This is a genomic window from Pseudomonas sp. LS2P72, assembly GCF_054897865.1.
Genome location: NZ_CM142708.1, coordinates 2447611 through 2504217, shown reverse-complemented (window position 1 = coordinate 2504217; position 56607 = coordinate 2447611). Strand labels below are relative to the sequence as shown.

The window sequence follows — 56607 nt, the reverse complement described above, 5'->3', positions numbered from 1 at the left end:
AGCCATAAACTCGGCCTGGAACGCGGGCTGTCGGTGGCGCTGTTCCCGATGGTGATTCTGACCATGACCATCGAACGCCTGTCGATTACCTGGGAAGAACGCGGCTCCGGCCACGCCATGAAAGTGGCGATCGGTACGCTGTTCGCCGCGTCGCTTTCGCACCTGATCATGAGCGTTCCGGAGCTGGTTTACTTCGTGTTCACCTTCCCGGCGATCCTGTTGATCCTGGTGGGCTTCATGCTGGCGATGGGGCGTTATCGCGGCTACCGCCTGACCGAACTGGTGCGTTTCAAGGCCTTCCTGAAGAAGGCTGACGCCTGATGTTCGGCTTCTGGAAGACCTGGAAGGCCCTGGAAGCCCGGGGCATCATGGGGATCAATCGGCGTAACGCGGACTACGTGCTCAAGTACAACAAGCGCAGTCTGTACCCGATCGTCGATGACAAGATCATCACCAAGGAACGCGCCATCGCCGCCGGCATTCATGTGCCGGAACTGTATGGCGTGATTTCCACCGAGAAAGAAATCGACAACCTCCACGACATCATCGGCGGGCGCAACGACTTCGTGATCAAACCGGCCCAGGGCGCGGGCGGTGACGGCATCATTGTGGTGGCCGACCGGTTCGAGGGGCGCTATCGCACAGTGTCCGGCAAGATCGTCGACCATGAAGAACTCGAGCACCATATCTCGAGCATCCTCACCGGCCTGTATTCCCTGGGCGGTCACCGGGATCGGGCGCTGATCGAGTACCGCGTGACCCCGGACCAGATCTTCAAGAGCATCAGCTATGAAGGCGTGCCGGACATTCGGATCATCGTGCTGATGGGCTATCCGGTGATGGCCATGCTGCGGCTACCCACCCGCCAGTCCGGCGGCAAGGCCAACCTGCACCAGGGCGCCATTGGCGTCGGCGTGGACTTGGCCACCGGCCTGACCCTGCGCGGCACCTGGCTGAACAACATCATCACCAAACACCCCGACACCACCAACGCAGTGGATGGCGTGCAACTGCCCTACTGGGACGGCTTCATGAAACTTGCCGCCGGTTGCTATGAGCTGTGCGGGCTGGGTTATATCGGTGTCGACATGGTGCTGGACCAGGAGAAAGGGCCGCTGATTCTTGAGCTCAACGCCCGGCCGGGGTTGAACATTCAGATTGCCAATGATTGCGGGCTGACGTTGCGCACGCATGCAGTTGAAGCGCGACTGGAAGAGTTGAAGGCTCGCGGGGTTGTTGAGACGGTTGAGGAACGGGTTGAGTTTGTTCAGGAAATGTTTGGGCATATTCCTGCGGTTGAGGGCTGACCTTGTGGCGAGGGGATTCATCCCCGTTGGGCAGCGAAGCGGCCCCAAAATCAGGCCTGCTGCGCAGTCCAACGGGGATGAATCCCCTCGCCACGGGTCTCTCACCCATTGCCCCCAACCTGCCAATCCCCGACATCCCCTCTAGGAGCAATTCCCCGAGGAGACTACAATCGCCACCCCCGCCTCGTTGGCTGATCTGCCCCGCCCATGTTGACCTGTTCCGTACACCCGCTCCCCTATCGCGCCAACCCCGCCGAGTACTTCGCGGCGATTCGTCATGCCCCCGGTGCCGTGCTGCTCGACAGTGGCCGACCAACCGCCGATCGCGGTCGCTACGACTTGCTCAGTGCCTGGCCACTGGAGCAAATAGCGGTATTGCCTGACGAAAGTGGCAGCGATTTCCTGCAACGCCTTCGCGACAATCTGACACGACTCGGTGAAGCGGCTGTTCCTTGCGATTTGCCCTTCGCTGGCGGCCTCATCGGTTACCTGAGCTACGACTTCGGTCGGCATCTGGAAAACCTGCCGAGTCAGGCGCAGGACGATCTGCAACTGCCCGATGCTCGTTTCGGACTGTACGACTGGGCGCTGATCAGCGATCACCAACTGAGTACAAGTCAGTTGGTCTTCCACCCGTCGCTGATCGACAGCGAACGTCAGCGCCTGATCACGCTATTCAGTAAGCCTACCGCTGAAGCAGTCGAGCCTTTCACGTTGAAAGCCCCGATGAAGGCCGACCTTAGCGCTGACGAATATCGCCAGGCGCTCGAACGCATTCAGCAGTACATCCAGGCCGGCGACTGCTACCAGGTCAACTTCGCCCAGCGTTTCCGCGCTCAGTGCCAGGGCGATCCATGGGCCGCCTATTGCGCGCTGCGGGCGGCGTGCCCGACGCCGTTTTCCGGTTTCCAGAGCCTGCCCGACGGCGGTGCGGTGTTGAGTCTGTCGCCAGAACGCTTCGTCAAAGTCAGCGAACGCCATGTGGAAACCCGCCCGATCAAAGGCACCCGCCCTCGCGGACTGACCGCTGCCGAAGATGCGGCAAACGCCGCCGACCTGCTGGCCAGCCCCAAGGACCGCGCAGAAAACCTGATGATCGTCGACTTGCTGCGAAATGACCTCGGCCGCACTTGCCGTACCGGTTCGGTGCGGGTACCGGAGTTGTTCAGCCTGGAAAGCTACCCGAACGTGCATCACCTGGTGAGCAGCGTCACCGGGGAACTGGCGGATGACCGGGACGCCCTGGACCTGATCGCTGGCAGCTTCCCTGGCGGCTCGATTACCGGCGCACCGAAAATTCGCGCAATGCAGATCATCGACGAGCTGGAGCCGACGCGTCGTGGGTTGTACTGCGGGTCTTTGCTGTATCTGGATGTGCGCGGCGAGATGGACAGCTCCATCGCCATTCGCAGCTTGCTGGTCAAGGATGGGCAGGTGTGTTGCTGGGGCGGTGGCGGGATCGTCGCGGATTCCGAGTGGCAGGCCGAGTATCAGGAATCGATCACAAAGGTGAAGGTGTTGCTCGATACCCTTCAAAACCTCTAAAAGCATCAAAAGCTTCGCGAGCAGGCTCGCTCCCACAGGGGTTCGCATTCCAATGTGGGAGCGAGCCTGCTCGCGAAGGCGTCCTCAAATACGACTACAAACTCAACGCCCGATTCGAAGCCTTGATGAATTCCTGCTTCAGCTCTTCAAAGCTGTGCACCGCCGGGAACTGCGGAAACTCGCGAATCACATTGTCCGGCGCATGGAACAGAATCCCCGCATCCGCCTCGCCCAGCATCGTGGTGTCGTTGTAGGAATCCCCCGCCGCGATCACCCGGTAGTAAAGGCTCTTGAAGGCCAAAACCGACTGGCGCTTGGGATCTTTCTGACGCAACTGATAGCTCGTCACCCGACCGGAATCGTCAGTAATCAGACGATGGCAGAGCAATGTCGGGAAGCCCAATTGACGCATCAGCGGCTGGGAGAACTCGTAGAACGTGTCCGACAGAATCACCACCTGAAAGCGCTCACGCAGCCAGTCGACGAACTCTATGGCGCCGTCCAGCGGCTTGAGCGTGGCGATCACTTCCTGGATGTCGGTGAGTTTCAAGCCGTGCTCATCGAGAATCCGCAGGCGCTGCTTCATCAGCACGTCGTAGTCGGGGATGTCCCGGGTGGTAGCCCTGAGGGATTCGATCCCGGTTTTTTCGGCGAAGGCGATCCAGATTTCCGGGACCAATACACCTTCAAGATCCAGACAGGCAATTTCCACAAGACACTCCCATTTGTATTGATTATTGAGTCGAGCGAGCCAAAAGACTGCCGAACTCTAGCGACTCAGGCTGACCGGTGCAACGCATAGGGCGCGCCAGCGGCTGCAGGATTTTGTTACCATCAGCCCCATATAGAGCGCCCAGCGCCACCGACCTGTAGGAAGCCGCCCTGATGAGCCCATCGTTCGATGTCGTGGAACTCGCCACGACCTATGCCAACAAATCCGCCCAGGACATCCTGAAACTCGCGTTCGCCGAGTTTGGCGATGACCTGTGGATATCTTTCAGCGGCGCCGAGGACGTAGTGCTGGTGGACATGGCCTGGAAGCTGAACAAGAACGTCAAGGTGTTCAGCCTCGACACCGGCCGCTTGCACCCCGAGACCTACCGCTTCATCGATCAGGTGCGCGAGCACTACAAGATCGACATCGAACTGGTGTCGCCGGACTACACCAAGCTCGAACCTTTCGTGAAGGAAAAGGGCCTGTTCAGTTTCTACAAGGACGGCCATGGCGAATGCTGCGGTATCCGCAAGATCGAGCCGCTGCGTCGCAAGCTCTCCGGGGTGACGGCCTGGGCCACCGGTCAGCGTCGGGATCAGAGCCCTGGCACTCGTAGCGCCGTCGCGGTGCTGGAAATCGACACCGCGTTCTCCACCCCGGAACGCACCCTGTACAAATTCAACCCGCTCGCGCAAATGACCAGTGAAGAGATCTGGGGTTACATCCGCATGCTGGAGCTGCCGTACAACAGCCTGCACGAACGCGGGTTCATCAGCATCGGCTGCGAGCCCTGTACCCGTCCGGTGCTGCCGAACCAGCACGAGCGCGAAGGTCGCTGGTGGTGGGAAGAAGCGACGCAGAAAGAATGCGGGCTCCATGCGGGCAACATCATCAGCAAATCCAAGGCATAACCTCCCGCCTTGTGAGGATCCCCTGTGGGAGCGAGCCTGCTCGCGATAACGGAATGACATCCGACCTGAATGTCGACTGATCCACCGCTATCGCGAGCAGGCTCGCTCCCACAGGTTGGATGTACGCTTACAAAATGTGTACACACAAATGTCACCATAGGTGCCATTTGTGTGTGCACTTCTCATTTCAGCGCCCCAAAAAGTTACACACCCCAGCCCTGACTTCCTCAGTCGACCTTTCGTAAGCATTCCGCTAAAAAAATAAATACCTGTTCAAACAGTCAATTTATATCGCCTTTATTTCAGTCACTTATCGAATAACGATAACAAAACGAAATTAGCGGCGAATTTCATAGATCGCTGACTGGCATGGATCTGGCTTAAGTGCATACATGTTTTGTATACAATCATATCAAAACATACACACACTTTAGATCCGCAAGCCTGAAGCGCCCTATCCCGTACAGGCTGCAGATGCCCCGTAACCAATGATGCTTACTGCCCGCGACGAAGATTTGTCGAGCCAACGCTCATGCACAGTCATCGCGACGCCAAGCTCGGAGCCTGCCGGAATGCGTAGTAACCTCTCCAATAACAACATCGCGCTGGATCTTCCCTCCTTCCCACCCACTTCAACCCCTCACGACCAAACGTTTCAAGAACCCGTCGTACTCAGCCCTCGCCTGCACAACAAGGACCTCGCGCCAACCAAAGCCGAAGGTCGACGCTGGGGCCGCTACAGCATCTTCGCCCTGTGGACCAACGACGTTCACAACATCGCCAATTATTCATTCGCCATCGGGCTGTATGCGCTCGGACTGGGCGGCTGGCAAATCCTGCTGTCCCTGGGGATCGGCGCGGCGTTGGTGTATTGGTTCATGAACCTCTCCGGTTACATGGGACAAAAGACCGGCGTGCCATTTCCTGTCATCAGCCGGATCAGTTTCGGCATTCACGGGGCGCAGATTCCTGCATTGATCCGCGCCGTGATCGCCATTGCCTGGTTCGGGATTCAGACGTACCTGGCCTCGGTGGTCTTTCGCGTACTGCTGACGGCAGTTCATCCCGGCTTCGCTGACTACGACCACAACTCGATCCTCGGTCTATCGAGCCTGGGCTGGGTGTGCTTCGTGGCGATCTGGTTCGTGCAACTGGCAATTCTCGCCTACGGCATGGAGATGGTTCGGCGTTACGAAGCGTTCGCCGGGCCGGTGATTCTGCTGACCGTCGCCGCCCTCGCCGGGTGGATGTACTTTCAGGCCAACGCGACCATCGCCTGGTCGATCCGCGTACCGCTGACCGGCGGCGAGATGTGGCGCAACATCTTTGCCGGTGGTGCGTTGTGGCTGTCGATCTACGGCACGCTGATCCTCAACTTCTGCGACTTCGCTCGTTCTTCGCCGTGCCGCAAGACCATCAAGGTCGGCAATTTCTGGGGCCTGCCGGTAAATATTCTGGTGTTCGCCAGCATCACCGTCCTGCTCTGCGGCGCGCAATTTCAGATCAATGGACGGATCATCGAAAGCCCGACCGAAATCATCGCCGCGATTCCCAACACCTTCTTTCTGGTGCTCGGCTGCCTGGCGTTCCTGATCGTCACCGTGGCGGTGAACATCATGGCCAACTTCGTCGCCCCGGCCTTCGTGTTGAGCAACCTGGCGCCCAAATACCTGACGTTCCGCCGCGCCGGGCTGATCAGCGCGACCATCGCGGTGCTGATCCTGCCGTGGAACCTCTACAACAGCCCGTTGGTGATCGTGTATTTCCTGTCCGGCCTCGGCGCCCTGCTCGGCCCGTTGTACGGCGTGATCATGGTCGACTACTGGCTCGTACGAAAAGGTCAGGTCAACGTGCCGCAGTTGTACAGCGAAGACCCTAACGGCGCTTATTACTACAGCCGCGGAGTCAATTTACGCGCTGTCGCGGCGTTCATTCCTGCCGCGCTGATCGCCATTGTCCTGGCGCTGGTACCGGGTTTTGACAGCGTATCGCCCTTCTCCTGGCTGATTGGTGCCGGGATTGCCGGGATGCTCTACCTGATCATCGCCAAACGGCAGCCCCATTACGCAGATGTCAGCGGTGAAGCCATCGCCGTCGATAACGTCAGCCATTAATCCCTTGGCGGCCCGGCTGCGTCGGGCCGCAGAACCACCCGTTATTAAGGACTTCCCATGCGAATTCTCGTGGTCAACGTCAACACCACCGAGTCCATCACCCAGGCCATCGCGCGTTCGGCTCAGTCCGTGGCCGCGCCAGGCACGGAAATCATCGGCCTGACGCCCTACTTCGGTGCGGACTCCATCGAAGGAAATTTCGAAAGTTATCTGGCCGCCATCGCGGTGATGGATCGAGTGATGGCTTATGACCAACCCTTCGACGCCGTGATCCAGGCCGGTTACGGCGAACACGGCCGCGAAGGTTTGCAGGAGTTGCTCAACGTGCCGGTGGTGGACATCACCGATGCGGCGGCCAGCACCGCCATGTTCCTCGGCCATGCCTACTCGGTCGTCACCACGCTGGACCGCACCGTGCCGCTGATCCAGGATCGCCTCAAACTGTCCGGACTCTGGGACCGTTGCGCGTCGGTGCGGGCCAGTGGTTTGGCGGTACTGGAACTGGAATCCGATCCTGAACGTGCGCTGGAGGCAATTATTCGTCAGGCGGAATTGGCCGTGCTGGAAGACAAGGCCGAGGTGATTTGCCTGGGCTGCGGCGGCATGGCCGGACTGGATGAACTGATTCGTCAGCGCACCGGGGTGCCGGTGGTGGAGGGTGTGACCGCGGCGGTGACGATTGCCGAGTCGTTGGTGCGATTGGGCTTGTCGACGTCCAAAGTGCGGACTTATGCGACGCCGCGGTCGAAGAAAATTATCGGCTGGCCGGGGCGTTTCGGGCGGTAGACCGCGTTATCGTTCCTCGCGGGCAAGCCTCGCTCCTACAATGGGTCTGTGTCGTTCACAAATCCAATGTGGGAGCGAGCCTGCTCGCGATGGCCGCTCCTCGGTTTTGAAGCTGGCTCATAGCGCACTAAACCGCTGCCCCAACCCCTGCTCCGCAAACTGCTCAATGACGAAATCCACAAACGCCCGGGTCTTGCCGGGCAGCAGTTTGTGCTCCGCGTAATAGATCGAAATGTTGCCATCGTCGACAAACCAGTCCGGCAGCACCCGCTGCAAGGTCCCGGCCTCCAGATAGCCCACGGCAAACGGCATGCTCACCAGCGCAATGCCCAACCCTTGGGCGGCCGTGGCGCAGGCTGCCTCCGAATCACTCATGGTCATCCGCGCCTTGAGCGTCAGCGGGCTGTGTTGCTGGGTGCGGCTGGTCAATTGCCAGGAGCGCACACGCCCCGTCTGCGGCGATCGAATCAGGATGCCATCGTGATGCTTCAGATCATCGGGCTCGGCAATCACCTCACGCCCTGCAAGATAATCGGCTGACGCGACAAGCACCCTATGGGCCGGCGTCAGCTTGCGCGCAACCACCCCCTGCGGCAGCTCGAATCCCCCACCAATCGCCGCATCGAAACCCTGAGCGATCAGGTCGACCTGACGGTTATCGAAATGCCAGTCCGGGTTGATCGCCGGAAAACGCCGCAGAAACTCCCCGAGCAACGGCACGACATACAACCGCCCGAACACCGTACCCATGCTGACCTTCAACGTCCCCGCGGGTAGCCCCTCGGCGCTGGCCAGATTGGCCACGGCATTCTGGATCGTGTGAAGACTGGAACTCACTTCGCCGAGAAACCGATGACCCGCTTCAGTGAGCGTCAGGCTGCGAGTGCTGCGCTGAAACAGCCGCACACCCAGCCGCGCCTCAAGTTTTGCAACACTCTTGCCCACCGCCGCCGGGGTCAGACTCAGACGGCGCGCGGCTTCGGCGAAGCTGCCGACCTCGGCACTGCGCACGAAGCATTCGATACTGCTGAAGGTTTCCATAAGCGCCACTATGAACTTCTGGTTTACACAGACTATCGCAATTACCGTCTACTCAGCCGGTAACCCTGAATCGATACTAGGCTCCATCAACCGAGACATCTCGCCTCGGGACTTTGGAGATCGATATGACTACTCAGAACCTCAGCGGCAAAGTGGCTTTGATTCAAGGCGGATCCCGCGGTATCGGCGCCGCCATTGTCAAACGCCTGGCCGCTGAAGGCGCGACAGTGGCCTTCACCTACGTCAGCTCCACGGCCAAAGCCGAAGAATTGCAAAACAGCATCACCGGTAACGGCGGCAAAGCCCTCGCCATCAAGGCTGACAGCGCCGACGCCGAGGCCATCCGCAACGCCGTGAGCGCCACCGTAAAAGCCTTTGGTCGCCTGGACATTCTGGTCAACAACGCTGGCGTGCTGGCCGTTGCACCGTTGGAAGATTTCACACTCGAAGACTTCGACCAGACCCTCGCGATCAACGTACGCAGCGTATTCATCGCCACCCAGGCCGCAGCCAAGCACATGACCGAAGGCGGTCGCATCATCAACATCGGCAGCACCAACGCCGACCGCATGCCCTTCGCCGGTGGTGGCCCGTACGCCATGAGCAAGTCGGCGCTGGTCGGCCTGACCAAAGGCCTGGCGCGCGACCTCGGCCCGCGCGGCATCACCATCAACAACGTGCAACCGGGCCCGGTCGACACTGACATGAACCCGGCGAGTGGCGACTTCGCCGAAAGCCTGATCCCGTTGATGGCGGTGGGTCGTTACGGCAAAGCGGAAGAAATCGCCAGCTTCGTCGCCTACCTCGTCGGTCCGGAAGCTGGCTACATCACCGGTGCCAGCCTGACCATCGACGGTGGTTTCGGCGCCTGATGTTCTGAATCACGCCTAAAAAAACGCCGGCAACCTGATCAGATTGCCGGCGTTTTCATGTACGCGGCTTTAAGCCCATTCGAGCGCTGGCAAACCGCAAGCGCTGGGCTTGAACGCTTTTAGCGTACGAAGAATGCCATCGGCGTGTGCGTACTTTTCGTCAGCCATCGCCGCATCCGGGATCGCAATCGCCGTCATCCCCGCCGCTTTCGCCGCCGTGACACCGAACGGCGAATCCTCGAATACCAGGCAATCCTCGGGCGCTACACCCAGGCGTCGCGCCGCCGTGAGGAAGATGTCCGGTGCCGGTTTGGCTGCGCCGACTTCCGGGTCATCGGCCGTCACGATGAAATCGAACAGCGCGAACCAGTCGCGGTGCAAGGTGGTTTTCTGGCCGAACGACTGACGCGAAGAACTGGTGCCCACCGCGATCGGCATGTTGTTGGCCTTCAGATGCCGAACCAGCTCTTGTGCGCCAGGCATCGCCAGCGCTGTAGGAAAACGCTCGCGCATCAGCGGTTCGCGGATCACCAGGAACTCTTCGGCGGTGATCGGCAGGTCCAGCGCCTCGACCACATAACGCGCCAGATCACCCGCGCCACGGCCGATGATGTTCTGTTTGACGCTCCAGTCGAAGACCCGACCGTAACGCGCTGCAATCATGGACGTGACCTCGGTGTAAATACCCTCGGTGTCCAGCAACAAGCCGTCCATATCGAAAATCACGGCCTTGATCGGGCCGAATTCATTCAGCGGTGCATTCATCGCATCTGATCCGTTTTCTAATGACATCCCAGAGGCGGCTCAGGTACGGCCGGGTCCGCGATCGATTAAAGGATTCAGCAGCATAGCGAGCGCGGCGGGCATAGGGCAACGGGCAATGCCTGATCGGTACTGAAACCGGCGCCGAAGTGTTGTTCATCATTTAGCGATTGTCCCTACACCAAACACTTACTTTCCCGACTTCTTTCCCCGCCGATCCCCCTCAAAGTCTCGCGCTCTGAATTGATCCGCGCGAGGGACTGTGAATGTTCATACCCGACAACCTCCTGGCCTTGAACAACACCATCGGGCTGCTGGTGGTCGCCGCCATGGACCCTGAGCACCCGGATGTCGAAGCGCTGCTCGATGACTTTCGGCTCTGCCTCAATGACTACGACACCTGGGCTGAAAGCTTCTGGACCGGTAGGGCGCTGGATGTCGAGCAAGTGTTCAAGGTCGGCAATGAGGTCCGTCTAAGCGCGCCGAAGAATTCGACCACGCCTGTCAGTGCGACTGTCGCCGCGTGCCGGGCCAGCGGTCCGTTGACCCTGGTGCATATGTTTGAGGCAGCGCGTTTCGTGCCGATCGGCAATACGCCGGTGATGCTAGAACCCTTGCTTTCGGAGGTGGCGGGTGAACAGACGTTTGGCGAGCCGATCTACAACGAGATCGGTCCCAGCGGCATTCTGGAAATCCCTGATTGCCAGCGCGGTCAGCGTTATCGCATCACCTTCTTCCCCGATGTATCCGCTGATCACGTCACAGCACTTTACGCCTCCTATCAGGGCGTCATCGGCGAGCTGGAAGGTTGGTTGCGCAACGAGTGGACGACCGAGTTCGAACCCGCGTGGGCCGGGTTCTCCCAGGCCGGTTTGATCAAGCGCTACGGCATGTTGCAGCAGGCGGACTGGCGCGGTTTCGAGAACTCGCTGAATGGTTTGTGGGATGACGTGAAACAGATTTACGCCTTGATCGCGGACCTGCAGGCCAACAGCGAAAAACTCCTTGAATACTTGACCCAAACCGAGATTGAAACACTGCTGAACGCTTCGGCGGAGTCCATCGCCAAGGTGTTGCTGATGCTGAGCGACGAGCCGTTGATGTTCATTCATCTCGCGGCGTTCACCAGTTGGCTGAGGATGCTGCCGCCGCAGTACATCGCCGAGGTCGTGGCGGAAATTCGTACGGAGATATTGATCAGTTTCCTGCTCATGTGCCTTACCGGTCCTACGGGACTGAAGTTGCGCCTGAGTGAGAAGGTGCTGTCCGGGATCAAGTCCCCGCAGACCCGACAATGGTTGGCGGCCGCCAGTTTGCGATTGGCTGAGCTTACCGCCAGGTCCGACCTGACAGCCCACGCTGGCGCGCTAAAACCGCTAATGGTCAATGCCCGGAATGCACCGATCAAACCTGCGCCCGCCGTGTCATTGCAAATCAGCGCGGGTGCTGCGCCGGTTGTGTTGGTGAAAAATCCGCTGGCCATTGCTCGCGGCAAGTCTGAAGCCATGACCAGGATTGGCAGGCTGGAACATCGCGACGATGCCCCGGATCAGGCGAAAAACCCCAACGGTGACAGCGCCGATTGCGGACCGTTGACCTGTACCAATGGCTGTCCGGTATCAATGGTTACCGGCGAAGAGTTGCTGACGCTGACCGATGGTTCACTGGACGGCATCCTGCCGTTCGACTTCACCCGGCTCTATCGCACCAGCGCCGCCGAGATCGACATCGGCCTCGGTTTCGGCTGGAGTCACTCCCTCGCCCATCGACTGGAAATCGATGGCGACTCGGTCATCTGGATCGACCACGAAAACCGCCGTACGACTTTTCCGCTGCCGAATATCGAACGCCCGACGATTCACAACAGCCTGTCCCGGGCGGCGATCTATCTCGGTGATGAACCCGAAGAACTGATCCTCGCGCAAGCTGGCGAAAAAGCGCGTTACTTCCACTTTCGTGCAGGGCGTCTGACGGCCATTAGCGATGCCTACGGCAATCGGCTGACGGTGCAGCGGGACTCTTCTGACAGGATCAAGCGCCTCGATAACGGCACAGGCCGTTCCCTTCTGTTGCGCTATGAGCGTCGGCACATGGTCGCCGTCGAATATCAGCGTTTTCAGCCGGCCGACACCCTGGAAGACGCCTGGCGTACCGAGCACACACTGGTTGCCTACCGGTACGACGCTTGTCATCGCTTGATCGAAGCAACCAATGCCGCCGGCGAAAGCGAACGCTACGACTACGACGATCAGCACGTGATTCTGCAGCGGCAGTTGGCCGGTGGGGCGAGTTTCTTCTGGGAGTGGGAAAAGTCCGGCAAAGCGGCCCGATGTGTCCGCCATTGGGCGTCGTTTTCGCAGATGGACACGCGTTATGTCTGGGATGACAAGGGCAGTGTCACCGTCCAGAACATCGATGGCAGCGAAGAGGTTTATGTCCATGACAACCGGGCGCGGCTGGTGCGCAAGGTCGAACAGGACGGTGGTGAGCACCTCAAGGCCTACGACGATCAGGGTCGGCTGATTGCCGAGCAGGACCCGCTCGGCGTCGTCACCGAATACCGTTACGACGAGGTCGGACGGCTTGTCGCGCTGATTCCGCCGGAAGACGAGCCGACGACCTACGAGTATCGCAACGGTTTCCTGCACGCACGGTACCGCGGTAAAGCGGTGTGGAAATATCAGCGCAATGCGCAAGGCGACATCACCGAAGCGACCGACCCCGACGGTCATGTCAGCCACTATCACTACGACGAAAAAGGTCAACTGCTGTCGATCCACTACCCGGACAACAGCCGGCAAGTCTTCGTCTGGAATGGCTTGGGGCAGTTGGTTGAAGAAACGCTGCCGGACGGTGGTGTGCGGCGGTTTTCCTACGACGTACTGGGGCGGCAGATTACCCGGCAGGACGAACACGGTGCCGTTACCCAGTATCAATGGGATGCCGTCGGCCGACTGATCCAGACGACGCTTCCCACAGGCGCCAGCCGCGTCTTCAGCTACAACGCCTACGGCAAAATCACCGCCGAGCGCGATGAACTGGGCCGCGTCATCCGCTACGAATACGTCGACGATCTGCACCTGGTCAGCCGCCGGATCAATCCCGACGGCACCCAGTTGAAGTACCGCTACGACAACGCGCAGCTGTTGCTCACGGAAATCGAAAACGAATCCGGCGAAAAATATCTCCTGGACTACACGCCCAATGGCCTGATCCGACAGGAAACCGGATTCGACGGTCAACGCACGGCGTACGCCTACGACCTCAATGGCCATCTGCTGGAGAAAACCGAGTACGGCGAGGACGGTTCGCAGCTGGTGACGGGTTATCAACGGGACTCGGCCGGACGGTTGCTGGTCAAAACCCTGCCCGACGGCATCAAGGTTGAATACCACTACGACAGCCTCGGCCGGTTGGTCAGCGTCGATGACGGCCACGACCATCCGCTGGAATTTGAGTACGACCAGCAGGACCGCCTGATCAGCGAACACCAAGGCTGGGGCACCTTGCGTTATGGCTACGACGCTTGTGGCCAACTCAATCGCCTGCGCCTGCCGGACGGCAGCAAACTCGATTACCACCACGCCAAGGGCGGTGCGCTGACGGCCATCGACCTCAACGGCAGTCGATTGACGTCGCATACCTTCTTCGCCGGGCGCGAACTAAACCGCCAACAAGGTTTGTTGCTCAGCGATTATCAGTATGACGACCAGGGCCGTCTGAAAGCCCACGCTGTCAGCCAACACCTCCAACCGCTGTATCGCCGCGACTATGCCTACAGCGACAACGGCAATCTCGACCATATTGCCGACACTCGACACGGCCAACGCAGCTATCAATACGATCCACTCGACCGTCTGATTCGCGTCCGACATTCCCGCGATCAGCAACCGGAAAGCTTCGCCCACGACCCGGCGGGCAACCTGCTGATGCAGGATCGTCCCGGCCCGTCCACCGTCAAAGGCAACCGCCTGTTGATGCAAGGCGACCGCCATTACGACTACGACGCCTTTGGCAACCTGATCCGCGAGCGCCGCGGCACCGGGCAAAAACTCGTCACCGAATACAGCTACGACTGCCAACATCGGCTGATCGGCGCCACCCTGCCCAACGGCAGCCAGGCGACCTACCGCTACGACGCCTTCGGCCGCCGCATCAGCAAAACCGTCGACGGCAATACCACCGAGTTCTTCTGGCAAGGCGACCACCTCATCGCCGAAAGCAGCCGCGAGCATTACCGCAGCTACGTCTACGAACCGGGTACTTTCCGCCCGCTGGTCATGCTCGACGGCAAAGGCCCACACCAGGCCTGCCCGTTCTACTACCAACTCGACCACCTCGGCACACCGCAAGAACTCACCGATTACAGCGGCGACATCATCTGGGCCGCCCGATACACAGCCTATGGCCGCCTGACTCGCCTCAACCGTGACACCCATCAGGTGCTTGATCAGCCATTGAGGTTTCAGGGGCAGTATTTCGATGCAGAGACGGGCCTGCATTACAACCGGCATCGCTACTACAATCCGGATGTTGGACGGTATTTGACGCCGGATCCGAGCAAGTTGGCGGGCGGGTTAAACGGGTACCAGTACACTCGGAACCCGATAGGGTGGGTTGATCCGCTGGGGTTGAGTGAGTGTCCTGGGGGGGATGGGTGTAAGAAGCCGTCGTTTGGGGATGAGGATCCGGCGGGGAAGGTTGGGGTTGATGGGGGGGGGCCCGGCGCTCCATCCACGAAACCAAAAAATCGGTACTTGTACCGCGGAGACTCCAGAGAAGACTGGGAGATTTTTGAAGCGGGGTTTGAGCCCTTAGGAGACAGTATGGATCTCTACTTACATGCGTTGGACAACCGGAGCCCACCCAGTTTTTTTGTCAGCACTTCGACCTCGGAAAAGGAGGCCATAAAATTCGCAACGGGATACGGTTTTGATGATGGCTTCGTCTATGTAATAAAAAACATTCGCGGAATAGATGTGAATAAAAGGCTTGGCATGATTTCGCCTCACAGGAAGGAGGTTGAAATCGCGTTCCCAGGAGGAATAGACAGCCACGACATCCTCGGTGTCACCCCCGTCAACGCCGATGGCAGTTATAAGGGCTACTCAACCCCTAACCCGCGCAGGAAGTGATCATGAAAACAATAGAAATATCTATCAATACCCACGGAGTCATTCAGAAGGTCGCAATCGAGTGCGATCGACAAAACCCGACTTTAACTTACATACTGGAGAACGGCTTAAGAAAAACATATACAGCCCATGATCTTTTCGTATGCCTAGGACTGTTAAGAGCCGATTTTCCAGAAACAAAATTTTTATGTAAAGGCGCCAAACTCAACGTTTACCCCTCACGTATGTCATCGCAAATGTCTGCTGGGGTAGTGGCGTATGAACTACACATGGGCAAGCCCGCCGAATCGGAAGATATCGTAAATATTTTCGACTATGAAGAAAACGACATCACACAGGATATTCAACAACAAAGGGATTACTACAAGCGATGGATTGAGTCACTTATAGAATAGATCCAACTTATATCTGCCTAAAATCACCCAACACAAAACGGTCATTAATGGCGTTGAAGGGCAAGCGATCAAAGAAACGATCAGATCACCTCATCCTATCCAATGGGAGGTAAACCGTGAAGAAAGAAGATAAGAGTGGCGCTTTTCAGAAGCTTGAGGCCTGGACTGGTGATTCAGAAAACTCCAACCAAACTGCCTATTCCAACGAGCTTGTGGCCAGCATGGTGTTGTGTGATTTTTACAGCCGAGGTTTGGATTAAACTTGCAGCAACAGTGTTGAACCACTCCACGCCAAACCCAAGCAGGAGATAAAATGGAAACCACCAAAATATCCATAATCGTTGACGGCCAAGAGGAGCAGGCACAACTGCAATACGATGCTGCCAAAATATTTATAATCTTCTCAATGAAAAATGGTTTCCGTAAAAAATATGAAAGCGAAGACCTCTACTTATGCCTGGCAAAAATCAGACATGATCTTCCACATATAAAATTCCTATGTAAAGGATCTAAACTTAATGTAACCCCATCCAGAATGTGTTCTCAAATGAGTGGTGGATTCGTCGCATACGAACTAACAATGGGAAAATCCGCAACATTCGACGACATCGCTCACATATTCAACCACGAGGAAAATGATATTGCACAAACATTGGAAGAGCAGAAAGAATTTTATAAAACCTGGCTACAATCGCTAAAGCCGGAATAATGAAAAATAAGCGAACAGATCTATTTTATGTATATTGAGCTAAGCACGCTGATCGCCGTTCAAAACATATCAACAAGGATTATTCTCTACGGTTAAAATGAGGGTGTCCTAGATTTTGTGTAAACGGGATTTTTATTAAACCGTTAACAGCCGATCTTCGAACTGGATACTGAAGCGATTCAAGGCCGCTTTCCAGTCCCGGATCGGCATCGTCCACTTCTTGCTGATGTTGTTCAGCGCCAGATAAAACAGTTTCATCACCGCGTCATCGGTCGGAAATGAGGCGCGCGTTTTGATCACTTTGCGCAGGCTCATGTTGATCGATTCGATGGCATTGGTGGTGTAAATCACCTTGCGAATTTCGGCTGGATAGTCAAAAAACGGGATCACCCGAGCCCAGTTTCGCCGCCATGACAGGCTGATCGACTGGTACTCGGCATCCCATTTGGCTTCAAATTCGCAGAGTCGTTGTTCGGCCAATTCGGCGGTTGCCGAGGTGTAAATCAGTTTGAGATCAGCCGCCACCTCTCGCTGCTTTTTCCACGACACGAAGTTCAAGCTGTTGCGCACCATGTGCACGATGCACAGCTGAACGACGGCTTTTGGGTAGACGGCTTCAATGGCTTCAGGGAAACCTTTGAGACCGTCCACGCAGGCGATGAAGATGTCCTGCACGCCCCGATTCTTGAGTTCGGTCACCACTTGCAGCCAGAACTTCGCGCCTTCGGTTTGAGCGATCCACAGACCCAGCACTTCCTTGTGACCGGCCATATTGACGCCGATAGCCAGGTAAACCGCCTTGTTGCGCACGGCGCCAGCGTCACGCACTTTGACGTGAATGCAGTCCAGATAGAGGATCGGGTACAGCGCGTCCAGTGGTCTGGCTTGCCACAGCTTGACCTCGTCACTCACCGCGTCGGTAATCGCCGAGATCAGGCTGGGAGAGACCTCTGTGCCGTACATTTCCTGTAAGTGAGCCTGGATTTCTCTGACACTCAAACCGCGAGCGTAGAGAGAGATGACTTTGTCATCGAAGCCCGTCCAGCGGGTTTGATGCTTGGCCACCAACTGCGGCTCGAAGGACGCCTGCCGGTCGCGAGGGATGTCGAGCGGCAGTTCGCCGAAGTCGCCCTTCAGGGTTTTACCGCTGTGACCGTTGCGCGCATTGGCGGCGGTGTTGGTGATCGCTGCGCTTTTGTCGTGCCCCAAGTGTTCGGTCATCTCGGTTTCAAGGGCCCGCTCCACCAGCATCTTGGTGAGCTGTTTGAGCAGGCCGTTTTCGCCGATCAGATCTTCGGGCTTTTTGTAGTTGGCCAGCAGACTGTCGGCCAGTTTAACCAGTTCAGGATCAGGCTTGACTCGTTTGGCGCGCTTGGGTTTTGGCTCGGTCATTGGATTTCCTTGGGGTAGGCAGTCTCCTGCCAAATGACCGTTTACACAAAACTAATTACACCCTCGTTAAAATCCATCTTGGCGCCACGAAAGCCCAGCAATTCGCTGGGCTTCAAATTGAGATGCCTAACAACTTAATCCCCCGAACTACCGGATTCTCCAGACCCACTCCCAGAACCGCTCCCATTCGAACCTCCACCGCTCATCGCCCCGCTTTCCTTCTTCGGGCTGGTGCTACTTCCGTTTGCATCACCACCATTCCCACTCTTAATAGCGTCAGGCGGCAACGCCTTCTCGTCCGCGGTGCCCGCATTCATTTCGGAGTACGGTGGCCTCCCGCCCTTATCCACAGGTGCATCTTTGCCGCAGGGCTGAGCAAACGCCGACATTGAGCCGGCCAACAACACGCCGATCACCGTCAGGGCTGTCAATTTTGACCTGATCATGGTGTATCTCCTTTAAAAGGTGCGTACCTGATTTCTGGCAGCCATCGCTTTTCAAAGGTGCCGCACAATCGACGAGTGGCGCTGCGCTACTGCGTATGTTCAGCTCGGTTCGTTTGAGCCGTCTTCACCGGCAATGTCCGGGTCGTCAGGTAGAGCTTCAACATCCCCGCGCTTCACTTCATCAGACGGCAATTGCTCTACAGCCGTGTCGTCATCAGGCGGACGCTGATCGCGACTGAGGGGATCAGTCGGTGAAGGCAGCGGATATTCGGGGGTATCGTCGATGTCGGTGTCTTTCGGATCAGCGTTCATAAAGCACCTCTCGTGAGGCCTGAAAAGCAGGCCTTGAAGTTTCGAGGATTGCGCGCTGCATTGCGTTCGATCAGAGAGACGATCGGTCAAGTCCCTCACACAGCAGGGTCAATGTTCGCCCTCATTCTTCCTCGTCTTCGAACTCGATATTTCCGACATCGCCCGCATCATCGGAATCATTGAGCGGCACCGTTGCGTCATCCATCAGTGAGCCTGGGTCTTCGTTTCCAGGATCGTTAATAAACGGAAGCCCGCTCGAGTCATTTTCTTCCTTATCTTCGGTTTCAGGAGTCATGGCATGCCTCACAACGTTACAGACTGTATGAAGTTCGAGGCGACTCACGACCAAACGTTCCAGATTCCTATTACCAGGAAAGAAAAACCCGGCGCGGGGCCGGGTTTCTGGTGTAGTTCAATGTCGAATCAGTGATGTTTATTCTTGTGCTTGTTTTTATGCTTATGTTTGTGGCCGCTACTGGAGTGCGAACTGTCGTTATCGTTACCCAAGTTGTTGCCTACCGCCCCACCCGCTGCGCCGCCCAGGCCCGCGCCAATGGTGGAACCGGTCTTGCCGCCCAAGCTATTGCCGATCACCGAGCCACCGGCCGACCCCAAACCACCACCAATCGCCGCTTCTGTGCGACTGCCCTTGTTCGCGCCGACCGCGCTTCCTGCCGCGCCGCCTACACCAGCGCCAATCGCGGCACCTGTGCTGCCGCCCATTTGCCGGCCGACCACGTCACCTAGCGCACCGCCAATACCACCGCCAACTGCAGCGGTGCCGTCACCGGCGGCCATTGCACCTTGAGCGACCAAAAGTCCCAGAACCAACGTGGACAATGTCAAACGCATGATATGAACCTCTAAATTCCGTATCGGGGGTAAGAGAACGCGTTACGGATGGCGTGAGTCTAGCGTTTTCATCACACCAGCGCTGATCGTTGGACAGCTGTAGTTTCGAAGAGTGTGAAGAAGAAATATCCAGATACGAAAAGCCCGACATCAAGCCGGGATTTTTCAGCTGATCGATCAGGATCAGTGACGCTTGTGACCTTTGGCCAGGTTGCTGCCCACACCGCCGCCCAATGCGCCGCCCAAGCCTGCGCCAATGGTGGAACCGGTCTTGCCGCCCAGGCTGTTGCCGATCACCGAACCGCCGGCCGCGCCGACACCACCACCAATAGCGGCTTTAGTGCGGCTGCCTTTGCGTGCGGCAACAGCACTGCCGGCCGCGCCCGCGACACCCGCACCAATCGCTGCACCGGTGCTGCCGCCCATGCTCTGGCCGACCACATTACCCAGCGCGCCACCCAAACCACCACCAATGGCGGCAGTGCCATCACCCGCGGCCATCGCACCTTGAGCAACCAAAAGCCCCAGAACCAAAGCAGGCAGTGTTAAACGCATGACAAGAACCTCAAAAAATGGGGGTAACCGAAAGGGGGCGAGATTGAATGCTTTAGAGGAGACAAAGTCCAGACACGCACGGGTACAACCTCGCATTAGGCGACGGTTGGACAGCGTTTTTAGAAAAGGTTTTATGACAGGCAAAAAAAAGCCCGCTGGGGAACGGGCCAGGTACTGCTTTCTAACGGATGAGTTGAGCCTACGTAGGTAGGTGTGAAAAGTTTGTGAAAAAAAACACCGACAGCGGGTTATGTATCAGTAGTCCAAATCCCACAATCGACCTTGTGAAAATGAAAACCCCGCTCAATGGCGGGGGCTGTCCGGTTGACGGTTACTTCCTGGAAGACGGCATCCTCTTGGGCAAGAAATTCGCCTTTTCGGTTCGGGGCACCTTGGATTTCAATTTGGCGACCCGGACCCGGCTTTCACCAAAGCCCGGCATATACTCCGCTTGACCACACTGCACGCAATTGTTGATCGGAAACTCAGATCCGTCGTCTTCGATATACGAATCAGCCATACCTTTCCCCTCTCAAAAAAGGGTCGACACCGGCAAGCCCTATTTGCCTGAAAAATATCGACCTTCAACGCTTGGAGACTAGTCAGTCATTACTGGACTTGTAGTTCGGATTATTGCGTCCCCGACGAACGGCCTCGTGACTCAATCACCTCAACTGGACCGCCGTCCCGGTCACGAACACCACCACCATTCCGCCCTTCCCGGCCGGCATGCTGATCTCATAATCAAGCCCCACCACCGCATCAGCCTGAAGTGCCTGCGCCCGCTCCTTCAACTCGTCGGTCGCCTGAATCCGTGCCTCATTCAGCGCCCGCTCCAATGTCTGAGAGCGCCCACCGAAAAAATCCCGCATCCCGGCGAACATATCGCGGATCACATTGACACCCTGCACCGACTCGGCACTGACGATGTCCAGATAGGCGGTGATTTGTCGGCCTTCGATGGTGTGGGTTGTGGTGGTGATCATTAAATCTCCTTCTTCATGGCCCGAGGATAATTACTCAAGGCAACCTGAACAGATGTTGAGCCAACGCATCAATCGCCGGCAAGGAGCTTTCCCACGATGCATCACCACAATTCCGTCGGTGCAGGTGACCGCGAAGGATTGATCCCAGGTCAACGGAGCTTTCGCGCCCAGCGAGACGAAGCTGATCGCGTTTTGCGAGGTCGCTGGCCTCAGCATCGGGGAAAGTCTTGGTCGTGGATGTAGTGGCGAATAAGGAGGCGGCGCTTATCAGCGCGGCGGAGAGGGAAATAGCGATGCGGCGGGAAGCGGCGCGAGGGTGAGACATAGTGTCGATTCCATTCGAGGGGTTTTGGGCAGTCCAACAGGTTAGAGCAGCTTGACCAACACTGCGGTGACAGTTGCGGTGACAGTGGCCACCGTGCCAATCAACCCAGTCGCCACAGCCACCGGATACCAAAAAGTTTCACGGGTCATCTTCCCGGCCTCAGCGTTCAGCTTGCGCTGCTCAGCCATCAGCTTGACGATCTCCACATGAACCTTTTCCAGTTCGGCCTGTTTCATGGTGAATTCCTGCATAACGTGCGTTCGACCTTCCAGATAATAGGCCGCGTTATGTGCCTTGCCCGTTGATCCATTGTGCCCCAAAGGCGCAACGCTAATACCCCTCACGAACCGGCTCGTGTCAGGTGCCGAAACCTATGAAAGCACCCACCTATCTGGCTTTCCAGCATTACTTCCCACATGCCTATCACCCTTCCTACATGAATTTCGGAAGCGCCTTCACCAATGGGCCTGGACCAATAACATTGGCATCCACGAAATCCAGACGCCAGAAACCACAAAACCCCTGACTTCTCTCGAAGTCAGGGGTTTGGGTTACATCGAATTTGGCGGTGAAGGAGTCCGCCATTTTAATGTTTCTAGAAGTACATAGACGTTTAATTACTTCTATAAAAATTCCATAAAAACATATAGTTGCAGTATATTTTTTCTTTGATGGTCCAAGCATGACTACGGAAAGCCAGGGTCCAAGGTATGGGCTGGAGTATGGGCTGGCATTCATTTAGATTGAGTCATCATCCTTTCAAATAGGAAGTGAGTGATGGCATCTCTGACGACGAAAGCGGTAGAAAAAATAGTCAGATCAGGGTTACCCGGAATGACCAACGATGGTGACGGCCTCTACTTGAAACTCGGCCGTACCGGTGGCGCAAGCTGGATCTTCCGCTACAAGCTTGCTGGCAAGAGCCGAGACATGGGACTGGGCAGGCACCCCGAAGTAAGCCTTGCGGTAGCTCGTGAGAAAGCTGCAGAAGCCAGAAAGCTGAGCAAGTCAGGCGTCGATCCGCTAACCAGTCGGGATGAGGAGATGGAACGGCAACGGCTGGAAAAAAAAGCTGAACGTTTAGTTCAGGATGCAGCCAGGGCCAAAGCAATCACTTTCAAAGAAGTTGCTCTCGACTACATCGCTGCCCACAGAGCAGGCTGGAAAAATGCAAAGCATGCTCAGCAGTGGGAGAACACTCTGGCTACTTATGCGTTCAAGACCATAGGCGATCTTCCGACGCAGGAAATAGGCATTGAGCATGTGCTGAAAATCCTCAAGCCGATTTGGACAGTAATACCCGAAACCGCCAGCCGTTTGCGAAACCGCATCGAACTGGTACTCGATGCAGCAAAGGCCAGAGGGCTGCGTGATGGAGAAAACCCCGCTCGATGGCGTGGACACCTGGACAAACTGCTACCACCTCGCGCAAAAGTGCGCGGGGTGAAGCATCATGCAGCAATATCGTGGACAGAGCTTCCCGCCTTCATGGCGCCCCTTGAGAAAGTAAATGATCTGAGTTCTAAAGCATTGCGCTTTACCATCCTGACTGCCTGCCGAACCAGTGAGGTGCTTGAATCGACGTGGGCAGAGATTGATGTGGCAGCAAGGGTATGGACCATTCCTGCGCCGAGGATGAAAGCGGGGAAGGAACACCGGGTGCCTCTATCAAAAGCGGCATTGGATTTACTCGCAGGGCTTCCTCGCGTTGAAGGAAACAATCACCTATTTGCGGGGGCTCGCAAAAAGCGGCCTCTGAGTAATATGGCGATGTTGATGGCATTGCGTCGGATGAAGCGGGACGATCTCACGACGCATGGATTCCGCTCGACTTTCAGGGATTGGGCGAGTGAAGTTACTCACTATCCTCGGGAGGTCTGTGAGCAGGCGCTCGCGCACGCCGTAGAGAATGCGGTAGAGGCGGCTTATCGACGTGGCGATCTTTTTGAAAAGCGGCGAATACTGATGGAGGATTGGGCGCGATATGCCACAGGGCATGCGGCAGCAAATACTATTGAATGAGAAGCGAGATGCTCAAGCCATCATCTCACCTCGTTTATCGAATGGAGGATGGCGACAGCGGCGACACCGGCGACAACCCGCGTAATACCTGGTTTGCAGCATGGCGACAGAAGTGGCGACTGTCGCCGTTGCAAGCCTCGCTCGTGGGGCCTTTTCAGCTAAGCCCACGCGAGCGGGAAGGCTCCGCATTCCCGTCCGCGTGGGCTCACATTAAAAACCGACGAACGATTACCCGGCCATGGAAAGCCACCGGCCTCCAAGGTCTTCCAGCGCTACCGATTGGCGCAACAGTCGCCCACAAAATGCTGTTGACCGCGAGCAGAGCGAGCGTTACACCAGAATCGTACAAGCGCTGTCCTCGACAGCACCCAGGTAGCCAGAACCTTTAAGGCTACGCCACACCGTGGTGGTTCTCCCAAAGTGCGATGAGCGTCCGGTGGCTCGCACGGTCACTCACCGAGTGATGGATGCCTACTTCAGATCATTGCCATTGCAACAAATACATCCCCCTACCCAGCTGCCCTGCAGCAACCTTTCTGCTTGGTCATTTCACTGCGCCAACCTGCGCCCGTCTCTTTCTCCCGGAAAGAGACGGGCGCTCCAACCGCTGCTGCAGCCCAACTTGTACAAGGCTTTGCGGCATTCCCCCTCGTGACAATCGGCGTGACAAACACCGAAGTCACCAGCAACAGCGATGCAGATGATGGTGCCGCAGCCCAAGGAATGGACTGCACCTGACTGACAGTCAGGCATGCCCCGATCATCGCATCCCTGCCTTCACCCGACTCAGGATCTCGCGGCGCTGGTTTCGTCAGCCAGTGCAGCCTCCACCCGCCCACCTCTATCGGTGTTCAGGAGGCCAGATCATGAGGTGCCCAAGCTCCCGGTCGTAAGGAGCCGCCAGTCCCGCGTTAGTGGACAACCCTCACAGGTCGCAGGGGGCCTTGATCCCTGATAACACTCAACAACCGTGGCGGGAAGAGTGAGGACGAAGTCGATAACTTCAGGAGAATAGCGATGCAACTGTGCGAAGCGTTCGAGCCACCACAACCATTGCTGGAGTACCAGCAGGCGCCACTGCCCTACCCGGTCGAAGCACTCGGAGAACTGTTGGGCCCTGCGGTCGACCGACTGGCCGAGGTGATCGGCGTGCCCTGCGCCATGGCTGCACAATCGGTGCTGGCCAGCGCGGCCCGGGTGAGCCAGGGTCATGCCAATGTCCAACTCGATGGCCAAACCTATCCGTTGTCCCTCTACCTACTGACGGTGGCATCCTCGGGGGATACCGCCTCTTTATTGGTCGTGCTGATCACTCATCGCTGGCTGAGCAGCCGCGACGGAAAAACTTTCGAGGTCCGCCATGTTTCGCCTCAATGACGCGGTGCGCCGCTACCAGGCGCAACATCAATCGCAGCCTGAATCGCGGCGTGTCGCCGCCTCTGTCGCCACCCTGTCGCCACGCGCCAGGCCAGAAACGACGCGGGTTGTCGCCACTGTCGCCGCTGTCGCCACACCACCAATTGAGCCTGCCAACCTCGCCCGGCTGATCGAGCAACTGTGGAAAGAAGGGGCACTGCTGCAACACCAAGAGAACGCCCTCCTGATCCGCCCGACGCACTGGCAGCAGCTGGACAGGCTCAGCCCTCACTGGAAAGCCCTGCTGCTCTTTCTACAAACAAACGAAAACGGTGATGAAGATGGCTCTGATCGGTCGGCGTGAGAGTCGCAACTTTGGCTTTGGCCACCAGCTGAGCTACGCCGGCCCACAAGCGCTCAAGGAACTGTTTGCCGGCGGCCACTTCGCCACGGTCAAAGCGCATAGCGATCGTTGGCAAGCGTTCGTGCGTTGGTGTCAGTCAGAGGACGGCCCCGGTTACAACGATGTGCGTCAGATCGATCAACGGACACTGCAAGACTACTCGGCAGGCTGACAGCCATTCTGGTGAATGGTGATTCGGTGCAGGAACAACCTGTTGAAGCTCGGCCACTGCTTCTCAAGCGTTACGTCACACACGATGACGAGCATGGAACGAAAGTAAGAGACGGCTGCAGCGGCCGCACGGGAACTACAACAACAGTCGGTTGACCCGATGGTAGAGATCCTCAGCCCACTTCTGGATAAGCAACTGCCGCCTTTCGACAGAGACATTGGCCGTTACGCGAGCATGGCGCGTGCAATCGCGGTGGACTGTGACGGGATCGTACCGGGAAGGCTGACCCCGAACAGGTACGCGAATGCGATGGAAGTGTTAGGTGCTACCCCAACGCAACTACCGCCAGGTACAAAGCCTGGTGCTGGCGCCGGCCCACCTACTGGAGCGACAAACGCCCAGATGACTGGGATCAGCACATAGACCACGGCACCGCCTCCGACGACTACTCTAAAACAGAGGTGTCCGATCATGAGTAACCTAAACCGGAGCAGCGCGGAGCTGGAACGGAAATTGGAAGCCGAGCGCAGCGAATGGAGAGCATGGCGTGCGCGGTACGACAACGATATCGCTGACTTCAAGGAAGAGATTACCTACCTGTGGCGCCGCATTGAGACACTGCGGTGCTGGGCCGAGCCGGCCCTGCGGGAACTAGTAGTTGGTAACCCGCTATACGATACCGAGGCAAAGGTAACCCGGCTCCTCACCTACATGCCACCGAGGAATCCAGAGAGAATTCATTGCTACTCGGATGGCTATGAGTGGATGGCCAAATCGTACAGGACGTGGTTCGTGGCGCAAGATCCACGGCCCCGTAAACCAGATGAACAAGCGTCGCTCCCAGAGACCGAAGACGATGGGCAGTAACCCCAACCAGGTGGTACTGACGGAGACGGCATCATGAGCACAGATAGGAACGACGAGGGCAACCTCAGGGAATACGACCTGGAGCGCGCAGCCTACAAGGCAGTTGATCTACTGCTACCGGAAAAGGAACCGCTGAGACTGACGCCCAAGGGCATAGTCGCGGGGGCCGTGGTGGCTGCTATATCGTGCGGTTTTTTTGGGGCGATGGCCTTCATCGTAGGCGCCCGTGACCAGTGGCTGCTGCTCTGGGTTGCGGTCGGTGCGATCTTCACGCTCGGTGTTTTCCTCAACGGCGCGTACCGCCCGTTTCACAATCTCGATAGAGCCTGGCGGTATCTGTGCTTGCGCTGCTCAACCCAAGTTGGCTGGCTGATCCTCGGTCTGCTGGTCTACAGCCTCTGGCGGTAACCAAGTGACAGGCAAAACAAAGGGCACTCTCCAAGTACCCTTTTTCTGTACTCACTCGCTGGTCATGCGAACAAACCGTAGAGCGCCCCCAGTCCAACACCGTGGCGACGCCTGAGAGCAGTCCGCAGCAAAGCCACTGGTGAATCCCACCTATTGGGTCACAATGACCTGGCAACCTTGGGCACTTGATGGCGCGGATCATGAACAACGAAAACGTACACTATTTCAATGAGGCGGTCATGAAACGTCTCAAGGCCCAATTCAAATCCGGCACTAAGCTCATGATTAGAGCTGGCGACGACACTGAGGTGTGCGCCGTTGATATCGACTGGACAGTGGACGCCTACCTTTCTTTATCGAAAGAGGCTCAACTTGTTGCGGTGGAAGTGGCTCAAGCCTGCGCGGCAAAACTCTCCGGGGGTTGCAGCGAATTCAATTACCTATGTGAAATGTACATGCTACTCAAAAAAGCCGAGGCTGACGGCATGCTGCGCCTTTTAAAATAAAGGGCGCTCCCCATGGGCGCCCTCGTCGTCGTACTGCACACCGGTCATCTGCCTTTCCCTTTACCGCCCTTGCCCCTCGGCCTCTTGCCTGGGTTCGCCTGTGGAAAGTACGTCTGATCCTTGACGGGTTTCTTGGTCGTATCACTGCGCTTATCAACCATCGCTCTCAGCATCAGCAGTGCCAGGCTGGCACCGTATCCCTCACTGGCAGATTGAGCCAGCCAACGATTTGATTGGGATTAGGACGGACCTCTTGAGCCCCTGAACCTAACCTCTGTTGTTTGATAACCTCTATGTTTTACTGATGGACTGAGGGTTGTAGCTCGAGGCTACAGGCTTCACCTGAGACGTAGAGGCTGAAGGCGGTGATAAACACTAGTCTGGTGGCGAAGCTAAGGGCTGAGAATGCAAGATTGGTTGCCTTGCTGGATGCTCATGGCATCGAATGGCGCCCGCCTGCTGAGCCAGTCAAGATAGCGATTGTCCAAGCAGAACAATCACAGCAACTCGATACTGATGGAAAGCTTGCCCTATTCCGAAGCTTGTTTCGTGGTAGGACGGACGTTTATCCCATCCGCTGGGAAAGCAGGGCAGGCAAATCAGGATACGCACCCGCTTGCGCAAACGAATGGAGGCCTGGCGTTTGTGAGAAGCCCCGAATTAAATGTGGCGACTGCGGTAACCGCCAGCTGCTTCCGCTGACCGATGAGGTGGTCTATCGCCATCTGGCGGGCGAAGTGGTCGTTGGTATCTACCCCCTACTCTCTGATGACACTTGTTATTTTTTGGCGGTCGACTTCGATGAGGCCGAATGGCGTGATGATTCCAAAGCTTTTGTGCAGTCATGCCATGAGCTGAACGTCCCGGTGGCGCTGGAAATATCGCGCTCAGGCCAAGGGGCTCATGGCTGGATTTTCTTTGAGCGTAATGTTCCTGCCTGCGATGCGCGCCGCCTCGGTGCCGCAATCATCAGTCATGCCTGTGAGCGCACCCGGCAGTTGGCGCTCAGCTCCTATGATCGACTGTTTCCAAACCAGGACTATATGCCCAAAGGCGGCTTTGGAAATCTCATCGCGCTCCCTTTACAAAAGCGGGCCAGGGCCCAAAACAATAGCGTTTTTGTAGACGACTCGCTTGAGCCTCATCCTGATCAATGGGCCTTCCTGGCATCGATTCAGCGCATGAGTCCAGAGGATATCCAGCCCGTTATTATCCAGGCGATGGGTAATCGGGACCCTCTAGGGATCGCCTATGTCGATGACGAAGGTGATGCAGAACCTTGGAAAGATCGTGAATCGAGATCACGTAAATTGACATGCCCGTTGCCTGCTGCTGTCAACATCACGCAGGCTAACTTAATTTACTTTGAAAAGTCGGAATTGCCACAGCCATTGGCAAACCAGCTTGTCCGGCTCGCAGCCTTTCAAAATCCTGAGTTCTACAAAGCTCAGGCCATGCGCATGTCAGTGTGGAACAAGCCAAGGATTATCGGCTGTGCCCAGAACTTCCCCAAACATATTGCGTTACCACGTGGCTGTTTGGATGCTGCGCTGGAGCTTTTAGGGGAAAACGGGGTTACCCCTATTCTTAAAGACGAACGCTTCGCGGGCGACCCCATCGACGTGAGCTTTCTCGGGACCCTGCGTTCTGACCAAAAGGCTGCTGTCAGCGCAATGCTAAGTCATGACACCGGTATCCTCTGCGCACCGACAGCTTTCGGTAAAACTGTCAGTGCTGCTGCGTTGATTGCCGCACGTGGCATTAACACGTTGGTGCTTGTGCATCGGACGGAACTGTTAAGGCAGTGGCAAGAGCGCTTGCAGGCGTTCTTGGGAGTCGGGAATGGTGTCGTTGGTACTCTTGGGGGCGGAAAAGCGAAGCTTACAGGCATCATCGACATTGCCGTAATGCAGTCGTTATCGCGAAAAGGCGAGATCAGCGATCAGGTAAAAAACTACGGCCAGATCATCGTTGATGAGTGTCATCACCTATCCGCAGTGTCATTCGAGGCACTACTGAGGAGCGCGACCGCGCGGTACGTACTGGGACTCACAGCAACCCCAGTGCGCCGAGATGGGCAGCAGCCCATTATTTTCATGCAGTGCGGACCGATCCGACATTCTGCTGCTCGACCAGCGAGTGCGCCCCATGACCTATCTATCGTGCCTCGATTGCTGCCCAAACCAATAGTGGTCCCCGACGGCTTTGGGATTCAGGACGTTTTTCGGCGTCTAGCCGACGACTCTGAGCGGACAGCCAAAATCGTCTCGGAGATTGAGCTGGCGTACAACGAGGGTAGAAAAATTCTAGTGCTAACGGAGCGGACGGAACATGTGGATGCCCTTGAATTAGAATTGAAACAGCGCGTGCATAACCTTTTCACGCTTCATGGGCGAGTGCCTAAGAAACAGCGGATTTCCCGTATGCATGAGCTTGAGTCCCTTCCTCCTGATGCTCCACGAGTGCTGTTGGCAACAGGAAAACTAGTAGGTGAAGGCTTCGATCACCCGCCGTTGGACACGCTGGTGCTGGCAATGCCCATCTCATGGAAGGGAATCCTTCAGCAATATGCGGGGCGGTTGCATCGATCGCATGCCGATAAGGCCGACGTGCGAGTGATCGACTTCGTTGACGAGGGTAATGTCGCGCTGCTGAGGATGTGGGATAAGCGCCAGGCGGGTTACAAAGCGATGGGCTACCGCATGGCTGATTCCATGACCACCATGGACCTACTCTAACTCTAACGTGGTTGACGGTTGACACTTCAACGCCTCCACTTCCGTAGACGAATGACCGGCCGCTGTGGGGGCGACTCCGGCCCTTCGCCGTTAGTCACGTCAAGCAAGATCCTCTTAGCAAACGAACGAGGACATTTGATCAAATGCCTCAGCGCACCGAGAGCAACGTAACTGCTGAGAAAGTAAAATCATATGCAGCTTCAAAACCGGGCGCTAAACCGGGTATGACGCAACCGGGTATGACGCAAATTAACCCACCAAAACCTAGACTTCACAAGGCCTGCACCCTATGACTTCTGGTTTAACGTGTTCTACGGTCCCTACCAGAGCGTCCTCGGCAGCTACCTAGATAAAAGCATCCAGACGGTCATCGACATCCAGTCCCAGACCGGCGCTCAGTCCTCTGAAGCCTGGAGCAAGTTCATGCACCAGCAAGCACCGGTCATGCAGGATTTGATGCGCCAGTATGTCGACCAGTCAAAAAACCTCTACCTGAACACTCAGAACCTCTTCGGCCTGTTCGGCGGCATGCCACCAGGCAAGCCAGGTGCCGGTGGCGGGCCGAAAAAAATGGCGATAGGGGAGTAAACCCATCGCCATCAGTGTAACCGCTCTAATGTGACTTACTTGTTACCGCTTGTAGCCTTGGCACCAGGAGCGGTTTTACCGGCTGCAGAGGTCGCTGCGTCAAAACCGCTCTGGGCAACGTCAGCAGCCTGTTTTACGGCTTTCTGTGCGCTTTCAAAAACGGTACCGGCATTCGCCAGCGACGACTTGAACGCGGCTACAACAGGCTCGGAGCCAGCCGGTGCATTCTTGCTGATCACTTCGACGAACTCTTGCACCTGCTGGGTGCCCGCCTCAACCTGACGCGAGGTCAGTTTGGCGATTTCCGAGTGAGTGCCGACAATCAACGCTTGCACTTGGCGATTGAACTCAGCCAGGCGTTCGGCTTGCACATTTGGCTGGGTGAAAGAAGTCTGGAGCTCAGCGAGCCCTTGTAGATCACGGACTGCCAGCAGCTTGCGAAAGCCGTCGAACTGCTCCTCGGTGGAGGCCTGCAATGTCTTGAACTGCAATTGGCTGAACTGTTCAACACTGGAGAAGATTTTGCCGCTGATTTGCTGCAGGAGGTCTAGGTTGGCTTTCTGAGCGTCTTGCAATTTTTCCGAGTTAAAAAAAGACATGCTTGAATCTCCTGATACTGGAAGGCCTACATGGGCCCGAGGACGCGATAGCGATCCTGCCGGTCATCGCGTTAGCCTTAATATTGCAGCGCACAAATTCGTTTAGCAATGATTTTTTGTGCAGCGCACAAAAATCTTTCTTCTCCTGCCTCTATTCGCTATAGACTCTTAACATCGAACAGCCAGCAAAACCCTCTTTACTAATGAGGCGCAGGCAGCTGCTTCTCATGCATAACGCCAGGAGATCACCATGGGCCAGGAAGATATTATTGCATCGCAATATGAAAAATCTTCCTCTCAACGCGGCCTGTTCGAACACCTGAGTCATCTGCAGCACCTCATTACCCTGAACGTCCTTGATGCTTTGCGCCAGCGCCAGGAAAAAACCCTCGCGCCTCTGAAGTGGGGTCAACTCAGACAACCCACGCCCACTGACTGGCAGGAATACTTCACCGACCTCGGCCAACGCAGCCTGCTGTTCTGGGACACCCTGCGCCAGCGCGGCGACAATACGCAGGCCCATGAACGCGCCGGGTATCCACTGCTGCTCAAGTTCGATCATGAAACCCTGATCGCCGACTCCGATCTCCCGCTGAAGGCGAATTCTGGCGTGAACTGCACGCGTTGCTCGAAGTCCCGCTGCCGGGCTTCAGCCTGACCCAACCACCCAGTGAAACAGTTGTCATCCCGCAGGAGACCCCTTCGGAGCCATTTCCGCTTGCAGTGACGCTGTTGTCGCCGCAGACACACCACTGCCCGCTCCCGCCATCGTAGTTAAAGCCCCGAAGCGCAAAGCGAGCAAAGGGACAACAGGCCCCAAGCCTCAATGACCCTTCACAAGGGATTAGCGGTGCATCCGTTCGGCGAAGCCTGCGATCTTTTGATCTCTGCGCAAACCGACGGGGTTCATGAGTCGAACAGGCGCGAATTCCTCGAGCACAAGCAACGAATCGTCGGTTCGATACTGACCGGGGGTCATACCGAACCAACGGGTGCATGCCTTATGGAAGCTGCTGTGATCATGAAAGCCGAGCAGGTAAGTCACATGCTTCATGTTGAAATGAGAATGGCGTAAATAGAAGTCGGCCAACTGCCGGCGCACATCATTCTGGACATCCTTGAATTGCGTGCCGTCCTTTTCAAGGCCTCGTTGGAGCGTTCGCTTGCTGATTCTCAGTGCCGCCGCAATCGATTCCATATCACATCGGCCTTGCCCCTGGCTCAAGCGCTCGTTAATCAGCGCGCGAACCCTGCCAACAATAGAGTACCCGGACAACACGTCCAATTGAGCCTCGGCAAAACTGTCATGGAGTGTGGCCAACGCCTCGTTGGCCATGCTCAATGGACTCAGAAGCTCCTGGCCATCGAACAAGATGCTGTCATATGCCGCCCCGAAACTCAGCGGACAGCCAAAAAGCCGCTGATGCTCCGACGTGTCTTCAGGTTCGGGATAAGTGAACTCCACACTCAACGGTTGCGGTGACTTGCCACCTGCCAGCCAACGGCAGAAACCCAGCAGCGAAGCCAAGGCTGCATCCGTGTATTGCCGGGGTTTGACCGAGCCATGTTGCTGATGATCGAGACTGGCCAATCGGTAATGCTGCTGCTCCTGGACAAGGAAAAGGCTGAATCCGGTACCGATCAACGGGCTGAAACGAACCAGACGTTCAAGCGCCCTTTTCAGATTCGAACTGGACATCATCGTGTAGCCCACGATCTGAAAACTACTGGGATGGAATTCCCCGTAGGCTTTCAAACCGATATTCAGATCATCCGAAGCCTGAGCAGCCAAGTCCCAAAGACGATAGATAACGCTTCGCTCGCAGAATGCTCCTGGTTTACTCACGAACTCGACATCCAGTCCCGCCTCCTGGCACAGACCGTCAAGGTCCAGTCCTTGGGCCAAAAACGTATTCGCCAGCATGCTGGCATAACCTGAACTCATTCTATACATGGCGTCCTCAATGACCAATGGAACCGAACGTCCTGTCCGAAGCCGATACTGACATGCGTTGAACATATTTCAACTACGTTGCAGAAATATTAACTATCCCTTCAGTTTCAAACATTGATCCCAGTATAGGTACTCCTCATTTTTTGCCAGCGGGCACCTCCCCGCGTGGCACCGAAGGACAGGAGAACGTCACCTTCAAACACTTCCGCACGGCCCGTCGATAACCAACAATCTTCTCTCCTACAGCGTAAAAAAAATGGAGTAGAAGTATGGAGTCGCGTAGTCGTATTGCTGTAGTAACGGGCGGTATGGGCGGTATCGGTACGGCAATCAGCCAACGTCTATACAAGGAAGGATTCAAGGTAATCGTCGGCTGCAGCTCTGATTCCAGCCGCAAGAACGACTGGATTGCCAGCCAGCTGGAGGCGGGTTATCAGTTCGAATGCATCTATGGCGACGTCACCGATTGGGAGACCACCCGCAAGGCTTTCGAGATGGCTCGTGAACAATTCGGCCCGATCGATGTGCTGGTCAACAACGCCGGCATCACTCGCGACGCCTCTTTTCGCAAGCTCACCCCGGAAGACTGGAACAGCGTGATCGGGACTAACCTGACGGGCTTATTCAACACTACCAAGCAGGTCATTGAAGGCATGTTGGCCAACGGTTGGGGGCGGATCATCAATATCTCCTCGATCAACGGTCAGCGTGGCCAGTTCGGTCAGACCAACTACTCCGCCGCCAAGGCTGGCATTCATGGTTTCACCATGGCACTGGCCCGGGAAGTCTCCGGCAAGGGCGTGACCGTCAATACCGTATCCCCAGGCTACATCCAGACCTCCATGACCGCGGCAATTCGCCCGGACATTCTCGAAGGCATGATCGCTGCAACTCCGGTCGGTCGCCTTGGCCAACCCGAAGAGATCGCCTCAATCGTGGCCTGGCTGGCTTCCGATGAGTCTGCCTACAGCACCGGTGCCGATTTCTCGGTAAACGGCGGCATGAACATGCAATAACCCCGATCAGGGCAGGAATGCCCTGGTTTGCTCGACGAATTTTGTCTTTTCGATGAGGTCACGCATGAACGAAGTCGTAATCGTTGCCGCTACTCGTACCGCCATTGGCAGTTTCCAGGGTGCTTTGTCTGCAATTCCCGCGACCGAACTGGGTGCCGCAGTGATTCGCCGCTTGCTGAAGCAGACGGGTATCGATGCTGCTCAAATTGATGAAGTGATCCTCGGCCAGGTACTCACTGCCGGCGCTGGGCAAAACCCGGCACGCCAGACAGCGATCAAAGCCGGTTTGCCACACACCACGCCTGCCCTGACCTTAAACAAGGTCTGCGGCTCCGGTCTCAAGGCGGTCCATCTCGCCGTCCAGGCAATCCGTTGCGGCGACGCGGAACTGGTAATCGCTGGCGGTCAGGAAAATATGAGTCTGGCCCCCTATGTTCTGCCCAAGGCACGCACCGGCCTGCGTATGGGCCATGCGCAACTGCAAGACAGCATGATCCAGGATGGCCTGTGGGACGCCTTCAACGACTATCACATGGGTATCACAGCTGAGAATCTGGCGCAGAAGTACGAGATCTCTCGTGAAGCACAGGATACCTTCGCTGCCGCCTCGCAACAGAAGGCCGCCGCAGCCATTGAGGGCGGACGTTTCCAGAGCGAAATCACCCCGATGCTGATTCCTCAGCGCAAGGGCGAACCGCTGGTCTTCGACACCGACGAACAGCCACGTATCGACAGTACTGCGCAAGCCTTGGCAAAACTCAAACCGGCATTCCAGAAAGACGGCAGCGTGACTGCCGGCAACGCTTCGACCCTCAACGATGGTGCGGCCGTGCTGTTGCTGGCCAGCGCCGCTAAAGCACAAGCGCTCGGCCTTCCGGTACTGGCACGCATCAAAGCCTATGCCAGCGCCGGTGTGGACCCGTCGATCATGGGCATCGGCCCGGTCCCGGCTACACACCTGACCCTGCAAAAGGCCGGCTGGAGCGTCGAGGACCTGGACCTGATCGAAGCCAATGAAGCCTTCGCCGCCCAGGCGCTGGCGGTTGGCAAAGAGATGGGTTGGGACACCAGCAAAGTCAACGTCAACGGCGGCGCGATCGCCCTTGGCCATCCGATCGGCGCATCGGGGGCACGGATTCTGGTGTCGCTGGTGCACGAACTGATCCGTCGCGACGGCAAGAAGGGGCTGGCCACTTTGTGCATCGGCGGCGGACAAGGCGTCGGCCTGGCTATCGAGCGCTAACCAACGGCTTCTGAGTAGCCCATGCGCGGACTTGGGACCTTGTTCCGCGCATCAGATTGGCGTCAGGTTGGCGTCAGACAACGCTGCCCGCATTCCTGCCGCCGCTACGCCGGAGTCCGGCAAAGCGCGGCTTTTTTTCTGCCCGGCTCATCTGTATGGGCAAGGAACTTTATGGACAACAACGCGCATACATTCAAAACCTATTGGTCAGGCCAGGTTCCGTTCATCGCTTCCTTTGCAGTGCAACAATTACGCCTATGGGTCAGCACTAATCCGTGGTTTTCCGGGCATGAGCACGGCGCCTGGTTCGAGTTACCTCGCGAAACCCTGGACAGCCTTCAAGCGGACTACCAGGTTCAATGGGGCCAACTCGGCCAAAAACTGCTGACCGGCCAACCCTTCAGCTTCGATGATCGACGCTTCTCCAGCGGCAACTGGAGCGAGCCACAGTTCGGCTCCCTCGCTGCGTTTTACCTGCTCAACTCCAGCTTTCTCCTGAAACTGCTCGACAAGTTGCTGATCGACGAAAAAAAACCGCGCCAACGCCTGCGCTATCTGGTGGAGCAAGCCATTGCCGCCAGTGCGCCAAGCAATTTCCTGGTCAGTAACCCTGATGCGCTCCAGCGTGTGGTTGAGACTCAAGGTGCCAGCCTGCTCACAGGTATGCAGCATCTGGCCAGCGACATGAACGAAGGCAAAATGCGCCAGTGTGACAGCGGCGCCTTCAAGGTTGGCGTCGATCTGGCTAACACCCCCGGCGAAATCGTCTTTGAGAATCACCTATTCCAACTAATTCAGTACTACCCGCAAAGCGAAACCCAGTACCGACACCCGGTATTCGTCGTACCTCCGTCGATCAACAAGTACTACATCCTTGATCTGCGCCCGGACAACTCGATGGTCCGCCACCTGCTGGAACAGGGACATCCCGTATTCCTGATGTCCTGGCGCAACTTTGACGAGGAACACGCTGGCACCACCTGGGATGACCTGATTGAGCACGGGGTAATCGACGCCTTGCAGGTGACCCGCGATATCAGTGGCGAGCAGCGACTCAATTGCGTGGGCTTCTGCATCGGCGGCACCCTGCTGAGCACGGCGCTGGCAGTACTTGCTGCACGCGGCGACAGGGAGATCGCCAGCGTGAGCCTGTTCACCACGTTCCTTGACTACCTGGATACCGGTCCCATCGACATATTCGTCGACGAAGAACTGGTGGCCTATCGAGAGCGCACCATCGGCGGCATGAATGGTCCCATCGGTCTGTTTCGTGGTGAGGACATGGGCAATACCTTTTCCCTACTGCGCCCCAACGAGCTGTGGTGGAACTACAACGTCGACAAATACCTCAAGGGGCAGAAGCCGATCCCGCTTGATCTGCTGTTCTGGAACAACGACAGCACCAACCTTCCAGGGCCGATGTACTGCTGGTATCTGCGCCACACCTATCTGCAGAACGATTTGAAATCAGGCGAGCTGGAGTGCTGTGGGGTCAAGCTTGATTTGCGTGCAATTGACGCTCCCGCTTACATCCTCGCCACCCATGACGATCACATCGTGCCCTGGAAAAGCGCCTACGCCAGCACCAACCTGCTCTCCGGGGCCAAGCGTTTTGTATTAGGAGCTTCAGGGCATATCGCCGGCGTCATCAATCCACCGGCCAAGCAGAAGCGCCATTACTGGACCAATAATCGGGTCACGAAAAACCCGGAGACCTGGTTCAAGAATGCTGAGCAGCAACCCGGTAGCTGGTGGAATGATTGGTTCAACTGGCTGGCGGGACACTCCGGCGAGCGCCAACCAGCGGTTCCGCACATATGGAATGACAAATTCCCGCCTCTGGAGCCGGCGCCAGGCAGTTATGTAAAGCAATGAAAAACTGCTGTGGGCCAGAGCGGGTACGGAGGAAGACCAGCAATTTTGACTGTTGTTGTGGAAATGCCCTGCTGCATGACTGCATGCAGCAGGTCTTCCGCGACTCATGTGATCGGCACGCTGCTAAGTTTATTCGAAATTGCTGCTGCGAAATCAGCAATCCGCCCTGGGTCTAATTTCAATCGGCAGGGTGGGGGGAGTTTTCAATCAGCGCCAACAATTTCACCAAATCTGGAAGTCTTTTTCAGAGTTTCCCTAATGAATTACTACCGTCCATTCAACTTTCACAATCGCGGGTTAATTTTTGTGAATGAAATAAAGTTTAAACAAAATTATTACTACGTGTGACCCGCCCCCCTACTAATAAACAGCCGACCGGTAAGCCCACCCGATGGCACATCATTTGTTTGGGTACAAGGAGAGACAACCCATGAGCACCCCGTTCCGCATCAACGAAGCACTTTTGATTGCCGGCCACGCATTCGAACCTTTTCAATGCGTCGCCTGGGCTCCGCAAGACGGTAATGGCGAACTGAGCCTGACCGTCATCGACCGGGCTAACACTCATATTTGTCGCAAACAGGTTCCAAGCAGTGCCTATTCCGACCCGGCGCAGCTGGAAAGCCTGCTGGAAGAGGTGCGCGCCGAGTTGAGCCAGGAGAGCTATAAGCTACAATCCTGGACAATGCCAGAGTAAGCATTCTCGCGGATCGCTACCGGTGATCCGCCTAATACTCTACTCTCAAGATCATCGAAGGCAGCCTCATGCACCTGGTGTTGGAATCAGCCAGTCGTGCAGAGGGCTATGCCGTGGGCTTACACGATGCGGGGATCATCACGGAAATACAGTGCGTCGAATGATGTACACCGCTTAGAAACTGTCGAAAAATCAGCCTTTGGTCGCAAAGCACTGAGCCGTCCAGGGTATGGGCCAAAGTATGGGCTGAATTTTTTTTTAGAACCGCAGAAACGAAAAAGCCCCGAATAATCAGGGCTCTAACGATTAAATGTGGCGGTGAAGGAGAGATTCGAACTCTCGATACAATTTCTTGTATACACACTTTCCAGGCGTGCTCCTTAAGCCACTCGGACACTTCACCGTATCTCTTCAAACAAGTTCTGTCTGTCGAGGCGCGCTAATGTAGTCGAAAGCTTTTCCGATGGCAAACTTTTTTTGCAGAATTTTCATGCGCTTAGCGATTTAGTCGCTCTGGCGGTTTCCAGTCCATGGCAAACCCGCCAATCTCCGGCTTCGCGCCCTCCTCTATATAGAGGGGAATGCGCGGCTGACGTGGCGGGAGACGCTTGCCGGACAGGGAAAGGGTGACTGGGTGGTCAGTCACAGCGCTTTACCTGGCCTGCGGCGGTGGGTAACGTCTGCCCTACTTTATTGAAAGGAATAGCGTCATGAGTGAGTTGATTTCTTACCATCTCGAAGACGGTATCGCGACCCTGACCTTGAGCAATGGCAAGGTCAATGCCATCTCCCCGGACGTGATTGCTGCGTTTAACGCCGCGCTGGATCAGGCGGTGACTGATCGTGCGGTGGTGATCATTACCGGTACGCCCGGGATGCTGTCGGGTGGTTACGACTTGAAGGTGATGACCTCTGGTCCTAAAGAGGCCGTAGCGCTGGTGACTGCCGGTTCGACGCTCACCCGTCGTCTGTTGGCGCACCCGTTCCCGGTGATCGTGGCATGCCCTGGGCATGCGGTGGCCAAGGGTGCGTTCCTGCTGTTGTCGGTGGATTACCGCATTGGTGTCGACGGCCCGTTCAGCATTGGCCTGAACGAAGTGCAGATCGGCATGACCATGCATCACGCCGGTATCGAACTGGCCCGTGATCGTCTGCGCAAGTCGGCATTTCATCGTTCTGTGATCAACGCAGAGATGTTTAATCCGCAAAGCGCCGTGGATGCTGGCTTCTTCGACGTGGTGGTGTCGGCCGAAGAGCTGCAAGGCGCGGCGCTGGCGGCGGCTCGTCAGTTGAAGAAGATCAACATGACCGCTCACAAGAACACCAAGCTCAAAGTACGCAAGGCGCTGCTGGAGAGGCTGGACAACGCGATCATCGAGGATCAGGATTTTTTGGTTTAAATCCTAACGTGCCACACCGAAAAGCCCGACCGTCGTGTCGGGCTTTTTCTTACGCGCTCCGTTGAAAAGCCAAGAACCGCTCTAGATCGCGTCTGACCCATAAGTCGGAAACATGCGCTCAAACATCGCCTATCTCCCACCTCTATAGCGGCAATTGCCGAAAACAGTGCACATCCGTACACTGCGCCACCTTTTGTCCCGGTGGGCCTGTAGATGCTGTTTGTGTTTCGTATGTTATTGATGGGCCTGCACTTTATTCTGGCCGGTGTGCTTGGGGTGATTCTCGGCCTGTGCCGACCGTTCAATCCGGACAACAGCCGTTTGTGCGCGCGTCTTTATGCATGGCCGGCGATGTGCATTTTGCGTCTGCGGGTGAAGGCCGACGTCGGACCGCTGATGGATAAACCCGATAGCTGCGTGATCATCGCCAACCACCAGTCCAACTATGATCTGTTTGTGTTCGGCAACGTGGTGCCCCGCCGCACCGTGTGTATCGGCAAAAAGAGTCTGAAGTGGGTGCCGCTGTTTGGTCAGTTGTTCTGGCTGGCGGGTAATGTGCTGATCGATCGCGGCAATGCGCAGAAAGCGCGCCAGTCGATGCTGACCACTACTCACACGCTGCAGAATGAAGACACGTCGATCTGGGTCTTCCCGGAAGGCACCCGCAACCTGGGCGAAGAGTTGCTGCCGTTCAAGAAAGGCGCGTTTCAAATGGCCATTGCCGCCGGCGTGCCAATTGTTCCGGTGTGTGTCAGTAGTTACGTTAAACACATGCGTTTGAACCGTTGGCGCGGTGGGAAGATTCTGATCCGCTCGTTACCGGCGATTCCTACGGCCGGATTGAGCCTGGATGACATGCCGCTGCTGATTGCCCAGTGCCGCGAGCAGATGCGCGAGTGCATCGCTTCGATGGATCGGCAACTGCAAGCCGCGTAAAAGAAACCCGCCTTGTGCGGGTTTCTTTTGCCTGCGAGTTTTTGCCTGCGAACTCAACAGATTTCATTGACTCTCAAGCAGCAGACAAGGCTAAGCTGGACACTGCCTGCCACTGCCATCTTTGCTTATAGAAAGCTGCCAATAAGAAGTGAATCACTATCATGGGTAGAGTTGTTGCTGCTGCGGTTTATAGCGCCGGTAAGAAAGTCACCAATATCACGCTCGACGAAGGCGCTGCCTGGGCGGCAAAGCCCGACCACTTTGTCTGGATCGGCCTCGAAGAGCCGAACGCCCAGGAGCTGTTCAATCTGCAACGCCAGTTCAACCTGCACGAACTGGCCATCGAAGACGCCCTGGAAAAACACAGTCGACCGAAACTGGAAACCTTCGGCGACGCACTGTTTATCGTCACGTATTCGCCGATCCGGAATGAAGGCAAACTGCAGTTCATCGAGACTCACATCTTTGCCGGCAACGGCTACATCATTACCGCACGCAATGGTCATTCAGCGTCCTACGCCTATGTCCGACAGCGTTGTGAGGCGCGTCCGTTGTTGCTGGAGCACGGGGAAGATTTCGTACTCTATGCCATCCTCGATTTCGTGATTGAAAACTACCAGCCCATGGGTGAAGCGATCCACGCAGAGATCGATGAGCTGGAACACAACGTCATGTTTGGCTCCCTGAACGAGCGCGACATTCAAAAACTCCACAGCCTGCGCCGCGATGTACTGCGCTTGCGCCGGTTTGCGGCACCGATGGTGGAGATCAGTGAGGAATTGCAGAAGCTGAGTTTCCCGTTTATCGACAAGAACATGCGCCCGTACTTTCGCGATGTGCAGATCCACGTCACGCGGCAGATGGAAGACTTGACGACCCTGGCGGACATTGCCAGCCAGACCATTGAAGTTGGGGTGTTGCTGGAGGCGTCACGCCAAAGCGTGGTGCAGCGCAAGTTTGCGGCGTGGGCGGCGATTCTGGCATTCCCGACGGCGGTGGCGGGGATTTACGGGATGAACTTCGAGAACATGCCGGAGTTGACGTGGCAATACGGGTATTTCGGGGTGGTGGGGTTTATTACGGTGGGTTGTGTGGGTTTGTGGGCGAGCTTCAAGAAATCAGGTTGGCTTTAACAAGCTATTGTGGCGAGGGGACAAGCCCTCTCGCCACAGATTCGTTGTCAGCTCATTGAACCGATCCAGCTTCAGGCTTGTGCGCCACAAACCGCATCATCCACTCCGCAACGGTGGTGCCGTGATGGTCGTGCTCAAGGCTCGCCATACCTTTCGAATAAATCTGCTCGCCCAGCGCTTCCTGACGAATATCCAACAGCGCGCGCGAGTAATCGTGAATGAACTCCGGATGCCCCTGGAAGCACAGCACCTGATCGTTGATGTGGTACGCGGCGAACGGGCAGAAATCGCTGGAAGCGATGACCGTGGCGTTTTCCGGGAGCGCGGTGACCTGGTCCTGATGGCTGATCAACAAGGTCAGCTCTTCCCTCACCGGGCTCATCCACGGTGCCTTGGCGGCGAGTTTGTAGCTGTGGGTGCCGACGCCCCAGCCTTGGGTCGCGCGTTCACTCTTGCCGCCCAGCAGCAGCGCCAACAATTGATGGCCGAAGCACACGCCCAGCAATTTGTCGCCGCGCTCGTAGCGGGTCAGCAGGTAAGCCCTGAGGGTTTCTATCCACGGGTCGGTGCCGAAGGAATCGGCCTTGCTGCCAGTGACCAGATAGGCGTCGAAGGTCAGCTCATCGCCGGGATATTCGCCCTGCATCACGTTGTACACGGTGAACTCGGCAGCGATGGGTTGCTGCGAAAACAGACGCTGGAACATCTGCCCGTAACCCTGATATTGATCGACCAGTTCCGGACGCAGGATGTCGGTTTCAAGAATGCAGATGCGTAACGACATAAAAAATACCTGACACGTGATGGGAATAATGCACACCCCTGAGCCTGCCTTGAAACACAGTGGCAAGGCAAGCCCCGGAATGCGTCACCCGTCCCCTAGAACGCCTCCCCTTTAGCCGCTTTCTCCAGCAATAGCGCGGGCGGAGCGAATCGCTCGCCATACTGCTCCGCCAGGTATTGGGCGCGGGCGACAAAATCTTTCACGCCGTACTGGTTGATGAACTGCAGCGCGCCGCCCGTCCAGGCGGCGAAGCCGATGCCGAAGATCGAGCCGACGTTGGCGTCCGCCGTCGAGGTCAACACCCCCTCCTCCACACAGCGCACGGTTTCGATGGCTTGCACGAACAGCAGTCGATCACGCACGTCCTTCGGCGAAATCTGCCCGTCAGCCTTCTCGAAACGGCTTTTCAGCTCTGGCCACAGATGCTTCTGCCCACGGGCCGGATAATCGTAGAAACCACCACCACCAGCCTTTCCCGGACGCTTGTATTCGTAGAGCAGCAAGTCAATCACGGCGAACGCCGGGTGCTCAATCAGCAGTTTCCCTTCTGCTTGCAGGTCTTTGGCGGTTTGCTGGCGGATATGGCTCATCAGGCTGAGGGAAACTTCGTCGGAGATCGCCAGAGGTCCGATCGGCATGCCGGCCTTGCGCGCTTCGGTCTCGATCATCGGCGCGCTCACGCCTTCACCCAGCATGGCGATGCCTTCGTTGGTGAACGTGCCGAACACCCGCGAGGTGAAGAAGCCACGGCTGTCGTTGACCACAATCGGCGTTTTCTTGATTTGCAGGACGAAATCGAACCCGCGAGCCAGGGTTTCGTCGCTGGTGTGGGCGCCTTTGATGATTTCCACCAAAGGCATTTTCTCCACGGGGCTGAAGAAATGCAGGCCGATGAATTTGCTCTGATCCGGCACGGCGGTCGCGAGGCCGCTGATCGGCAAGGTCGACGTATTGGAAGCAATCACCGCATCCGGGCCAACGACTTTTTGCGCCGCCGACGAGACGTTGGCTTTCAGATCGCGATCTTCAAACACCGCTTCAATGATCAGATCACAACCGGCCAAATCGGCATCGCTTTCAGCGGGGTGAATTCGCGCCAGCGTTGCATCGCGCTGATCGGCACTCAATTGGCCACGCGCAACCTTCTTGTCCAGCAGCGCCGCCGAATGAGCCTTGCCCTTCTGTGCAGCCGCAAGATTGATGTCCTTGAGCACCACGTCGATGCCGGCGGACGCGCTGACAAAGGCGATTCCGGCGCCCATCATGCCTGCGCCCAGTACACCCACCCGACGCGTCACGTAAGGCACAAAACCCTGAGGCCGCGAGCTGCCGGCATTGATTTCGTTGAGCTGGAACCAGAACGTGCCGATCAGGTTTTTCGACACCTGGCCGGTGGTCAATTCGGTGAAGTAACGGGTTTCGATCAGGTGCGCGGTGTCGAAATCCACCTGGGCACCTTCCACCGCGGCGCAGAGGATTTTCTCTGGCGCGGGCAGGCAGCCCTGGGTTTTGCTGCGCAGAATAGACGGCGCGATGGCCAGCATTTGCGCGACTTTCGGGTTCGACGGCGTGCCACCGGGAATCTGGTAACCTTTCACGTCCCAGCGCTGCACCGCTGAAGGATGAGCGATAATCCAGGCGCGCGCCTTGGCCAGCAGTTCATCACGATCCGCCGCCAACTCATCAATCAAACCTGCGCGCAACGCCTGCTGCGGCCGGACTTTCTTGCCCTCGAGCAGGTACGGCAAGGCTTTTTCAATACCGAGCATGCGCACCATGCGCACCACCCCGCCGCCGCCCGGCAACAGGCCGAGGGTCACTTCCGGCAAGCCGAGTTGCACCGAAGAATCGTCCAGCGCAACCCGGTGATGGCACGCCAGGCAGATTTCCCAACCGCCGCCCAACGCGGCGCCGTTGATCGCGGCGACTACCGGTTTACCGAGGGTTTCCAAGGTGCGCAGCTGCCCCTTGAGCGTCAGCACCATGTCGTAAAAGGCTTTGGCTTCGGGCTTGCCGACCTTGATCAGTTCATTGAGGTCGCCGCCGGCGAAGAAGGTTTTCTTGGCCGAGGTGATGATCACGCCGGCGATGGTGTCTTTTTCGGCAACGAGTCTGGCAACACATGCAGCCATGGCTTCGCGGTAGACCGCGTTCATGGTGTTGGCGCTCTGGCCCGGCATGTCGATGGTCAGGACGACGATCTGGTCCTGACCTTTTTCGTAACGGATGGCTTCGGTCATGAAAGGGTTTCCTTGAAATCGGTCGGGGCTCAGAGGCGTTCGATGATGGTGGCGATGCCCATGCCGCCGCCGACACACAGCGTCGCGAGGCCATAGCGCAGGCGCCGGGTTTCCAGTTCATCGAGCAGCGTGCCAAGGATCGCGCAACCGGTGGCGCCCAGCGGGTGACCCATGGCGATGGAGCCGCCGTTGACGTTGACCTTGTCCGGATCGATCGCCATGTCCTTGATGAATTTCAGCACCACCGAGGCAAAGGCTTCGTTGACCTCAAACAGATCAATGTCTTCAACCCGCAGCCCGGCCTTGGCCAGTGCCTTGCGGGTGGCCGGCGCAGGGCCGGTGAGCATGATAGTCGGGTCGGTGCTGATGACGGCGGTGGCGACGATTCGCGCCCGCGGTTGCAAACCCAGCGTCCGGCCCTTGGCTTCGGAGCCGATCAGCATCAGCGCCGCGCCATCGACGATCCCGGAACTGTTACCCGCCGTGTGCACGTGGTTGATCCGCTCAACCTGGCTGAAGACCCGAAGCGCGGTGGCATCGAAGCCCATTTGCCCGATCATCTCGAAGCTCGGCTTGAGCTGGCCCAAGCCCTCCATGGTCGATCCGGAGCGAATGAATTCATCGTGATCGAGCAGGATAATGCCGTTCTGGTCCTGCACCGGCACCAGCGATTTGTTGAACGAACCGTCGGCCCTTGCCCGCGCAGCCTTTTGCTGGGAGTGCAGCGCATAGGCATCGACGTCCTGGCGGCTGAAGCCTTCGATCGTGGCGATCAGGTCAGCGCCCACGCCTTGAGGGGCGAAATGGCTGTGAAAACTGGTTTCCGGGTCTTGCGCCCAGGCGCCGCCATCGCTGCCCATCAGCACGCGGGACATGGACTCGACGCCGCCGACCACCACCAGGTCTTCGAAGCCGGAACGCACTTTCATCGCGCCGAGGTTCACCGCCTCCAGACCCGAGGCGCAGAAGCGGTTGATCTGCAAACCCGCCACGCTGACGTCCCAATCCGCCACCTGAGTCGCTGTTTTGGCGATGTCGGAACCCTGGTCGCCGATGGGCGTCACGCAGCCCAGTACCACATCGTCGACCTGACTGGTGTCGAGGGACGTGCGCTGTTGCAACGCGGTCAGCAGCCCGGCTACCAGATTCACCGGTTTGACGCTGTGCAAGGCGCCATTGGCCTTGCCTTTGCCGCGGGGCGTGCGTAACGCGTCGAAAATAAAAGCTTGGGTCATGACGTTCTCGAACCTGGGCAGGGGAGTAAATTCAGAGTTCCCACCATAGGCCGAGCAGCCCCGGATTCAATGACCGCAGTGCTCACAGACGTTGACGGTCACGCTCAGACGGACGGTAGGCAACTACCGGATTAACCGATTCAGGACACCAAGCTGTCTAGCAAACGGGCGCCCAAGAAGCTGGCAATAGGCCTCATACCTTTTTAAGAGCAATTGATGTGAAATCCATACTAAATGGATCTAAAGCAAGCGTGACGCGGGCTCTAAGGTGAACTTGTACGAAGTTGTCGTCGGGTTTTGCCGAGGCGCTCGTCAAACAGGAAGTGCAACGCTCTGCCGTCATGGAGAAATGCAGGCAGGCATCAGGAAATAACAATAAAGGCGGTCAAGCCATGTTCAAACAATCGAAAGTACGTCAAGCCGGGCTCATTCTTTTCGCCACTACGCTGTTGTTGATTTTGCCGAACCTGACCAAGGTGATCGGCTAGTCGGTCAATAAAAAATACGGCGCCAGGTTTTAAATCGCCTCAAAAAATGTGACTGGCTCGCTACCCGGGTCAGCGTGGGTGTGCCAACCTTTGCGGCACTTCCACGACATGGACGGCGATTATTTGAAAACGCTCATTCTGTTCGGGGCCTTGCTGCTCAGCACGCCTCTGTCTGCCGCACAGCTGAACCTTGAGCTCGGCGCGAGCAGTCGCACCTGGCAAACCGAGGAGTTGCTCAAGCATCCTCAGGTTCAGACCCTCACCATTAGCAACGACGTTTCCTACAAACGGGACATGAGCTATCGCGCTGTTCCGGTGGCTGCGTTGTTGACGGGCATCAAGCCTGAAGACCACTTACAGGCTGTAGCCCTGGATGGTTTTGCCGCAGAACTGTCGGCTGCGCCGTTGCTTAATACCCAAGGGGCGCGGGCCTGGTTGGCGATTGAAGACCCGGCCAAGCCGTGGCCGCCGCTGTCAGAGGGCAAGCACAGTGCGGGACCGTTTTATCTGGTCTGGACCGATCCACAAGCGGGCAATATCAGCCCCGAGCAATGGCCATTCGAAGTGGCGAGTATCAAACGCATGGCACCGGTGGCCGAGCGCTTCCCTGCCCTGCTGCCCGATCCGGCGTTGAAGGCTGACGATCCGGTGAACAATGGCTTTGCGCTGTTTCAAAAAAATTGCCTGGCGTGCCATCGATTGAACGGCGCCGGGGATGCACAGTTTGGGCCGGACTTGAATATTCCATTTAACCCGACCGAGTACTTCGGCGCGGATTTCCTCAAGCGCTACATTCGTGACCCGCAGAGCTTGCGCCAGTGGCCACAGGCGAAGATGCCCGGGTTCTCGGCGACGGTGTTGCCGGACGGGGATCTGGAGAGGTTGGTGGGGTATTTGAAGCATATGGCTGGGCGTAAACAAGTTTCAGCCAAATAACACGCATCTGTGGCGAGGGGATTTATCCCCGTTGGGTCGCGCAGCGACCCTAAAAAATCAGGCGGTACGGTGTCAGTGGAATTATCAGCAGGCAGGTTTCAGGGGCCGCTGCGCGGCCCAACGGGGATAAATCCCCTCGCCACAGGTCAGCCCCTCACCATCGAAGTCGCTCCCGCAGTGAATCGCGATTACTGCTGTTGCACTGAGATCACCGGCATCGGAGTCGGTGACACAAACACCTTCGCATGCATCTGCTCGCAACCACCGCCACGCCGCATGCCACGCACCGGGCAGGCATCCAGGTAATCCAGGCCCACCGCCAGTTTCAGATGACGCTCGGGCCGCGCCAATTCATTAGTCACGTCGAAACTGTACCAGGCGTCATCGAGCCAGGCTTCCGCCCAAGCGTGACTGGCCAGGTGTTCGCTGTTCTCGCTGTACAAATAGCCCGACACATAACGCGAAGGGATGCTCAGGCTGCGAGCGCAGGCGAGAAATGCGTGGGTGTGGTCCTGACAGACGCCCGAACGCCCGGCGAAAGCCTGGGCGGCGCTGGTGTCCACTTCGGTGGAGCCCGGCGTGTAGGTCATGTGCTGGTTCAGACCATGCATCAAGTCGATCAGCGCCGTGCGATCCCGGCGCTGCTTGCATTCTTTCTCGGCGAACGCACGCAGGGCTTCGTCGGCTTCGGTCAGGCGCGTGAAACGCAAGAACGGCAGCGCCGATTGGCTTTCATGCTCCGCCTCGCGCAATTCGTCGATGTCCACCTGGCCCCGGGCGCCGATGATGATCGCCTCGTGGGGCTCGTCCAGGGTCAGTACGTGCAGGATATTGCCGAATGGATCGAGTTGCGCGCGCACCGGGCGCGGCAAGTCGAGCTGCCAGCTCAGCACATGCTGACGCTCGCTGTCGTGGGGGGTCAGTCGCAGGTACTGGATGCTCGCCCGCACCTGATCTTCGTAGTGATAGGTGGTCTCGTGGCTAATGGAAAGTCTCATGCAGCCTCCAGGTAGGAACTGTGTATGGCGTTACCCAACTGGCGCACCAGCGGGATGAACTCGGTCAGCCAGGCGTGCAGGCCTTCGTCGAGAATTTCGGTGATGCCGGTGTAGCGCAGGCGTGCGTCAATTTCCGCTGCCAGGCGTTGCGCGGGACGGCCATTGGCCCCCGGCAGCTGGGCAAGGATCTGGTCGATTTCTTCGGTGCAGGCGCGCAATGAACGCGGAACGTCTGCGCGCAATAACAGCAACTCAGCCACATGCCGGGCGCCGGGCGCATCGCGGTAGATCTCGGTGTAGGCCTCGAACGAGGACAACGCCCGCAGCAAAGCACTCCACTGGTAATACGCGTGAGCGGTGCCATCGCTGACCGCCTCGGCCTGATCGCCAGCCATTTCGTAGCGGGCGTCGAGCAGGCGCAACGTGTTGTCGGCCCTTTCGATAAACGTCCCCAGACGAATGAAGCGGAACGCATCGTTACGCATGATCGTGCCGTAGGACGCGCCGCGGAACAGGTGGGAACGTTCCTTGATCCACTCGCAGAAACGGCTCATGCCGTAGCGGCTCAATCCCTGATCGGCAATCCCGCGGATTTCCAGCCAGGTGGCATTGATGTTTTCCCACATGTCAGCGGTGATTCGCCCACGCACCGCATGGGCACTGGCCCGCGCGGCGCCGAGGCAACTGTAGATGCTCGCCGGGTTGGCCGCATCCAGGGCGAAGAAATGCAGCAGCCGTTCAGCATGCAGATCGCCGTGGCGCTCCAGGTAATCGTCCAGGGTGCCGGTGATCAGCAACGGCATGGCGAGTTCATGCAGGCCGTCACCGCGGCCATCCTGTGGCATCAGCGACAGCGAATAACTGATGTCGAGCATCCGTGCGAGGTTTTCCGCCCGCTCCAGGTAACGTGACATCCAATACAAATCCGAGGCAGTTCTACTTAACATGGCAGGCTTCCTTCAATCCTCGACCACCCAGGTGTCCTTGGTTCCGCCGCCCTGGGATGAATTCACCACCAGGGAGCCTTCGCGCAGGGCAACACGGGTCAAACCGCCGGGCACAACCCGGGTTTCGCGGCCAGACAATACAAACGGACGCAGGTCGATGTGGCGTGGAGCGATGCCGTTTTCGACAAAGGTCGGACAGGTCGACAGGGACAACGTCGGTTGTGCGATGTACGCGTGGGGCTTGGCTTTGATCCGCGCGCGGAAAGATTCGATTTCCGCCGCCGTCGCCGCCGGCCCGACCAGCATTCCGTAACCGCCGGAGCCCTGGGTTTCCTTGACCACCAGCTCTGGAAGATTGGCCAGTACGTGGGACAGTTCGGAGGGATTACGACACTGCCACGTCGGCACATTCTTCAGAATCGGCTCTTCATCCAGGTAGAAACGGATCATGTCCGTGACGAATGGATACACCGACTTGTCGTCCGCGACCCCGGTACCGATGGCATTCGCCAGCACCACATTGCCGGAGCGGTACGACGACAGCAGCCCTGGAACGCCGAGCATCGAGTCCGGGTTGAACGCCAGCGGATCGAGGAATGCATCGTCGAGGCGACGGTAAATCACGTCGACGGCTTTCGGCCCGTCCGTGGTGCGCATGAACACCTTGTCATCCCGCACGAACAGGTCCGCGCCTTCCACCAGTTCAACGCCCATTTCCCGCGCCAGAAACGCATGTTCAAAGAACGCGCTGTTGAAACGACCCGGCGTCAGTACCACCACGCTCGGGTTATCAATCGGGCTGGAGCTTTTCAGGGTGTCAAGCAACAGATTCGGATAGTGGTCGATAGGAGCAATGCGCTGGGCAGCGAACAACTCGGGGAACAACCGCATCATCATCTTGCGGTCTTCCAGCATGTAGCTGACGCCGCTCGGCGTACGAAGATTGTCTTCAAGCACGTAGTACGTGCCGTCGCCATCGCGCACCAGATCAACACCGGAGATGTGGGAATAGATATCGCGGTGCAGATTCAGTCCTTGCATCGCCAACTGGTATTGCTCGTTGGCCAGCACCTGCTCGGCCGGGATGATGCCGGCCTTGATAATGCGCTGCTCGTGATAGAGGTCGGCGAGAAACATGTTCAACGCCTTGACCCGCTGAATGCAGCCGCGCTCGACAACTCGCCATTCACTGGCGGGAATGCTGCGGGGGATGGTGTCGAAGGGAATCAGGCGCTCTGTCCCTTGCTCATCACCATAGAGCGTGAATGTTATCCCGGCGCGATGAAATAACAGATCGGCCTCGCGTCGCCGTTGTGCCAAAAGCTCGTCAGGCGTTTCGGACAGCCAACGGGCAAACTCCCGATAATGCGGGCGGACCTGGCCGCCGGCATCGTACATCTCATCAAAATAGGTGCGGATCATGCCGTACTCCTTGTCACCCGGACATCTGGGCTTCGCAAAGCCCGTGCCATCGGCATAAACGCTTTGATATCAATCAGTTGGATAATCACACTGCACGCACCGCACCAATCCTGTGCGGTAAATGCCCCCACCCGATCGCCCCCGCTTCATTGCGAAGCAATGTTGTCGCCTATCACCAGCATAGTCAGAGTTGATTTCACTGCCCGGGAGTCGATGCGGATAATCCGCGCATTCGCTGGAATTCTTGAGGAATTTCCCTTTGGCCGCCTGTTTAGGCGGCTTTTTTTTGCGTTTTTGAAACGTTATGAATCAAAACACGATCAAGAGATCGTTCCAAACCCTACAAACGAAAACGGCCAACCCTGAGGTCAGCCGTTGCTGAGTATTGTCACTGTTCATAAGTTATGCGAGTCGCCCTCGTACCTCCTGCTTGACGCCCCATCCTTCGATGATGCCGCCCAAAGGCTCGACCACCGCCTCGAAATCCTGCTCAAAATCGCCGATGCCGTCATAAGTGGCGTACATCACTTTGCTCAGCTCCAGGTACCACGCGCCGTCATCGCGCACGCTGATTTGTGCATTCAAGGATTCACCACAGTAATGCCCTGCCGCCCTGCGCGCCCGCTCCTCGTCCGGGAAAATGGCGTAGAACTCGATGGGATGGAATCGTGAAAAGTCGAAACCGCCTTCTTTCATGCGGCGCAAGACGCTGGTGCTGATGTCTTCTTGATAGGCTGTGCTCATGAAACGTCCCCCTCAGACTGATGGATAGACTTTCCGTATTCCCGGCACTCGCAACCGAATGGGGCGAGCGATGCGGCAACAACGTTGCCGGTGGGAAGCAAGCATGTAGCTGACAAGACCAGACCTTAGCGATCCGTTCGCTGATCTCGATTGCAGAGTAGCCTCAAGATAGAGCCGCTGCCAAGGCCTGGTTAGGAATGTGACAGGAGATGTTCAGATTGGCGTGATGCTGAGGATTTCAATGCTGTACTGGGACTTCAGACTTTTGACAGTCGGATCATCGGTGCGCCCTTCCAGATCGTTGAGGTCCAGTTCGGCAGCCACAGGCAGACACCGGGCGCGAATGAGTTTCGCAGCTTGCTCGTTGTTCGGGCATTCATCGCTCTCGAACACCTCGTCAACTTGTTCACCGTGATCATCAACGAAAGTGACTTTCCACTTTTGCATCAGGTGCCTCCTCGATAAAACCCATGGATGGGCTTACATGTATCTCGACATTCTTCCCCGGCCAATCGTTCAACCGGACCTTCTACATCTTTAAGTGAAGCATGCCTTCATAGAGGGTTTCCAGGTACTCGCTGGTCGGGTGTTGCTCATGGGAAGTGCTCCGATGAATGCGGTGGCAACGGACGGTTACCTGCCCATGATGGTCACTGTCAAATCCTTACGTTGCCCCTTGGCCCGGCAATAGCCCAGATGATCAGGCCCAGCACCGGCAGCAGCAGGATCAGCAGCACCCAGATGATTTTCATCCCTGTGTCGGCACCACTTTTGAGCACGTTGATGATTGCCCAGATATCCAGGGCAAGAATAATCAGGCCAATCAGACCGTTGAACGTGGAACCCATGGTGTTGCTCCTAAGAGTGGTTTGCACTCTTAGGATAGCCGGGCCTTGCGAGGGTTCCGTTTTTTAAACGTGGACGGCGATCTTGAGGGCTTCCAGCGAAGGTGCGGCAGCGATGCCGACTTGGGCACACAACTCGAGCACGCGCGGCACGTCGTTGCCGTAGACCAGCACCACTTGCAGTTCGTCGTCGAGCAACTGACTGAAGTTCATCAGCGTGTAACCGCCGTTTTCCTTGTTCATGCTGCCCATCTGCACCTGAATGCGATTGAGCGCGGTCAGGGCTTCAGTCTTGGCCAGTTGCTTGGGTTTGATATTGAAATCAACGCCGGGGCCGAACGAGGAAACGATCTGGGCGAACAGGTCCACATAGGTGTCGGCCTGGAACAGCACGGTCTCTGGAAGACTGCCGACGACGACCCACTCGCCCAGCGGAATCGGGAACGACTCGTCGTAGTTGATATCCGGATTGGCCGTCAGAAAAGCCTCGGGATCGGCGTAGGCCTGGGCCGCTTCGTCAGCAACTTTCAGGATTTCGTCATCGCTCATGCACCCGGAGCTGATTTTGCTGATGAGTTCGACGAGTGCGGCTTTCATGGGGCGGAATCCTGTAGCGAAGGAATTTTGAAGGCGCGAAGGATAGCGCATTACGCCCCGCAATTCCTGTGCGCGAGCATGGCCGGGATTGTTGACCCACATCAAGATCCGGCGCCCTGAGTAGCGGCACAATACTGGCACCTTGCCGAAACTGTTTCCGCTATCAGAGAAGACCTCCATGGGTGCCTGGCTTAGCAATATCTCGCTGAAATACAAATTCTGGGCGGTCAATGCCGTTGCCTTCGTCACCACTTTGTTGCTGGTTTTGTACGCCGTACAGCTCGAACAACAGGCCCGCAGCCATGCTTATCAGGCATCGGCACAAGCCCAGGCGCGACTGCTCAACGCCTGGCCCGCCGGGCAGCCGCTCCCCAAAGCCGATAACATGCTGACCTTCAGTCGCGGGCAGGCACCGCTGCTGAACGGGCAGCCGGTACTGGAACTGGCCGATACCAACGGCTGGGTCGAGATCAATGCCATGCCGCTGTTCGGCAACAACCCGTTGATGGGCGCTGAAGTGTTCACGCGTACGGATGGCAACCAGGTCGCGGTAATTGCTCATGGTCCGAGCCTGACCCAGGTGTTTAGCGAGCGTTTTCCCAACTATGCCGTGGCGGTCGCGATCCTGATGCTGGCGATGCTCGGCGCTTCGCAATTGTTGATCCGCTTCCTGCTCAGCCAACTCAATACGCTGAAGGACGTGATGCTTCACGTCGAGAAAACCGGTGACCTGTCGGCCCGTGTGCCGCTGGCCTGCACTGACGAAGTCGGGCAAATGGCCAATGCCTTCAACGCCATGCAGGCCGGTTACCAGCGAGTGGTCAACACCGTCGCCAGCACCGCCCGGCAACTGGATGTCGGCGCGGCAAGGCTTGCGTCGAGCATGAACGAGGTGCGTCACGGCATGCTCGGCCAGCAAAGCGAAACCGATCAGGCCGCTACGGCGATCAACGAAATGACCGCCACGGTTTATCACATTGCCCAGCACGCCGGCGCCACCCGCGACCTCTCGCAAACCGCCGACACCCTGGCCGGCAGCGGGCAAGAAGTGGTCAGTCGGGTGCAGAAGTCGATTGCCGGCCTGTCCAGCGGGGTGCAGCAGACTGCCGAGATGATTCAGCGTCTGGCCGAGGACAGTCAGAAGATCAACGGCGTGGTCAGTGTGATTCACAGCATCGCCGAGCAGACCAATCTGCTGGCGCTGAACGCAGCGATTGAAGCGGCCCGTGCCGGTGAAATGGGACGCGGTTTCGCGGTGGTCGCCGATGAAGTGCGCAACCTGGCCAAACGTGTCCAGACCTCCACGGACGAGATCACGATCATGGTTTCGGCGTTGCAGGCCGGGACCCGGGACGCGGTGGATTTCATGCAGGAAAGTTCGTTCAAGGCCGACGATTGCGTGCAGCAGGCTCAGGAGGCCGGCGCAGCCTTGGTGGAAATCACCAGCGCCGTGGCACAGATGCGTGAAAGCAATACGCAGATCGCCGTGGCGGCCGAGCAGCAGAGCCACGTTGCGGAGGAGATGAATCGGTCGATAGTGAGCATTCGCGACGTCACCGAGACCACCGTGCAGCAGACGGTGAATTCGGCGACCACCAGCCATGAACTGGCAGCGTTGGCCGGGGAACTGAGCAAGGCTATCGGTCAGCTCAAACTGTAAGGTCCTCATCGCGGGCAAGCCTGGCTCCTACAGTATTGGAGGTGTTCGCAAACCCTGCGAACGACATCAATCTGTAGGAGCAAGGCTTACCCGCGATAGCGTCAGCCCGGCCAACATCAATATTGAACATGACACCTATCACTCCGATAGCCAGCCTCGATTCGCCGACTGGTTTGCCCCGGCCTATTCTTTGTTCAAGAGCCTCAACGAACCAAGGATTACCATCATGGGCAAACGTCACCCCAACCTCCCCTCCTGGCAATGGCGAGCGTACCCGAACAATCACCAGCACCCGACCAATCTGGTGCTGCACCTGATTGCCGTGCCGCTGTTCATCGTGGGGTTTCTGCTGATTGTCTCGGGAGTGTTCAGTCTGAGTTTCGCGAATGTCGCGATTGGCGTCATCGGCCTGCTCGCCGCCCTCGGCCTGCAACGCCACGGTCACAGCCTGGAGGCGCAATCCTCCGAACCGTTCAGTGATCGCAAAGATGCCGTGTCGCGCTTGCTGGTCGAGCAGTTTCTGACCTTCCCACGGTTCTTCCTGAGCGGCCGCTGGTGGCGCGCCTGGCGTGAGCGCCACCGCCGTCACTGATCAGGCGAAAATCGTCACCGTCTGCCGGCTCATGGCAATCAACTGACCGTCCGCGTTCCACAATTTCGCGGCCGCATGACCGTAGCCGTCAGCGGCATGCTCGATCTCGACGAAGTATTTGCACCAGTCCAGCGTGCTCAGTTCAAGCAACGGCTGGACGAATTCAATGGTCCAGGTCAGCGTGCTGCCCATCGCCGGTTTTTTCAGGTGCGGCAACAGCGCCGGTGGCCAGGCGTCGACCAGCGCCAGGATATGCGACTCGCTGACCGCCTCTTCCTTCACGTCCCCACGCAAGCGCACCCAGCCGCCCATCTCGCGGGATTTATTGCCCGTGAATGGCAGACCGCCGACGCTCCAGCGCATCGCCAAATGGCGCATGAATTCCGGGGTCACACCTTTGATGTAAGGCAGTTCCTGACAGTCATCCCAGTGCTTCATCTCGGGTGCCGGTTGGGCGATCACCGCCACTTCCGACGGTCGCGAGGCGCCGAAGCTGCCCTGGACCAATGTCACCACCTGGCCGTTCTGCATTGCCCGACCCAGCACCTGGCTGACCGCTTTGCCTTCGCGCAGCACATCGACTTCAAAACTGACCGGCACCTCAGGCTCGACCGGGCCGACAAAGGTGATCGCCAGCGAACGCACCGGACGATCCGCCGGCACTTTCGCGCGCATGGCTTCGTACTGCAAGGCGGCCACCAGGCCACCGAAACTGGCACGCCCCTGAGCCCATTCGGCCGGGATGGACAACTCCTGCGGCTGGCTGCGGACAGCGTCGAGCAGATCGGAAAAGCGCATGAAAACCTCGGTGTGGGAAAAGGATGAAGGGATCTTAACCAGCCTGCGAGGATGGCACAGCGCTTATACCGGCCAAAGAGACTGACAGATAGGCCGTGTGCCGAACATCGATTCCAGATTCAACAGTGATCACTGTGGGAGCGAGCCTGCTCGCGAAAGCGGCACTTCAGCCACATCCATGTTGGATGTGAAAACGCTTTCGCGAGCAGGCTCGCTCCCACAGGGATATGTGGTGGTTTCAGGATTTGAAGCAAGCGGCGCTGAGTTTGTCGAGGACGCGGTCTGCGCGGCCTTCGGCCTTGGTCATGGCGGTTTTCCAGGCCGCGACGCAGGGTTGCAAATCGGTTTCCTTCTCAGCCATGGCCAGCCATTGCAAGCAATCGTGCCAATCGCCCAAGGCACTTTGCGCGGCCTTCAAGTGCGGCATCGCTGCTTTCGGCAGTCGATCCAGTTCGGGATAGGCTTCGATGCCGTAACGCACACGCTTGATCAGCAGGCGCAAACGGTGGCGATCATGCGCCGGATCGTGCAGGGCTTTGTCGAGTTTTTTCCACTGCTTGGCCAAACGTTTTTCGATCCGCTGACGCAAGCCCTTGAGCAACCCCTGACGCTGGGAGGCCCGCAGAAAACGCGGAAAAGCGTCGAGGATCATCAGCAACTGCGCCACTTCAGGACTCGTCGCGACCGCCGGGTAAGCCTCGGCCATCTGCGCCATACGCCGATGGGCAGCCTCGGGTTGATCATGCTCGAGCAGGTACGCCGCCAGCACTTCGCGATCGCGCAACGGCGTGGTCAGGTCGCCGACCCGGGACGCCGCCGCTTCCAGCTGTTCGACACCGGGCAAGCCGCGCAATGGCCGCAGCAGACTGCGCAAACGGCGAACCGTGGTGCGCAGATCGTGCAGCGCTTCAGGGTCGGTGCGCGCACTCAAGCGTGCCTGACAGGCCAGCAAACGGACTTCCAGGCCCAGAACATGGGCCACCAACCGGTTAATCATGGGGATTTACTCCGTAAACAGCTGCAAGCCGCCAGCCGAAATCCGGGGCGACCGACTTATTGCTTGCAGCTTAGAGCTTAGAGCGGCTTTCAGCGCCCCGCGCGCGATTCACGAATATAAAAACGCGCCTTTTCGGCCTTCTTGGTGCAGCCTTCGAACGCCTCGAATTGCTGCTGGGTCTTGGCGCCGGTCAGCAACGACAAGGCCTTGGAGTAACTGACAGTCCCGGCGAAGCCCTCGACCTTGGCCAG

At 57.4% G+C, this 56607-nt stretch carries 53 protein-coding genes, 1 tRNA gene and 4 pseudogenes (2 of these 58 cut by a window edge); 31 read left to right on the top strand and 27 right to left on the bottom strand.

Annotation, left to right across the window (positions count from 1 at the left end):
* The 3 genes from rloB to pabB form a co-directional block, all read left to right on the top strand.
* Positions 1–321, top strand: partial view of an osmotic stress tolerance membrane protein RloB gene (gene rloB / locus ACYZUA_RS11615; RefSeq protein ID WP_461963199.1) — the end only. Its footprint begins 1215 nt before the window's first position; only the last 321 of its 1536 coding nucleotides appear in the window; its start codon lies beyond the left edge, outside the window; the stop codon is at positions 319–321.
* Positions 321–1307, top strand: a complete 987-nt coding sequence (locus ACYZUA_RS11610; RefSeq protein ID WP_461963198.1) for an alpha-L-glutamate ligase-like protein — start codon at positions 321–323, stop codon at positions 1305–1307. Before rloB ends, ACYZUA_RS11610 begins: the two co-directional genes overlap by 1 nt.
* Positions 1308–1514: 207 nt before the next feature.
* Complete coding sequence (gene pabB, locus ACYZUA_RS11605; protein WP_461963197.1) at positions 1515–2852, top strand: aminodeoxychorismate synthase component I; 1338 nt, start codon at positions 1515–1517, stop codon at positions 2850–2852.
* 94 nt (positions 2853–2946) lie between these two features.
* Here pabB and thrH read toward each other — a convergent pair whose 3' ends face one another.
* Positions 2947–3564 carry a bifunctional phosphoserine phosphatase/homoserine phosphotransferase ThrH gene (gene thrH, locus ACYZUA_RS11600; protein ID WP_461963196.1) on the bottom strand — a complete coding sequence of 206 codons (618 nt, stop codon included), beginning with the start codon at positions 3562–3564 and terminating at the stop codon, positions 2947–2949.
* Between the two features lie 173 nt (positions 3565–3737).
* Between thrH and ACYZUA_RS11595 the strand changes: the two genes are divergently transcribed.
* The 3 genes from ACYZUA_RS11595 (at position 3738) to ACYZUA_RS11585 (ending at position 7378) form a co-directional block, all read left to right on the top strand.
* The gene (locus ACYZUA_RS11595; RefSeq protein WP_008042297.1) at positions 3738–4478 is read left to right on the top strand and encodes a phosphoadenylyl-sulfate reductase; all 741 of its coding nucleotides are present in this window, start codon (positions 3738–3740) and stop codon (positions 4476–4478) included.
* Positions 4479–5050: 572 nt separating this feature from the next.
* Positions 5051–6592, top strand: a complete 1542-nt coding sequence (locus ACYZUA_RS11590; protein WP_461963195.1) for an NCS1 family nucleobase:cation symporter-1 — start codon at positions 5051–5053, stop codon at positions 6590–6592.
* Between the two features lie 57 nt (positions 6593–6649).
* Complete coding sequence (locus ACYZUA_RS11585) at positions 6650–7378, top strand: aspartate/glutamate racemase family protein (RefSeq protein ID WP_461963194.1); 729 nt, start codon at positions 6650–6652, stop codon at positions 7376–7378.
* Between the two features lie 117 nt (positions 7379–7495).
* Here the strand turns inward: ACYZUA_RS11585 and ACYZUA_RS11580 are convergent, their stop codons facing one another.
* A complete protein-coding gene (locus tag ACYZUA_RS11580; protein WP_461963193.1) occupies positions 7496–8419 on the bottom strand; it encodes a LysR family transcriptional regulator in 924 nt (307 codons plus the stop codon).
* Positions 8420–8544: 125 nt separating this feature from the next.
* On the opposite strand from ACYZUA_RS11580, the gene ACYZUA_RS11575 reads away from it, so the two are divergent.
* The gene (locus ACYZUA_RS11575) at positions 8545–9291 is read left to right on the top strand and encodes a 3-oxoacyl-ACP reductase family protein (protein ID WP_461963192.1); all 747 of its coding nucleotides are present in this window, start codon (positions 8545–8547) and stop codon (positions 9289–9291) included.
* A 69-nt stretch (positions 9292–9360) separates the two neighbouring features.
* Here the strand turns inward: ACYZUA_RS11575 and ACYZUA_RS11570 are convergent, their stop codons facing one another.
* Positions 9361–10056 (bottom strand): HAD-IA family hydrolase, encoded by a 696-nt coding sequence (locus ACYZUA_RS11570; protein WP_461963191.1) that lies wholly within the window; start codon positions 10054–10056, stop codon positions 9361–9363.
* A 263-nt stretch (positions 10057–10319) separates the two neighbouring features.
* Between ACYZUA_RS11570 and ACYZUA_RS11565 the strand changes: the two genes are divergently transcribed.
* From ACYZUA_RS11565 to ACYZUA_RS11550, 4 genes are all read left to right on the top strand, one after another.
* Positions 10320–15188, top strand: a complete 4869-nt coding sequence (locus ACYZUA_RS11565) for an RHS repeat-associated core domain-containing protein (RefSeq protein WP_461963190.1) — start codon at positions 10320–10322, stop codon at positions 15186–15188.
* A 2-nt stretch (positions 15189–15190) separates the two neighbouring features.
* A complete protein-coding gene (locus ACYZUA_RS11560) occupies positions 15191–15583 on the top strand; it encodes a hypothetical protein (protein ID WP_461963189.1) in 393 nt (130 codons plus the stop codon).
* A gap of 116 nt (positions 15584–15699) precedes the next feature.
* Positions 15700–15843: a hypothetical protein gene (locus ACYZUA_RS11555; RefSeq protein ID WP_461963188.1), complete on the top strand. Its 144-nt coding sequence runs from the start codon at positions 15700–15702 to the stop codon at positions 15841–15843.
* Positions 15844–15896: 53 nt separating this feature from the next.
* Complete coding sequence (locus ACYZUA_RS11550; RefSeq protein ID WP_461963187.1) at positions 15897–16292, top strand: hypothetical protein; 396 nt, start codon at positions 15897–15899, stop codon at positions 16290–16292.
* Positions 16293–16427: 135 nt separating this feature from the next.
* Here ACYZUA_RS11550 and ACYZUA_RS11545 read toward each other — a convergent pair whose 3' ends face one another.
* The 8 genes from ACYZUA_RS11545 to ACYZUA_RS11510 form a co-directional block, all read right to left on the bottom strand.
* On the bottom strand, positions 16428–17684 hold the full coding sequence (locus tag ACYZUA_RS11545; protein ID WP_240890573.1) for an IS256 family transposase: 1257 nt from the start codon (positions 17682–17684) through the stop codon (positions 16428–16430).
* Positions 17685–17818: 134 nt separating this feature from the next.
* The gene (locus tag ACYZUA_RS11540; RefSeq protein ID WP_461963186.1) at positions 17819–18130 is read right to left on the bottom strand and encodes a hypothetical protein; all 312 of its coding nucleotides are present in this window, start codon (positions 18128–18130) and stop codon (positions 17819–17821) included.
* Between the two features lie 99 nt (positions 18131–18229).
* Entirely contained in the window at positions 18230–18442 is a 213-nt protein-coding gene (locus tag ACYZUA_RS11535) for a hypothetical protein (protein WP_461963185.1), read from the bottom strand.
* A gap of 121 nt (positions 18443–18563) precedes the next feature.
* Positions 18564–18737 carry a hypothetical protein gene (locus ACYZUA_RS11530; RefSeq protein WP_461963184.1) on the bottom strand — a complete coding sequence of 58 codons (174 nt, stop codon included), beginning with the start codon at positions 18735–18737 and terminating at the stop codon, positions 18564–18566.
* A 128-nt stretch (positions 18738–18865) separates the two neighbouring features.
* The gene (locus ACYZUA_RS11525) at positions 18866–19294 is read right to left on the bottom strand and encodes a glycine zipper domain-containing protein (RefSeq protein WP_461963183.1); all 429 of its coding nucleotides are present in this window, start codon (positions 19292–19294) and stop codon (positions 18866–18868) included.
* 183 nt (positions 19295–19477) lie between these two features.
* Positions 19478–19849: a hypothetical protein gene (locus tag ACYZUA_RS11520; protein ID WP_059404653.1), complete on the bottom strand. Its 372-nt coding sequence runs from the start codon at positions 19847–19849 to the stop codon at positions 19478–19480.
* A gap of 665 nt (positions 19850–20514) precedes the next feature.
* Complete coding sequence (locus ACYZUA_RS11515; RefSeq protein ID WP_461963182.1) at positions 20515–20835, bottom strand: YbjQ family protein; 321 nt, start codon at positions 20833–20835, stop codon at positions 20515–20517.
* Positions 20836–21201: 366 nt separating this feature from the next.
* Positions 21202–21396, bottom strand: coding sequence for a hypothetical protein (locus ACYZUA_RS11510; protein WP_082555884.1), 195 nt, complete (start codon positions 21394–21396; stop codon positions 21202–21204).
* Positions 21397–21937: 541 nt separating this feature from the next.
* On the opposite strand from ACYZUA_RS11510, the gene ACYZUA_RS11505 reads away from it, so the two are divergent.
* The 9 genes and pseudogenes from ACYZUA_RS11505 to ACYZUA_RS11465 all read left to right on the top strand — a co-directional run.
* Positions 21938–23182 (top strand): tyrosine-type recombinase/integrase, encoded by a 1245-nt coding sequence (locus ACYZUA_RS11505; RefSeq protein ID WP_461963181.1) that lies wholly within the window; start codon positions 21938–21940, stop codon positions 23180–23182.
* A 1017-nt stretch (positions 23183–24199) separates the two neighbouring features.
* Positions 24200–24475, top strand: a pseudogene (locus ACYZUA_RS11500) (DUF3987 domain-containing protein); the annotation flags it as partial.
* Positions 24476–24542: 67 nt separating this feature from the next.
* The gene (locus ACYZUA_RS11495; protein WP_415765049.1) at positions 24543–24902 is read left to right on the top strand and encodes a hypothetical protein; all 360 of its coding nucleotides are present in this window, start codon (positions 24543–24545) and stop codon (positions 24900–24902) included.
* Positions 24880–25107 (top strand): annotated as a pseudogene (locus ACYZUA_RS11490) (integrase domain-containing protein); the annotation flags it as partial. The gene ACYZUA_RS11495 and the pseudogene ACYZUA_RS11490, both read left to right, overlap by 23 nt.
* Positions 25108–25584: 477 nt before the next feature.
* Entirely contained in the window at positions 25585–25980 is a 396-nt protein-coding gene (locus ACYZUA_RS11485; protein WP_461963180.1) for a hypothetical protein, read from the top strand.
* Positions 25981–26013: 33 nt separating this feature from the next.
* A complete protein-coding gene (locus ACYZUA_RS11480; RefSeq protein WP_415765051.1) occupies positions 26014–26388 on the top strand; it encodes a hypothetical protein in 375 nt (124 codons plus the stop codon).
* Positions 26389–26588: 200 nt separating this feature from the next.
* The gene (locus ACYZUA_RS11475; protein ID WP_461963179.1) at positions 26589–26894 is read left to right on the top strand and encodes a hypothetical protein; all 306 of its coding nucleotides are present in this window, start codon (positions 26589–26591) and stop codon (positions 26892–26894) included.
* Positions 26895–27259: 365 nt separating this feature from the next.
* Positions 27260–29632 carry a TOTE conflict system archaeo-eukaryotic primase domain-containing protein gene (locus ACYZUA_RS11470; RefSeq protein WP_461963178.1) on the top strand — a complete coding sequence of 791 codons (2373 nt, stop codon included), beginning with the start codon at positions 27260–27262 and terminating at the stop codon, positions 29630–29632.
* A 309-nt stretch (positions 29633–29941) separates the two neighbouring features.
* Positions 29942–30220, top strand: a pseudogene (locus tag ACYZUA_RS11465) (PHB accumulation regulatory domain-containing protein); the annotation flags it as partial.
* Between the two features lie 35 nt (positions 30221–30255).
* Here ACYZUA_RS11465 and phaP read toward each other — a convergent pair.
* Entirely contained in the window at positions 30256–30819 is a 564-nt protein-coding gene (gene phaP, locus ACYZUA_RS11460; protein WP_461963177.1) for a TIGR01841 family phasin, read from the bottom strand.
* A gap of 250 nt (positions 30820–31069) precedes the next feature.
* Here phaP and ACYZUA_RS11455 point away from each other — a divergent pair.
* Positions 31070–31423, top strand: a pseudogene (locus ACYZUA_RS11455) (DUF3141 domain-containing protein); the annotation flags it as partial.
* Positions 31424–31663: 240 nt separating this feature from the next.
* On the opposite strand, the gene ACYZUA_RS11450 reads toward ACYZUA_RS11455, so the two are convergent.
* Positions 31664–32773, bottom strand: a complete 1110-nt coding sequence (locus tag ACYZUA_RS11450; protein WP_461963176.1) for an AraC family transcriptional regulator — start codon at positions 32771–32773, stop codon at positions 31664–31666.
* Between the two features lie 269 nt (positions 32774–33042).
* Here ACYZUA_RS11450 and phbB point away from each other — a divergent pair, with 269 nt between their 5' ends.
* The 4 genes from phbB (at position 33043) to ACYZUA_RS11430 (ending at position 37604) form a co-directional block, all read left to right on the top strand.
* Entirely contained in the window at positions 33043–33789 is a 747-nt protein-coding gene (gene phbB, locus ACYZUA_RS11445; protein WP_415765057.1) for an acetoacetyl-CoA reductase, read from the top strand.
* A gap of 64 nt (positions 33790–33853) precedes the next feature.
* The gene (locus ACYZUA_RS11440) at positions 33854–35032 is read left to right on the top strand and encodes an acetyl-CoA C-acetyltransferase (RefSeq protein ID WP_415765058.1); all 1179 of its coding nucleotides are present in this window, start codon (positions 33854–33856) and stop codon (positions 35030–35032) included.
* A gap of 171 nt (positions 35033–35203) precedes the next feature.
* Positions 35204–36907 carry a class I poly(R)-hydroxyalkanoic acid synthase gene (gene phaC, locus ACYZUA_RS11435; protein ID WP_461963175.1) on the top strand — a complete coding sequence of 568 codons (1704 nt, stop codon included), beginning with the start codon at positions 35204–35206 and terminating at the stop codon, positions 36905–36907.
* Between the two features lie 430 nt (positions 36908–37337).
* Entirely contained in the window at positions 37338–37604 is a 267-nt protein-coding gene (locus tag ACYZUA_RS11430; RefSeq protein ID WP_461963174.1) for a hypothetical protein, read from the top strand.
* 313 nt (positions 37605–37917) lie between these two features.
* Here the strand turns inward: ACYZUA_RS11430 and ACYZUA_RS11425 are convergent.
* Positions 37918–38007: transfer RNA gene (locus ACYZUA_RS11425), tRNA-Ser, on the bottom strand.
* A gap of 307 nt (positions 38008–38314) precedes the next feature.
* Here ACYZUA_RS11425 and ACYZUA_RS11420 point away from each other — a divergent pair.
* The 3 genes from ACYZUA_RS11420 to ACYZUA_RS11410 all read left to right on the top strand — a co-directional run bounded on the left by ACYZUA_RS11420 (position 38315) and on the right by ACYZUA_RS11410 (position 41073).
* A complete protein-coding gene (locus ACYZUA_RS11420) occupies positions 38315–39004 on the top strand; it encodes a crotonase/enoyl-CoA hydratase family protein (protein WP_461963173.1) in 690 nt (229 codons plus the stop codon).
* Positions 39005–39217: 213 nt separating this feature from the next.
* Positions 39218–39940 carry a 1-acylglycerol-3-phosphate O-acyltransferase gene (locus tag ACYZUA_RS11415; protein WP_461963172.1) on the top strand — a complete coding sequence of 241 codons (723 nt, stop codon included), beginning with the start codon at positions 39218–39220 and terminating at the stop codon, positions 39938–39940.
* 161 nt (positions 39941–40101) lie between these two features.
* Positions 40102–41073, top strand: a complete 972-nt coding sequence (locus ACYZUA_RS11410; RefSeq protein WP_461963171.1) for a magnesium and cobalt transport protein CorA — start codon at positions 40102–40104, stop codon at positions 41071–41073.
* Between the two features lie 52 nt (positions 41074–41125).
* On the opposite strand, the gene ACYZUA_RS11405 is transcribed toward ACYZUA_RS11410, so the two are convergent.
* From ACYZUA_RS11405 to ACYZUA_RS11395, 3 genes are all read right to left on the bottom strand, one after another.
* Positions 41126–41857 carry an amidotransferase gene (locus ACYZUA_RS11405; protein ID WP_461963170.1) on the bottom strand — a complete coding sequence of 244 codons (732 nt, stop codon included), beginning with the start codon at positions 41855–41857 and terminating at the stop codon, positions 41126–41128.
* A gap of 95 nt (positions 41858–41952) precedes the next feature.
* Positions 41953–44097, bottom strand: coding sequence for a 3-hydroxyacyl-CoA dehydrogenase NAD-binding domain-containing protein (locus ACYZUA_RS11400; RefSeq protein WP_461963169.1), 2145 nt, complete (start codon positions 44095–44097; stop codon positions 41953–41955).
* Positions 44098–44126: 29 nt separating this feature from the next.
* Positions 44127–45332 (bottom strand): acetyl-CoA C-acetyltransferase, encoded by a 1206-nt coding sequence (locus ACYZUA_RS11395; RefSeq protein WP_461963168.1) that lies wholly within the window; start codon positions 45330–45332, stop codon positions 44127–44129.
* A gap of 596 nt (positions 45333–45928) precedes the next feature.
* Here ACYZUA_RS11395 and ACYZUA_RS11390 point away from each other — a divergent pair.
* Positions 45929–46756: a c-type cytochrome gene (locus ACYZUA_RS11390; protein WP_461963946.1), complete on the top strand. Its 828-nt coding sequence runs from the start codon at positions 45929–45931 to the stop codon at positions 46754–46756.
* Positions 46757–46944: 188 nt separating this feature from the next.
* Here the strand turns inward: ACYZUA_RS11390 and ACYZUA_RS11385 are convergent, their stop codons facing one another.
* From ACYZUA_RS11385 to ACYZUA_RS11355, 7 genes are all read right to left on the bottom strand, one after another.
* A complete protein-coding gene (locus tag ACYZUA_RS11385) occupies positions 46945–47754 on the bottom strand; it encodes a transglutaminase family protein (protein ID WP_461963167.1) in 810 nt (269 codons plus the stop codon).
* A complete protein-coding gene (locus ACYZUA_RS11380) occupies positions 47751–48701 on the bottom strand; it encodes an alpha-E domain-containing protein (RefSeq protein WP_208671981.1) in 951 nt (316 codons plus the stop codon). Before ACYZUA_RS11380 ends, ACYZUA_RS11385 begins: the two co-directional genes overlap by 4 nt.
* A gap of 12 nt (positions 48702–48713) precedes the next feature.
* Positions 48714–50123, bottom strand: a complete 1410-nt coding sequence (locus tag ACYZUA_RS11375) for a circularly permuted type 2 ATP-grasp protein (RefSeq protein WP_415759796.1) — start codon at positions 50121–50123, stop codon at positions 48714–48716.
* A 402-nt stretch (positions 50124–50525) separates the two neighbouring features.
* Complete coding sequence (locus tag ACYZUA_RS11370; protein WP_008148805.1) at positions 50526–50867, bottom strand: ribonuclease E inhibitor RraB; 342 nt, start codon at positions 50865–50867, stop codon at positions 50526–50528.
* A gap of 213 nt (positions 50868–51080) precedes the next feature.
* Positions 51081–51314, bottom strand: a complete 234-nt coding sequence (locus ACYZUA_RS11365) for a hypothetical protein (protein ID WP_283190331.1) — start codon at positions 51312–51314, stop codon at positions 51081–51083.
* Between the two features lie 209 nt (positions 51315–51523).
* The gene (locus ACYZUA_RS11360) at positions 51524–51715 is read right to left on the bottom strand and encodes a PLDc N-terminal domain-containing protein (protein WP_008148797.1); all 192 of its coding nucleotides are present in this window, start codon (positions 51713–51715) and stop codon (positions 51524–51526) included.
* Positions 51716–51778: 63 nt separating this feature from the next.
* Positions 51779–52309 carry a hypothetical protein gene (locus tag ACYZUA_RS11355; RefSeq protein WP_461963166.1) on the bottom strand — a complete coding sequence of 177 codons (531 nt, stop codon included), beginning with the start codon at positions 52307–52309 and terminating at the stop codon, positions 51779–51781.
* A 178-nt stretch (positions 52310–52487) separates the two neighbouring features.
* Between ACYZUA_RS11355 and ACYZUA_RS11350 the strand changes: the two genes are divergently transcribed.
* Together ACYZUA_RS11350 and ACYZUA_RS11345 are read left to right on the top strand one after the other, a co-directional pair.
* Positions 52488–53969, top strand: a complete 1482-nt coding sequence (locus tag ACYZUA_RS11350; protein WP_461963165.1) for a methyl-accepting chemotaxis protein — start codon at positions 52488–52490, stop codon at positions 53967–53969.
* Positions 53970–54195: 226 nt separating this feature from the next.
* A complete protein-coding gene (locus ACYZUA_RS11345) occupies positions 54196–54561 on the top strand; it encodes a terminase (RefSeq protein WP_461963164.1) in 366 nt (121 codons plus the stop codon).
* Here the strand turns inward: ACYZUA_RS11345 and ACYZUA_RS11340 are convergent, their stop codons facing one another.
* The 3 genes from ACYZUA_RS11340 to ACYZUA_RS11330 form a co-directional block, all read right to left on the bottom strand.
* Positions 54562–55359, bottom strand: coding sequence for an acyl-CoA thioesterase (locus tag ACYZUA_RS11340; RefSeq protein ID WP_461963163.1), 798 nt, complete (start codon positions 55357–55359; stop codon positions 54562–54564).
* A gap of 238 nt (positions 55360–55597) precedes the next feature.
* The gene (locus ACYZUA_RS11335) at positions 55598–56356 is read right to left on the bottom strand and encodes a CHAD domain-containing protein (RefSeq protein ID WP_461963162.1); all 759 of its coding nucleotides are present in this window, start codon (positions 56354–56356) and stop codon (positions 55598–55600) included.
* 89 nt (positions 56357–56445) lie between these two features.
* Positions 56446–56607 carry the 3' portion of a hypothetical protein gene (locus tag ACYZUA_RS11330; RefSeq protein ID WP_461963161.1) on the bottom strand. Its footprint extends 117 nt past the window's final position, so 162 of the gene's 279 nt are visible here — the last part of the coding sequence; its start codon lies off the right edge, out of view; it ends in the stop codon at positions 56446–56448.

What these genes read in the sequence shown, in the direction of transcription:
- ACYZUA_RS11610 (WP_461963198.1), top strand. Translation starts at nt 321, where the DNA reads ATGTTCGGCTTCTGGAAGACCTGGAAGGCCCTGGAAGCCCGGGGCATC.
- pabB (WP_461963197.1), top strand. Translation starts at nt 1,515, where the DNA reads ATGTTGACCTGTTCCGTACACCCGCTCCCCTATCGCGCCAACCCCGCC.
- ACYZUA_RS11595 (WP_008042297.1), top strand. Translation starts at nt 3,738, where the DNA reads ATGAGCCCATCGTTCGATGTCGTGGAACTCGCCACGACCTATGCCAAC.
- ACYZUA_RS11590 (WP_461963195.1), top strand. Translation starts at nt 5,051, where the DNA reads ATGCGTAGTAACCTCTCCAATAACAACATCGCGCTGGATCTTCCCTCC.
- ACYZUA_RS11585 (WP_461963194.1), top strand. Translation starts at nt 6,650, where the DNA reads ATGCGAATTCTCGTGGTCAACGTCAACACCACCGAGTCCATCACCCAG.
- ACYZUA_RS11580 (WP_461963193.1), bottom strand. Translation starts at nt 8,419, where the DNA reads ATGGAAACCTTCAGCAGTATCGAATGCTTCGTGCGCAGTGCCGAGGTC.
- ACYZUA_RS11575 (WP_461963192.1), top strand. Translation starts at nt 8,545, where the DNA reads ATGACTACTCAGAACCTCAGCGGCAAAGTGGCTTTGATTCAAGGCGGA.
- ACYZUA_RS11570 (WP_461963191.1), bottom strand. Translation starts at nt 10,056, where the DNA reads ATGAATGCACCGCTGAATGAATTCGGCCCGATCAAGGCCGTGATTTTC.
- ACYZUA_RS11565 (WP_461963190.1), top strand. Translation starts at nt 10,320, where the DNA reads ATGTTCATACCCGACAACCTCCTGGCCTTGAACAACACCATCGGGCTG.
- ACYZUA_RS11560 (WP_461963189.1), top strand. Translation starts at nt 15,191, where the DNA reads ATGAAAACAATAGAAATATCTATCAATACCCACGGAGTCATTCAGAAG.
- ACYZUA_RS11550 (WP_461963187.1), top strand. Translation starts at nt 15,897, where the DNA reads ATGGAAACCACCAAAATATCCATAATCGTTGACGGCCAAGAGGAGCAG.
- ACYZUA_RS11545 (WP_240890573.1), bottom strand. Translation starts at nt 17,684, where the DNA reads ATGACCGAGCCAAAACCCAAGCGCGCCAAACGAGTCAAGCCTGATCCT.
- ACYZUA_RS11540 (WP_461963186.1), bottom strand. Translation starts at nt 18,130, where the DNA reads ATGATCAGGTCAAAATTGACAGCCCTGACGGTGATCGGCGTGTTGTTG.
- ACYZUA_RS11535 (WP_461963185.1), bottom strand. Translation starts at nt 18,442, where the DNA reads ATGAACGCTGATCCGAAAGACACCGACATCGACGATACCCCCGAATAT.
- ACYZUA_RS11530 (WP_461963184.1), bottom strand. Translation starts at nt 18,737, where the DNA reads ATGACTCCTGAAACCGAAGATAAGGAAGAAAATGACTCGAGCGGGCTT.
- ACYZUA_RS11525 (WP_461963183.1), bottom strand. Translation starts at nt 19,294, where the DNA reads ATGCGTTTGACATTGTCCACGTTGGTTCTGGGACTTTTGGTCGCTCAA.
- ACYZUA_RS11520 (WP_059404653.1), bottom strand. Translation starts at nt 19,849, where the DNA reads ATGCGTTTAACACTGCCTGCTTTGGTTCTGGGGCTTTTGGTTGCTCAA.
- ACYZUA_RS11515 (WP_461963182.1), bottom strand. Translation starts at nt 20,835, where the DNA reads ATGATCACCACCACAACCCACACCATCGAAGGCCGACAAATCACCGCC.
- ACYZUA_RS11510 (WP_082555884.1), bottom strand. Translation starts at nt 21,396, where the DNA reads ATGAAACAGGCCGAACTGGAAAAGGTTCATGTGGAGATCGTCAAGCTG.
- ACYZUA_RS11505 (WP_461963181.1), top strand. Translation starts at nt 21,938, where the DNA reads ATGGCATCTCTGACGACGAAAGCGGTAGAAAAAATAGTCAGATCAGGG.
- ACYZUA_RS11495 (WP_415765049.1), top strand. Translation starts at nt 24,543, where the DNA reads ATGTTTCGCCTCAATGACGCGGTGCGCCGCTACCAGGCGCAACATCAA.
- ACYZUA_RS11485 (WP_461963180.1), top strand. Translation starts at nt 25,585, where the DNA reads ATGAGTAACCTAAACCGGAGCAGCGCGGAGCTGGAACGGAAATTGGAA.
- ACYZUA_RS11480 (WP_415765051.1), top strand. Translation starts at nt 26,014, where the DNA reads ATGAGCACAGATAGGAACGACGAGGGCAACCTCAGGGAATACGACCTG.
- ACYZUA_RS11475 (WP_461963179.1), top strand. Translation starts at nt 26,589, where the DNA reads ATGAACAACGAAAACGTACACTATTTCAATGAGGCGGTCATGAAACGT.
- phaP (WP_461963177.1), bottom strand. Translation starts at nt 30,819, where the DNA reads ATGTCTTTTTTTAACTCGGAAAAATTGCAAGACGCTCAGAAAGCCAAC.
- ACYZUA_RS11450 (WP_461963176.1), bottom strand. Translation starts at nt 32,773, where the DNA reads ATGTATAGAATGAGTTCAGGTTATGCCAGCATGCTGGCGAATACGTTT.
- phbB (WP_415765057.1), top strand. Translation starts at nt 33,043, where the DNA reads ATGGAGTCGCGTAGTCGTATTGCTGTAGTAACGGGCGGTATGGGCGGT.
- ACYZUA_RS11440 (WP_415765058.1), top strand. Translation starts at nt 33,854, where the DNA reads ATGAACGAAGTCGTAATCGTTGCCGCTACTCGTACCGCCATTGGCAGT.
- phaC (WP_461963175.1), top strand. Translation starts at nt 35,204, where the DNA reads ATGGACAACAACGCGCATACATTCAAAACCTATTGGTCAGGCCAGGTT.
- ACYZUA_RS11430 (WP_461963174.1), top strand. Translation starts at nt 37,338, where the DNA reads ATGAGCACCCCGTTCCGCATCAACGAAGCACTTTTGATTGCCGGCCAC.
- ACYZUA_RS11420 (WP_461963173.1), top strand. Translation starts at nt 38,315, where the DNA reads ATGAGTGAGTTGATTTCTTACCATCTCGAAGACGGTATCGCGACCCTG.
- ACYZUA_RS11415 (WP_461963172.1), top strand. Translation starts at nt 39,218, where the DNA reads ATGCTGTTTGTGTTTCGTATGTTATTGATGGGCCTGCACTTTATTCTG.
- ACYZUA_RS11410 (WP_461963171.1), top strand. Translation starts at nt 40,102, where the DNA reads ATGGGTAGAGTTGTTGCTGCTGCGGTTTATAGCGCCGGTAAGAAAGTC.
- ACYZUA_RS11405 (WP_461963170.1), bottom strand. Translation starts at nt 41,857, where the DNA reads ATGTCGTTACGCATCTGCATTCTTGAAACCGACATCCTGCGTCCGGAA.
- ACYZUA_RS11400 (WP_461963169.1), bottom strand. Translation starts at nt 44,097, where the DNA reads ATGACCGAAGCCATCCGTTACGAAAAAGGTCAGGACCAGATCGTCGTC.
- ACYZUA_RS11395 (WP_461963168.1), bottom strand. Translation starts at nt 45,332, where the DNA reads ATGACCCAAGCTTTTATTTTCGACGCGTTACGCACGCCCCGCGGCAAA.
- ACYZUA_RS11390 (WP_461963946.1), top strand. Translation starts at nt 45,929, where the DNA reads ATGGACGGCGATTATTTGAAAACGCTCATTCTGTTCGGGGCCTTGCTG.
- ACYZUA_RS11385 (WP_461963167.1), bottom strand. Translation starts at nt 47,754, where the DNA reads ATGAGACTTTCCATTAGCCACGAGACCACCTATCACTACGAAGATCAG.
- ACYZUA_RS11380 (WP_208671981.1), bottom strand. Translation starts at nt 48,701, where the DNA reads ATGTTAAGTAGAACTGCCTCGGATTTGTATTGGATGTCACGTTACCTG.
- ACYZUA_RS11375 (WP_415759796.1), bottom strand. Translation starts at nt 50,123, where the DNA reads ATGATCCGCACCTATTTTGATGAGATGTACGATGCCGGCGGCCAGGTC.
- ACYZUA_RS11370 (WP_008148805.1), bottom strand. Translation starts at nt 50,867, where the DNA reads ATGAGCACAGCCTATCAAGAAGACATCAGCACCAGCGTCTTGCGCCGC.
- ACYZUA_RS11365 (WP_283190331.1), bottom strand. Translation starts at nt 51,314, where the DNA reads ATGCAAAAGTGGAAAGTCACTTTCGTTGATGATCACGGTGAACAAGTT.
- ACYZUA_RS11360 (WP_008148797.1), bottom strand. Translation starts at nt 51,715, where the DNA reads ATGGGTTCCACGTTCAACGGTCTGATTGGCCTGATTATTCTTGCCCTG.
- ACYZUA_RS11355 (WP_461963166.1), bottom strand. Translation starts at nt 52,309, where the DNA reads ATGAAAGCCGCACTCGTCGAACTCATCAGCAAAATCAGCTCCGGGTGC.
- ACYZUA_RS11350 (WP_461963165.1), top strand. Translation starts at nt 52,488, where the DNA reads ATGGGTGCCTGGCTTAGCAATATCTCGCTGAAATACAAATTCTGGGCG.
- ACYZUA_RS11345 (WP_461963164.1), top strand. Translation starts at nt 54,196, where the DNA reads ATGGGCAAACGTCACCCCAACCTCCCCTCCTGGCAATGGCGAGCGTAC.
- ACYZUA_RS11340 (WP_461963163.1), bottom strand. Translation starts at nt 55,359, where the DNA reads ATGCGCTTTTCCGATCTGCTCGACGCTGTCCGCAGCCAGCCGCAGGAG.
- ACYZUA_RS11335 (WP_461963162.1), bottom strand. Translation starts at nt 56,356, where the DNA reads ATGATTAACCGGTTGGTGGCCCATGTTCTGGGCCTGGAAGTCCGTTTG.